Genomic DNA, 57,671 nt, shown 5'->3' on the forward strand with positions numbered 1-57,671 from the left:
CGGATCACGTGGTCGTGTTCGACCGGGGCCGTCCGATCGCCCAGGGCCCACCGGACGAGGTCCGCGCCGACCCCCTCGTGCTGGCGGCCTACCTTGGCTGCTGACCTGCTCGGACTCGTCGACGTCGAGGCCGGCTACGGGCGCGCGGCGCTGGTGCTGCGCGGGCTGACCGTGCGGGTGCCGCCCGCGTCGGTGGTCTGCCTCGTCGGCCCCAACGGCGCGGGCAAGTCCACCGTGCTCAAGGTGGCCAGCGGGCTGCTCGCGCCGCGCGCCGGCCGGATCACCCTGGACGGGCGCGACGTCACCGGCCACGGCCCGCAGGAGCTGCTGGCGGCCGGCCTGTCGCACGTGCTCCAAGGGCACAGCGTGTTCCGCGAGATGACGGTGGGGGAGAACGTCCTGCTCGGCGCGTACACCGTGCGGGACAAGGCTGAGGTGGCCGAGCGGGTCGACTTCGTCCGGACGCTGTTCCCGGTGGTGGGCGAGCGGTGGGGCGCGTTGGCGGGCGCGTTGTCGGGTGGGCAGCAGAAGCAGGTAGAGTTCGCCCGCTCGCTGATGGTCAACCCCCGCGTGGTGCTGCTGGACGAGCCGTCGATGGGGCTGGACCCGAGGGCCACCGCGACGGTGTTCGAACAGGTCGTGCGAATGCGCGACGCGGGCACGGCGGTGCTGCTGGTCGAGCAGAACGCCCGGCGCGCGCTGGAGGTGGCCGACCTGGGCTGCGTGCTGGACCTGGGTCGGGTGCACATCAGCGGCCCGGCCGGCGACCTGCTGGCCGACCCGCGACTGGGCGAGCTGTACCTGGGCCGCGCCGCACGCGATTCATGACGCACCGGTACCGCCGCCGGGCATCCCGCGCCCCGGGCGAATCCCGGATCCGGTTCTTCCGAGGCGACCGGCGATTCCGGCCCCCTCGGGGAGGGAGACAACGATGGGCAAGCGCAGCCGGCGAGCCACCGCGGTCGTCACCGCCGTGATCGCCGCCCTGGTGGTCGCGACCCCGACCTGGGGCGCACCCGACGACCCGATAGCCGACCCGATCCCGCGAGACCCCGTCCCCTCCCGGTTCGGCCTCGTCCTGGCGGAGGTCGCGCGGTTACAGAGGTTAAATGAGCGATGGCGGATGTCGTGATCATGCTGTCGTCGTGAGGGGCAGTCCGGTTTGGGCGAGGCAGCCGTCGAGCACGTCGGGCCGGTACTGGATCTTCTTCAGTTTCCTTTTCACCACCCGTGTCAGGTGGTCGAGGTCGGCCGCGGCGAAGTCCGTCAACGACCGCTTGAGCAGTGACCACACGCCTTCGGTCGGGTTCAACTCCGGTGCGTAGGACGGCAGGTGCACCACCCGCAGCCAGTCCCGGTTGGCGGTGATGAAGTCGACCATCCCGTGCGCCTTGTGGACATTGAGGTTTGTCGGGTGCGGGACTCACCGGGTGTCCTCGTCGGTGTCGTGGCGGCGCGTGTCGCCGCTGTTCGGGGTGATGCGGGTGCGGTCGTGGGTATCGGCGTGGCCGCGCAGCGTCGCGGCGGTGCCGCGCAGGCGTTGGGCGAGCGGGCCTGGCACGCGGGTGGCTCGTCGATCCAGCAGGTCGGTGCGTTCGCGCAGCAGGGGCGGCGTAGTGGTCGGTGCGGGCGATGTTGCCGCAGCCGGGGACGCAGTGGTCGAGGCTGGGGTGTTGCGCACGCCGTCGCGGTGGCACAGCGCGGTGGCCCGTTTGTAGTGGCACAGCAGCAGGGCGTGCGGGTTGTCGTAGAGCATCGCGTCCTCGTTCGCGAGCAGTCGCCGCGCGGTCGTGGCGGTGATGACCGTGCCGGCGAAGCGGGGCGCGGTCGCGGCGGCGCGGCGGGCGGCCGGACCGGACACGCCGACGCCTTCGTGCAGGTCGTGGTGCAGGTCGGCGACGGTGTCGGCGACCGCGCAGATGGTCTCGACATCGAGCAGTTCGTCGATGCCGCCCTGCCCCCGGGAGGCGTAGCCGGCCGACACGGCGGTGCGCAGGTGCCCGTACTGGATGGCCAGGGCGACCAGGCCGCCTGGTTTGCGGGCGATGTGCAAGGCCAGGGACCTGCGGAAGCGGGCGGTGCCGATTCGGCCGTGGGGGTCGGGCGGGATGACCTCGCCGGTAAGACCGCGGGTGGTGGCCTCGGCGTTGGTCCAGGTCACGAAGGCTTCGATGCGCTCGCTCAACGCGTTGCTTTTGAGCGCGCCCGTGTCGCGTCGGGTCCTGTACAGGTCGTGCACGTTGCGGTCGAACAGCAGGTGTCCTGCAGGGACCATGCGCTCCAGGACACGGATGGCGTGGACGACGGGGGTGATGGCGACCCAGGGCGCTTCGCGTTCGCGGCCGGTGGACTGGTGGACGCCGTGTTCGTCGGTGGCGGTCTTGTATTTGTTGCCGCGGATGAGGTGCCGTCCGGTCGAGCCGTCGGCGTCGGGTTCCAGGTTGGGGCAGCATCTGATGCGCAGTCCGAGGACTACTGGTGGAGGGGTGTTATTCCGACCGTGCGGTATTCCTCCGCAGCGTCGCTGTTCTGTCAGCGGTCAGCCGACCTGAGTCTGTGGTCAGGTGAGTTGGCCTGTGGGTGGTTCGTCGGCAATTGATCTGGCTTGACCTCACTCTCGACGGTGTTGGCTGACGGTGCCTGATCGCCACTACTCGGTGGCCAGCGCGGTCTGCGGCCCTGGTCAGGAAATAAAGCGACAGCCCGTACGCGCGGGGATTACCGTCCGTCGCATGTTGGATGCATCCCTCACGTGGCAGCCGCTTACCCGCGAGGACGCCAAGGCGTCGGCCGACCTGCTCAACGCCATCGAGGCCGTGGACAAGATCGGTGAGAACTACACCGAGGAGGACACCCTCACGGAGCTCCTCGACCCCTACACGGACCTGGAGCGCGGGAGCCTCGCCGCCTTCGACGGCGACGTGATGGTCGGCTACATGAAGATTCGCTACAAGCCGTCTGCGGAAGAGGTCCATCGGGTCTTCCTGGACGGCGGGGTCCACCCTGACTACCGCCGCCGGGGTGTCGGCACCGTGCTCGTGGAAGCCGGGGTGGCGGCGGCGAAGGTGCTGCACGCACTGCATCAGCCAACACTGAAGCTCGTGGTCGACGTCCATAAGAGCGAGCACATCGCCGGCGTTCCCGAACTTCTCCGCTCCCAGGGCTTCGCGCCGGTCCGCTACTTCCAGCGCATGGAACACTCACTCGGCGACGCGCTCGGCGCCGTGGCGATCCCCGACGGGCTGCGGGTCGAGCCGTGGTCGGAGCAGAACGACGAAGATTTCCGGGTGACCCGGAACGGTAGTTGTCAAGTCAAGTGAGACACGTTGTGTCTATGGGACCGGTTGTGGTTGATCGACGGGTTGGTTGATCCACGCCACGTCGGGCAGTGCGGGTGGGCGGGGTCGGCGTGCGAAGCGCTCGGGGTGTCGGGCGTGGGCGCGGTCGAGGACGGCCTGGCGTTGGTCGCGGATCTGTCCGGCGGTGCCGAAGTGCACCGACGCCGGGGTGTGCATCCCGATTCCGGAATGACGGTGCTCGTGGTTGTAGGACAGGAAGAAGCCCTCGCAGAACAGGCGCGCGTCCTGCAGTGATCCGAACCGGTCGGGGAAATCGGGCATGTACTTCAGGGTCTTGAACTGCGCTTCGGAATAGGGGTTGTCGTTGGAGGTGCGCGGGCGGGAGTGGGACCGCAGGACTCCGAGGTCGACGAGGAGTTCGGAGACTGGTTTGGAGACCATCGCGCCGCCTCTGTCGGCGTGGATTGTGTGTGGTTCGGTGCCGTTGCGGGCGATGGCGTCGGCGAGGAAGTCCTTCGCCACCACCGCGTCCTCTGCGGCGGCGACCAGCCATCCGGTGACGTAGCGGGAGAAGATGTCCAGAATGACGTAGCACTTGTACCAGACGCCTTTGGTCGGTCCTTTCAACGCGGTGATGTCCCAGGACCACACCTCGCCCGGACCGCGGGCGGACAGCTCGGGCCGGACCCGCGGCGGGTGGGTCGCCACCCGGCGGCGTTCGCGGACCTGGCCCGCGGCGCGCGCGATCCGGTACATCGTCGAGATCGAGCACCAGTACCGGCCCTCGTCCAGTTCACGCGCCCAGACCTGCGGGATCGCCAGGTCCCGGTAGGCGGGCGAGGTGAGCACCTGCAACACCTGGGCACGCTCACCGGCGTCCAGGGTCTGGGGCGGGGGCGTCCGTGCCGGCCACGGCCCGTGCACCGGGCCCTTCGGGTTGAGATGCCGGTAATGCGTCGCCCGGGACGACCCGGTCAGTACACACGATTTCCTCACCGAGACGCCCGCCGCGCGCAGTTCGGCGAACGCGCTCGTCAGGACCTCGTCGGCGGCCTGTCGTCCTCCGCGCCCCCGGACAGTTCTTCCAAGCTTGAGATTTAACCCTTCTTCTTCCCGCTCCCGGCCTTCCGGGTGTCCGTTTTGCGAATTTCCGATCCGATGTGGTGGCGCGGAGCTGGAGTGCTCGTTCGGCCGGGCGGACGTCCTGGTCCGGGGTGGCTGGTTTTCGGCAGGCGGGCGGGAGTGCCGAGCCGGCGGCGCAGATGACGAAATGCCCGCCGGACCCGCTGGGGTGTCAGGGGTTTGCCGGGCAGGGTTCGTCGTTCCCAGGGACGCCGCAGGTCGGCGGAAAGACTTCGGGCGAGCCGGAGTTGGACGTACGCGGCGATCAGAAGCCAGGTCCAGCGGATCGCCTGCTCGGGGTGACGGACTCGCGCGGCGGTCCATCCCAGTTGCGACTTCATCAGTCGGAAGGTGTGTTCCATGTCGAAGCGGCGCAGGTAGGCGCGCCAGCACACGTCCAGGTCGGGTGCCTGCGGGCCAGAGTGCCACAACCACATGGTGCGGTGCGGACTCCGTCCGTCGGGCAACCGCTCGACGCGGACCTCGATCACGGTGCCCTCGATGACAGGCAGCCGGGTGAACAGCTCGGGCTGCATCCGCGCGAAATACCCCGTGCGTTGCACCTTCTGGTGCATCCCATGCCAGGCGCGGACCTCGACCCTGCCGTAGTTGGTGGTGTCGGGCACGACCAGGGACTGGTCAGGGCGGCGTGACTGCTCCGCCGCGGCCAGCTCGAACCTGTTGCCGTGCACGCCTTTCCGGCCAGGGCCGGGTTTGCGAGGACCGGGTCGGCCGTCGTAGAACACCCGATCACCGGCGATGCGCACCAGTAGCTGGACCTCGGTGTCACCGAGCGCATGAGTGAGCGCGGCAGCGGCGTAACCCTGGTCCAGGACGAACAACGGTGCCGGCCGGTCGGTGCACTCCGTTCGCGAGGCCACCCGGGCGGTCAGGTCGCGGATCTGTTCTGCTGTCGTGGTTACCGGACACGAACCCTGCGGCAAGCGGCGCGCGTCGACCGGCAGCGTCCACGACGAGCTGCCCCATTCCAATCCCATCACCCACTGGAACTGCCAGCCCGGCACCACTTTCCGATCGCCGTCGCAGCGGCACGGCGCGTAGTGCAGACCCCGATCCGGTGAGCATTCGGCGTTCGGGCGGGGGTAGGTGGTCGCGTCGACGCCGAACACCAGAGGCGCGTTGGCCGGGAGTTGATCGGCCAGCAGATCGCGGATCCGATCCTCGTCGACCACCCCGTCGGCGAGTGCGTCGTAGAGGGCGCCGTGCCCGCGGCGGAAGACCGGCGCCAGCGACAACTCGACCAGCGAGGTCACCGGGCCGTCAGTACAGATCACTGCGTCCGCCAGTTCGAACAACGCGTCCGCACGAGCATTCAGGCACTCGTAGAACACCTCACGGAACCGGGACAACGCCGACAGCGCCTCCGTGCCGGCGTCCTCGTGCAGCACACCCACCCCCACAGCCGTCAGGCTTGGCCGATCCGATCTCGACCCCAAGCGAGAGGACATGATCACCAGAAACCGGGCCCGCTGTCTGCTGAACAGCTAAACCTGCTCGCACCAGTTCAAGGGTTGGTTAAATCTCAAGCCAAGAGCGCGTGCGCTTTTCCCATGATGTCCAGCGCCATCCGGGTCTTCGCGAGGTCCGAGGTCAACTTCTCGTTCTCGCGGCGCAGCTTCTCCAGCTCGATCTGTTCGGCGGATTTCCTCGCTGGTTTCGGCGACGTGCCGGGCTCGGCGGGACTACCGGTCAGGCGTCCCGCGTCACGCGCCCTGGCCCATTCGATGATGTGGGAGGAGTAGAGGCCCTCACGGCGCAGGATTGCTCCCTTCTCCCCGTTGGGTGCGTTCTCGTACTCGGTGACCACGGCCAGCTTGTAGTCCGGGGTGAACACCCGGCGCGACGGACGTGGCGCCGGGTCGGGCTTCTCACCGTGGGAGGAGGACCGGGACTGCTTGTCGGATGGCGAGGACACGTGCACGAGCATCTCCGATCCCGCCCTCGATCATGAACCCACCCTCACACAGGGTGTCTCACGCAAGTCTGACCAAGAGGGGAACGAGTCGTTCAAGGACCACTGGGGCGCGGTACCGATGCCGGTGGACCTGTGGAAGAACAAGATCACCAACCAGACGTTCCGGCCCGAGGTCAGCTTCCTGCTCCGGGAGGTAGCGAACGGGGCTCCGGTGGGCATGCTGGTGACCATGTCCTGGGAGGCCGATACGGTGGCCACCGGCGTCCGCGACGCGCACTTCATGCTCATCGGAACACTCCCGGACTACCGGAAACGGGGCGCCGCCAGCGCCCTGATTGGGCACGCACTGCGGGCCGCCGTCGACCAGCACTACGACCGCGCCAGCCTGAGCGTGGACTCGGCGAACCCCTCCAGGGCGTCCGGGGTCTTCGAGAAGACCGGCTTCACACCGACGATGCGGTACGTGCGCTGGGCCCTCGAAGTCTGATGCGCACGCGCTCAAGGGCGACAACCGCTGAGGAACCGAGCAAGCCCCCCGCGGCCTTGGAAACGGCCTTCTCAACGGACCAACGCAGCTAGTGGCGCGTCTCGGAGGGTTGACCCGGTAATCGATCGGTTCGGCTGATCGGCGAGGCTGGTCCCGCATGTCGAGTGCGGGAGGTGGTTGTGGCTCGTCGGCCGAGCGTGTTCGTCCGGGCGTTGTCGATGGAGGAAGGCCGGAAGATCCAGCGGATCACCAGAACCGCGAAGGACCCGGTGCGGCTACGCCGGGCGATCGTGGTGCTGATGTCCGGCCAGGGCCAGGCGGTCCGGGACATCACCTCGTTGATGCAGGTCAGCGAGGATTACGTCCGTGATGTGATCCACGCGTTCAACGAGCGGGGGTTCGCGGCGCTGGACCCAAAATGGAGCGGCGGGCGGAGTCGGACGATCGGTGAGGCGATCCGTGAACGGATCTGCCTGATCGCCCGCACTGCGCCCGCCGACTGGGGCATCACCGCGTTCTCCACCTGGTCGCTGTCCAAGCTGCGCGACCACCTGCTCGACCGCGGCACCGTCGCCGCGATCAGCCGGGAAACGCTGCGCCGCATCCTGCGCGACGCCGGCGTCTCCTGGCAGACCACCACCACCTGGAAGGCCTCCACCGACCCGGACTTCCTCGCCAAGATGCAGCGGATCCTCGATCTCTACGACCACCCACCCGCCGACGGCAGGGTGATCTGCGTCGACGAGTTCGGACCGCTCAACCTGCTGCCGCGCAAGGGCAAAGCCTGGCGACCCACCGGGTCGCCGCGCCGATTACGGGCGACCTACAACCGCCACCACGGCGTGATGCACATGCTCGCCGCACTCGACCTGACCACCGGAAAGATCCACTACCGCATCCGGCGCCGCAAACGCCACCGCGAGTTCCTCGACCTGCTCAAGACCCTGCGCGCCCGCTGGCCCGACCAGCGGCTCTACCTGATCATGGACAACTTCTCCCCGCACCGGCACCCCGACGTCCGCCAGTGGGCCGCCGAGAACGACGCTGAGTTGGTGTTCCTGCCGACCTACTCCAGCTGGTTGAACTGGATCGAGGCGGAGTTCGCCGCCCTGCGCTACTTCGCCCTCAACGGCACCGACCACCTCACCCACGCCGAACAGAACGCCGCCATCGGCTCGTTCATCCGCTGGCGCAACGCCCGCGCCCAGCCCAAGACCGGCTTCGCCACCGACTCACCCATCCGCACCTGGACCCATTACCGGCCAAGGCTGCATGACAAGCCACCGGCTCGTCACGTACCTCGGGACGATGTCGTCGACGGAACTGTGAGAAATGATTTATCGCCGTTCTATGAACGTGAAACGCGTGACCTGATCCGGGCGATGGGCCGTTGTCGGACGTGGACCGGACTTGGAGCGTGCGTGGCAGCGGAACGACAGGTCGGCAGTGGCATTTTCATCTCTTACCGGCGTTCTGATTCGGGTCCGTGGGTCGGGCGGTTGGCCGATGGCCTGCGGGACTACTTCGGGGACGAACGGGTCTACCGGGACATCGACTCGAACCTGCCCGCGCAGGACTACGTCCAGCGGCTCGAAGGGGCCTTGCGGTCGTCAAGAGCGGTCATCGTGGTGCTGGGCGAGCACTGGGCCAGCGAGGTCGACGGGGTAGGGAAGCGCCGGCTCCACTCACCGGGTGATTGGGTCCGGCGGGAGTTGGAGACCGCGCTGCGCAATGGGATAGCGCTCGTGCCGGTGCTCGTCGGGCGAGCCGGGATGCCAGCGAAGGAAGACATTCCCGAAAGCCTGTGGACGCTCGTGCGGCAGCAGGCCCTTCGTCTTTCCGACGAGGACTGGAAATACGACTTCCGCCGCCTGCTGGAAGCACTGGAACGGCGCGGCGTCCTGCCGTCGTACGACCCGCACACCGATGAGAAGCTCGACCTCAAGCAGGCGCTCACCAAGTCCAAGCGGTACGAGCGGACGTTGCGCGCCACGCGGCTTGGGGCGTTCCACGCCCTCGTCGGCGCGGTCGAACTGCTCGGGTACCCGCAGGTCGCGCTAGACGAGGAGGCCGTAACGGTCGTCTTCACCATTACCACCATGGGCGTCACGCGCCAGGTCACGGCCGCAGTGGTGGAGGCGGGGGACGGCCGGTCCACCGTCGTGATCGACTTCGCGTCGGTCAAGAACCGGGTGCTCGCCGCGGGCGCCGTTTTCGCAGTCATGGCGAACCCGTTGCTGGTGGTGGCCGGCGCGGGGGTGCCTTCCGCGCTGCATGCGATGGAGCGGCGCTTCGCCAAGGGCTTTCTGGGCAACGTGCAGGGCGTCCTGGATGGGCGCGGTGTGGTCGAGGATTCGTCGCTCCTGCCGGGCGTTCGGAAGTGGCGGGACAGGCGGCGTGAGGTGTAGGATGCTTCGTCGAATTTCCCGAAGTGTTCTTTCGTAAATTCGTGAACTTCATTTCGCAATTTTGCGAGATCGTTGACAACCCCCACGAAACCAGTCGAACACTATGCACGTCGACAGGCCTGGACCGCTGTCGATCCAGTCACCACCGCTCCGACGTGCAGCGGCTCGGCGTCTCCGCTGTCGACGGGCTCACCGAGTCCTATCACGCTGCCCGGCACCCGCCAGCCTCGACGCGCGAGGAAGTCTTCCGCGTGCGAGCGGGGGTGGTCCCGGCCCCGCTGCCGGGGCCGCAGCCTGAGGAGTGGATCACATCACGCACGTACTCGGCGCTGACCTGCATCAACGACGTGATGTCCGGCACCGCCTGCCCCCGGACCGACATCAACACCACGATCGCCCGACGCAGACGCACCGGGTCCTTCGCGGTTCGCCCGATCCGGGCCAGCTTCCGGCCCTCCTCCATCGACAACGGCCGGACGAACACTTCAAGACGACGACCCACGACCACCTCCCGCTCGACAGGGGAGAACCAGCCTGGCCCGTCGGACCTCCGCAGTACCCTGCTCGCCATGCCGAGCGACGAGGCCAAGCACGTCTTCGTGTCCTACGTGCGGGAAGACGCGGAGAAGGTCGACCAGCTGTGCGAAGCGCTGGACGCGGCCAACATCCCGTACTGGCGGGACAAGACAGCGCTTGCTCCCGGCGACCAGTGGAAGCAGAAGGTCCGCGACGCCATCCGTTCTGGCTCCCTCGTCTTCCTGGCCTGCTTCTCAGAGCAGACCAAGGCGAAGCCCAGGTCGTACATGAACGAGGAGCTCACCCTCGCTGCTGAGGAGTTCCGCCAGTATCCGCCAGAAGCGACCTGGCTCATCCCCGTCCGCTTCGATGACGTGGAGGTCCCCGCTTGGGATCTTGGTGCGGGCCGGACCCTCAGCGACCTCAACTATGCGGATCTGTTCGGTAGTAGGTACGTGCCCAACCTGGTCAGCCTCACGAACACGGTCAGCAAGGTCATAGGTACCACCAGCCCTGACCCGGCGACAGTACGGGCCTCGGTCGAGGAAGCCGATGACGCCGACCGGCTGACCAAGCTTCGCCAGCTAACTAAGGACATGATCCTTGACCCGGCCAAGCGCATCGAGTTGAACGACCTCATCACCGACGAAGCGCAACGAATCTCGACGGCAATGCGGGATGGAGAGCGGTTTCCGACAGACCGGCTGGGCGGAACGAACGACGAGCATGTAATGCGCTGCGCCGAGGTTACCGCGGACTACTGGAAGCTTGCCGAACCCTTTTGTGCTTCTCTTCAGATCGCGGCTCGATGGGGTGAAGGGCAGGTACTTGCACCGTGGGCATCGGCGCTCAGGACGATCGCAAGTGAGGCCACCAAGTCGGTGGGCGGCAACGTCGCACTGCTGCACCTGCGGCACGTTCCTGCCTTCACCGCAACGTTCACTGCGGCCTTGGCCGCTGTAGGAGACGGACAGTGGAACAACCTGAAGACCCTTCTGCTAGATATCACCCTGCCAAGCGAGCATGGAGGGGGACGTGACCCGCTTATGCAAGTGGAGCACGTTTGGACCGTCTTCGATGAGTGGCAAGACTTGCTTCCAAACGTCGTCGCGCGAGCTGCCCAGACCGGTAAAGAACCTCGCGCCGTCTACAAGATGTTTGCCAGCAACCAGGCCACTCGGCTCCTGACACCAGTGGCTGACTGGCTATACGCCATCCTCCGGCCGCACTTCAAGGACCAGTACACGGATGACGTTGCATACGACGAAGCATTCGACAGGACTGAAGTGCTGCTCGGCTTGCTCTCGCAGGACATCTGGAATGCTTGGATTGGGACTGACCCGGAGCGTGCCTGGTCGAAGCGTTCCTACTGGTTCGGCCGATCGACATGGCGCGCCCGGTACGGGGGCGGGGCTCTAGCGGACGTCACCACGGAGATCGAGACGCAAGGAACGTCCTGGGCACCGTTGGCCGCAGGTCTGTTTGGCGGACGGCTTGAACGGGCTACTACGGCGGCTAAGGACTATGCTGAAGGGTTCAATAAGATGGCTCGTCCTCGCTGATCAGCTTCCGCCCCCTCCGTCATAGCGGAATTGACGAACGGTGTGTTTGTCGAGTGATTGGACGCGAGCTCATGCCGAGTGATGAAGCTAAGCATGTCTTTGTGTCGTACGTGCACGAAGACGTAGAACGAGTCGACAAACTATGTGCGATGCTGGAGGCGGCACGTATCCCTTACTGGAGAGATCGCGACTCTCTTGCGCCTGGCGATGATTGGAAGCGGAAGATCCGAGAAGCCATCCGCTCTGGAACACTGCTGTTCCTAGCTTGCTTCTCTGAACGATCTCAAGCCAAAGCAAGAGGCTACATGAACGAGGAGTTGGCGCTCGCAGCCGAGGAGTTTCGCATGTTGCCCCCGGAAGCAACTTGGCTGGTTCCTGTTCGCTTCGCTGAGGTAGATGTTCCGAAGTGGGATCTCGGCGCGGGCAGAACTCTGAGCGATATCCAATACGTCAACTTGTTCGGTAAGGATGAGGCAACTGCTGCTGAAGCGCTGATCGCGATGATTAGTCGGGTGGTGAAAACTGCGATGTCGGATGTTGCAACGGTACCGGACTCGGCCGACCGGGGCGACGTGGCCGCGCGAGTAAACATGATGCGCCAAGCGGCGAAAGATGCGATTCCCGAACCGGCAATGAAGATTAAGCTGAATGATCTCGTACTAGAGGAAGCACGTCGAATCTTGACCGCTATGCGAGATAGCGACCGCTTCCCTACTGGGCTACCAGAGGGATCAGGTGAAGACCGCATGGTGCGCTGCGCCGAGCTCGCGGCGTCCTACTGGCAGCTTGCCGAACCGTTCTGCGCCTCTTTGCAAGTCGCTGCTCGCTGGGGTGAAGGGCAGTCCCTTGCACCGTGGGTATCAGCGCTCAAAGCGATTGCCGGAGAAGCTGCGAAGCTGAAGAGCGGCGACGGCGTTTTGCTGAATTTGCACCATGTGCCTGCGCTCGTTTCTGTGTTCACCGCAGCCCTAGCGGCAACCGGACAAGGCCGTTGGGATAACCTGAAGACTCTGCTGGTCGATGTAACCATTCCGCAGCAGCATGGTACGGGGCGTCAGGTGCTAATCGATGCAGAGAATCCATGGGTGCCCTTCGAGGGAATGGATAGATTGCTCCCTAGCGTCATTTCGAGGTCGGCAAAGACGGGTGAAGATCCGCGCACTGCACTCCGGGTTTTCACTGGTCGCCAGTCGGGTGTCTACTATACGCCTGTAGCAGAGTGGCTTCATACCATCTTGCAGCCACACTTTGTGGATCAATACATCGACGAAGCTGCCTTTGACGACGCGTTCGACAGGGCTGAAGTCATGCTCGGGTTGATTTCGCAAGATTTCGCGAGCCTGGAGGCGGGGGACGCTGCGGGGCGTTCGTGGCTGAAACACTCAAACTGGTTCGGCCGTTCGACGTGGCGTGCTCGGTACGGGTCGGGGGCTGTCGGGGAGATTAAAGCGGAAATTGACGCGCAAGGAGATCTCTGGGCACCGCTGAGCGTCGGTCTATTCGGTGGCAAGGTTGAGCGGGCTGTCGCTGCTGTTGAGGGCTATAGCGAAATGTTCAACAAGATGGCGCGTACTCGCTTCTAGTCGCAGCCACTTCCGCTCCCATGTGCCAATGCTGAGCCTCGTGGGCACCGCCGAATTTGCGAAATAAGCGAGACTCGTGATGAGCTCCGGGCCGGGCACGTTCCGTGTTCTGTGTACTTGAGGTTGGTGAATCACGTATGACAGGCTTCAACGTTCCTGCTCGGCCAGCTTTCGACACTTGACCACTTTCGTCCATTGCGGCGCTGCCGATCCCCATCCCTCTGACCGAACTTGGCTCAGGGCTCTTCGGCATCGGCGTCGTTGGCTTCTTCTTTGAGCTGTTGGACCGCGAGCTCGGCGAGCAGCACACCAAGGAAGGGCTCCGCGAAGCCGTGCATGCCGAGGCACCTGCCATCCGCGACGCAGTGCTCGAAGCCTTGGCCTTCGATCCCAACACCTTGAAGGACGTCGCCTCCGACGATCACCTCGACAGGGTGGCTACCAACGCCATCGCCTTGAGGCTCAAGGACAACGCACTCGCGAGGGACCTCTACACCGACCTTCGCGACCAAGTCATCCACGCACCCGAACGCTGGTACGACGTGAAGACGTCAGTCTCGCTCAGCCCGTGGTCGGGCGGCCCAGCGACCGGTCGCGGTTCGATGTTCGTCGCCACGGTGCGCTGGGAGTACAGGGTCCAGCCTGCGGGTGGCACGATGCGGTTCGCCTGCGTCAATGATCAAGCGGAGTACCGCGAGATGCTGCGCGATCCGAGCGTCACCTCCGCGTGGTACTTCGGGCAGTCAAGCGGGCTGGACGCGGCCAGCCCTGACGCCTACGAACTCACCAGCTTCTCCGTTGACGGCAAGGAGAAGGCCGTGCGCCGGACCTCGCGTTCTGGCGCCCAGGTCTATGCCGTCAACCTCGGACGTGCCCACGCGGGACGTGGCGTCACCGTGGCGTACACATACCGAGTACTCGTACAGCGCCACGGCCATCTGCTGTACCTCGATCTGCCGAGGCCGACCAAGGGCTTCCACGTGCAGTTCGACTACGGCCAGGTGGGCATCCGGCGGATCAACACGCTGGACTTCTTCGCGAGCAGCCAGGCCTCCCGCGTCGAGCACTCCCGGCGCACCGACGAGCCGAAGACGGTGAACATCAGCTTCGACGGCTGGATGCTGCCGCGGGCCGGGGTGGCGTTCGTGTGGGTGCTGGAGGAGGAGCTAGAAGTTCAGAATAACGACCACGCCTAGCCGTCAGGGCGCGTTTCCTTCGTGTCGCACGCAGGGACGTGGCCTGACTGCGGTGTAGTCTGTGTTGTCTTCGGAGAAAGGGGCAGCATGGCGAAACGAGTGTTTATCAGCTTCGACTACGATCACGATGTCGTTCTGAAGGAGTTTCTTGTCGGACAGGCGAAGCTTCCTGACTCTCCTTTCACGATTGCTGACTGGTCGATCAAGGTTGCGTCACCGGGGTGGAAGGCAGAGGCGCGACGTCGCATCCGCGCGTCAGACCTGGTCATCGTTATCTGCGGGAACCACACCGATACCGCTACAGGTGTCGCTATCGAGTTGCAGATCGCCCAGGAGGAAGGAATCGAGTACTTCCTGCTCAACGGTTACTCCGACTCGACAGGGAAGAAGCCCACGACCGCGAAGGCGTCTGACAAGATCTACAAGTGGACTTGGGATAACTTGAAGAAGCTTGTGGGCGGTGGACGATGACTGAAGAGCCACCTAAGCAAATCAGTGAAGTCGATCCCCGAGAGATCGAACTGTACAAGCTGGCCGTCGAGATGGCTGACCGAGTCTCTGCTCGGCGTTCAACGACTAACACTTTTTTTCTTGCGGTTCAAACGGGCTTCATTGCTGTTGTGGGGCTGGCGACACCGTCATTGAAGTCGATGCCGTGGTGGACCTCTCTCGTCGTCGCGATTGCCGGAATGGTTCTGTCTCTCTCGTGGTGGTTGCAGTTGAGGAGCTACCGCGATCTCAATCGTGCAAAGTTCGCGGTTATCAACGCTACGGAAGAGCGGTTGCCTATAAAAATCTTCACGGATGAGTGGGCCAGCTTGAAGAAGGATCCGGTTCCGGGTTGGCGTGGCCGTTACGCTGAACTAGGCACTGTCGAGCGCACGGTCCCGTTCGTCTTTGCTGGCCTCTATATCCTTCTTTTCATTGGACGAGTGACGACATGATGCCGTACCTGCAGGAAGTTGCTGCTTTGATCAAGGCGGCGTTGCCGCCGTACGCAACTCCGCCAGAGGGCGCCGAAGAGCTGTTCATCCTGTACGCGGTGCTGGTGCGTGTAAAAGGCCAGGCCGTCACGTCGTCCGATGTTCATGATGCCTGGTGTGCCTGGATGCTAACGATCAACCCGGAGCACGCCGCAATACTTCCGTTCGACGATCTCGACGACCGGACGAAGCTGGAAGATCGTCCGTATGTCGAAGCGATACATTCGGTTGCGCAGAGACTCAAGGATACGCGTTGAGACACATGCAGTCACGTTAGCGCAAGTAATGATATCACTAGCATTGCACGGTTCCTGCACTTAAGCCCTGACGACCGACGTGCCGTAGAGTCGCAGCTGTCGGTGATGGTGGATCCTGCTGTTACCCCTAGGAGTAGAGATTGGATTTGTCAGAGCTCGAAGCTCTTGTGGCCGAGGGCGAGAACCAGTATGTCGAGTTCAAGCTCGAGGTTCGGCATGTGGACGTGCTCGTGCGTGAGATCGTGGCGTTTGCCAACACGGATGGAGGGACCCTCTTATGTGGGGTAGGGGATGACGGCACGCTTGTCGGTATACAAACGTCTGAAGTCAAGCGTCTTATGGTTCGATTGAAAAAGGTTCAAGAAAGCTTGCCAGTCGTTTTCCGGGTGGACGCCGTACAGGCGGGGGCCTCGACGGAAGGGCTTGATGCCTATGTCGTCGTTATTTCAGTGCCCAGGGCTCCCGATGAAATCGCGCCGGTACGAACGGCGAGCGGCGAAGTCTACGCACGAGTTGATGACAGAGTTCTAATGAGGCGCGACTTCGTTCCTCGTGCTGATGGATTGCAATCGTCGTCTGCGGAAAAACTGACGATGTTCATCGCCATGTCATTCAGGTTCGAAGAGCAGCCGGCTCTGGTTGACTATTACGAAGCGATTCTTCGAGCGGTGTCATCGTCGAAGCTTCCCATCGATCCCTTGCGTATGGACTTGGAGCAAGGCGACTACGAAATTACGACCGAGATCATCACGCGCATCCACGAGTCCAGCATCGTCTTGGCCGACTTCACCTTCAACAGTCCGAACGTCTACTTCGAGGCCGGTGTCGCCGTCGGGGCTAAGAAGCGCTTGATCCGTACGGCCCGGAAAGATACGGAGATGGCGTTCGATATCCGGACAAGCAAAATTCTACTTTACGCCAATGCGACCCAACTGGAGCGCGGCCTCCCCGCCGCGCTCAAGGCCGCGTACGACGATGTCATCAAAGCGCGCGCGTAGAGTCGTTGTTCGGATGGGGCTGTCGCCGGAGCACAAACCAGTTGATGGTGGCAATTTCCTAGTGAACGAAGGGGACTGATCTAAATCTCCGTCTCGCGACTCAACTCCACGATCTCCTGCATAGCCTGGACGAAATTTGGTAGCCCTGGCAGCACTCCCGGCGTTTTGGAGTAATATACCATCGGACTTATCCGATTCGATGTCCAGTTGGGATGGGATCGATCGGCCTTGATGAGAAACGTCGTGTTGGGCATGGACTTCTCGTGATGAGCCACATGCAAATCGTCAACATCATCGACGGTGCCAGCGAAGCCGTCCATCGCTGCGAGTATGACACAGGCTTGGTGTAGTGCTACTCGATGGGCTTGGCCATTATCCGATTTACGCTTCGGGGGAAGCACCAGGATTACCCGCGACTGGAGCCCGAAGTGAGTAATCTGCTCCAGCTCCCACGCAAACGAAGAGCGGATATCTGACGACTTCTGCCCCTCCGGCAGCATGAGGACGATGAACTGGGCGCCGACGATCAACTCGCGAACATGGCGTTTCCAGTCATTGTTCGGAGCATGCATATAGATCGGCCCCGGTGTCGCAAATTTGAGATCTTGGTCAACGACCGCATAGGTGGGTACGTTGAGTACCCGCTCTATGGACAGCGCGACGATTTCCTCAAGCGTGGCACCGACGGATAGAATGCCGGTCGCACGCCCGCGGTGGAGAACAGTTGCCCCATCATGACCGAACGGCCGTAGCAACAGGCAAAATTCCTCCGCTGAGTCTCTGAGCCTGGCGAGAATTTCTGTCGCGGGCTCTGTCTTCAAGGACTTCGGGTGACGGGTCTTCCTTCCGAGAATCCGTAGAACCCCGATGCCGAACAGTCCTGCCCAGAAGGGTGCCGTTACCCAAAATACGGGATTGTCTGTGTCCCAAGGCTGGACGCCAAACACTATCGGTCCGAGGAGTGCTGCGCCACCGATCGTCAGAATCCATCGGTTTAGATACGGTCCGAAGTACTTCCTAATAGGCCCGCTCATTGCGCGGCCAGATCGGTGCGAACAGATAAGTTTACGTCAGTCAAAGTCGTTCCGCTCTAGTGGTGGAGTAGTCAATAGATCGTTCGCGGCTGACGTTCGTTACATACGCGTCAACCTGGTCCCAGGGGTGATAGTGTCGCGCTGTGGTCTACTCGTTACAGTGCGTCGCAGTACGCGCCGAGTGGCCGCCTGTGTAGCTGCAACTGGACCTACAACGGTCGACGGCGCCACTGGGCGGACCGTTCGCGCGCGCTGGTCGCTCGGGGACAAGCTCACGGCGTCTTGAAGGAGCTGGAAGGAGAGCAGCGCATCGCCGAGGAACGGGAGGGAAAGGCGGCTCGCCGGGCGCAGTGGGAAGAAGCTCCGGGTGGCCTGTAACGAGCCTGACACGAGATCCGCTTCTGGAGGAGGGACGTTACAACCACGAGGAGACGCGCCATGCCCGCACGCGCCAACCGGTCGCCAGATGTCGTCCGTGCCAAACACGCCCGCCTGGGCGAACCGCACATCGCCCCCTTCGTCGCCCTCGCCGATGAGATCGCGGCTGCTCGGGGGCTAATGCCCGGCGACGTGCCGTATCCAGATCCGGAGTTCGCTGGCACCGCTGCTCAAGCACTTGTGCTGCTCCAGTCGCCCGGACCCAAGACAGCGAAGGCGAACGGATCCGGCCTGCTCAGCCTGGAGAACGACGACCCCTCCGCCGAGCGGTGTTACCACCAGTATCGGCGGGCTGGTGTGAACTGGCACCAGATACTGCACTGGAACACCGTGCCCTGGCCGACCGTCTCACCGTACCCTTCTCGCAAGGGCATCAGCGATGCACGGCAATGGCTGCCGCGGCTGCTGGCGCTGCTGCCTGAGATCGAGGCGGTTCTACTGCTGGGCAGCATCGCCCGTGTTGAGTGGCGACGGGCTGCCACAACGAAGCTCATCGAATTGCTGGGCGTTCCGGTCTTCGTCGGACCTCACCCGAGCCGTCGCGGCATGGCTCAGCCGGGGGCAAAGGAGCGTCTGGCAGCGAGCATCGATCAACTTGCGACGGCCATGTACGGGACAGTCATTACTCGACCATAGGTCGAAGCACTCCTGGTTGATCGGACACTGTCGAAGCACTGGCCGACCTAGAAGCGCCATGGCAGTGGAGGAGGCAACCATAGGGAACGACGCCGTGTAGTTAGCGTCCCTCGGCTTCAGCTCTCCAAACCTTCACGATGTCAGGTCGCAGCGCTCGTCCGGCCTTCAGCTGGAACCGCTTGCCCTGTTGAACCCCCACGGCGAACTCGCGCAGGCGCTCCACCTCGCTGAAGTTGAAGCCGTTGGCGTACGACCAGATGCATAGATCATCGAGGTCGTACCGGTAGCCGGCCTTGTGCAGCACCTGCAACGTCTCGATGGCGTCGCGCCGATCGAAGACACCAGCCAGGCTGTTGCCGTGGTTGACGCGCTGCTCGAGGAAACGCATGGCTACCTCGACCACCGGGTCGAGCGTGACCTCGCTGCGCGGGTGCACTTGGCCGTCGACCACACTGCGGGCCTGATGCCCGGCCAACCAGTTGATGCAGTCCTGGTCGCTGTCGCCCCACTCCATCACGCACAGCGCTGTGACCTTGGAGCGAAGCTCCTTGGACAGCAACTCCAAGACGCTGCCGCTTGGCCACGCCGCCAGCACTGGCCCCTGAGACCACTGGGCCATGCGGAAGCTCTTTCGCCAAGTCACCGCCGCACCCGCGGTCAGCCGGTTGAGGGTGGCGTCCTCTTCACTGCTGGGCTTGTCGGGGAAGAGCACTAGCGGCGTGCCCGCCTGCTTGTTCAGCCACGTCGCCGCGTACCGCGCCATCGCGTCGCTGTCGCCAAGGCTCCATGGCACATAGAAGACCTCATATGGCACCACACGCTCAGCCATGTCGCCTCCAGAAGGTAGATCGGCAAGCCTAAGCCGCTGTAGGGCTTTCGGTTGGACGAGGTAGGTGTGCGCGCGGGTCAACTTGCTCCGCAGTCCGTCACGTTGGGCGTACAGGGGCGTGATCGGTCAGACCTTGCGGCTAGTGGCTTGTCACGCAGCCTTGGCCGGTAATGGGTCCAGGTGCGGATGGGTGAGTCGGTGGCGAAGCCGGTCTTGGGCTGGGCGCGGGCGTTGCGCCAGCGGATGAACGAGCCGATGGCGGCGTTCTGTTCGGCGTGGGTGAGGTGGTCGGTGCCGTTGAGGGCGAAGTAGCGCAGGGCGGCGAACTCCGCCTCGATCCAGTTCAACCAGCTGGAGTAGGTCGGCAGGAACACCAACTCAGCGTCGTTCTCGGCGGCCCACTGGCGGACGTCGGGGTGCCGGTGCGGGGAGAAGTTGTCCATGATCAGGTAGAGCCGCTGGTCGGGCCAGCGGGCGCGCAGGGTCTTGAGCAGGTCGAGGAACTCGCGGTGGCGTTTGCGGCGCCGGATGCGGTAGTGGATCTTTCCGGTGGTCAGGTCGAGTGCGGCGAGCATGTGCATCACGCCGTGGTGGCGGTTGTAGGTCGCCCGTAATCGGCGCGGCGACCCGGTGGGTCGCCAGGCTTTGCCCTTGCGCGGCAGCAGGTTGAGCGGTCCGAACTCGTCGACGCAGATCACCCTGCCGTCGGCGGGTGGGTGGTCGTAGAGATCGAGGATCCGCTGCATCTTGGCGAGGAAGTCCGGGTCGGTGGAGGCCTTCCAGGTGGTGGTGGTCTGCCAGGAGACGCCGGCGTCGCGCAGGATGCGGCGCAGCGTTTCCCGGCTGATCGCGGCGACGGTGCCGCGGTCGAGCAGGTGGTCGCGCAGCTTGGACAGCGACCAGGTGGAGAACGCGGTGATGCCCCAGTCGGCGGGCGCAGTGCGGGCGATCAGGCAGATCCGTTCACGGATCGCCTCACCGATCGTCCGACTCCGCCCGCCGCTCCATTTTGGGTCCAGCGCCGCGAACCCCCGCTCGTTGAACGCGTGGATCACATCACGGACGTAATCCTCGCTGACCTGCATCAACGAGGTGATGTCCCGGACCGCCTGGCCCTGGCCGGACATCAGCACCACGATCGCCCGGCGTAGCCGCACCGGGTCCTTCGCGGTTCTGGTGATCCGCTGGATCTTCCGGCCTTCCTCCATCGACAACGCCCGGACGAACACGCTCGGCCGACGAGCCACAACCACCTCCCGCACTCGACATGCGGGACCAGCCTCGCCGATCAGCCGAACCGATCGATTACCGGGTCAACCCTCCGAGACGCGCCACTAGACCCCGGTCACCACGACTGGCGCAACCCCTGGTCACGAGCCTGGCGGAGGTCAGAATCGCCACCGCCTGACACTTGTTCGGCGGTTCGTGCGGCAAGGTAGTCGGCCCAGTCTCGGCGGGCGTAGGTGACCCAGCGGACTGCGGTGTTGACGTGAAGGCCGAGGAGGTCGGCGAGGATAGCGGCCGAGAGGTCGGCGGCGAGGGCGGCGAGGGCGCCGTTACGGGCGGTCCGGGCGCTGATGCCGTGGCGGTTGAGCAGGTTGGTGAGGCTGTGCCCATCGATTGGTTGCCCGGGAACGCGGCCGGGGAACAGCCACCTGGGTGTGTTCGGGCCGTGGGGGATCATGAGCGGGGTCGGCGGCCGGGAGGCCAGGCCACGGAGCAGAGCGCCGAGTCGCGGCGGCAGCAGGATCGGGTGACGGCCCGCCGTCAGGTAGGTGTCGTCTCCCTTCTCGGTGAGCTGATCTGCGGTGAGGTGCCGGATCCGCTGGGCTTGGAGGGCGAACAGGATGATGAGCGCTCCGGCCGCCCGGGCCTCGATGGGAAGGGTCTCGTCGGTCAGGCAGCGCTGCACGAGTTGCCAGCGTTCGTCGTCGTCGAGTAGGTCAGCGGGTTCCTGGTGCGGGATGGAAGGAACGGTGAGCCGGCGGCTGAGGCCGCGGTCAGCGGTCCAGCCGAGGAAGTAGCGGACCCGGTTGCGGCGCTGGGTGTTTTCCTCGTCAAGCCATCGGTCGAGGTCGTCCTGGCGGAGGTCTGCCAAGGTGGTTTCCTGGGCGTTGATCCAGGCCAAAAGGTCGAGGGCAACCAGGATCCGGCGGCGGAGATCACGGCCGACGGTGGTGGGGAAAGCGCGTTTGCCCGCCCGGCTTCGGGCTCGGCGCAGCAGGTGCCAGTGCAGGAACGGGCGGACGAGGTTGGCGTGCTCGACCGACTTGTCGGCCAGGTGGTGCTCCAACCAGGCCGGAACACGCTCGAAATCCTCGTGTCGTTCGGGGAGCACCCCGGTCTGCACCATCATCTGCCGGAGATGCTGAAGAGCGGCACCGGGCGGCAGCTCGTCCAGCAGGTAGTGACTGATCGGGCGGCCTTCGGTGACGAACGCGGCCAGCAATCGGGCGTTCGGATGCTCGTGAACCCACTGGATGGCCTTGAACGGCGCGTGAGTGCTGGTGAGGCCGTCCGCGAGCGGCTGGAGTTGACCTGGAATGGTCCCGTCTGGACCGGAGAGCAGGTCGTTGACCTTGTCGGCGAGGACGCAGTGGGCGCAACGTCCGTGCCCGTAAGGGTTTCCGGACCGTCCGCACTGCCGACAGCTGTAGTCGACGTCATGCCCTGCGCAGGGACCGCAGAGCCCGGCCCCGCTGGCGTCCCGGGCGATGAGCGGGTGACGCTCGTAGCAGCGGGAACATTCGGCTGGGGACCGGACGATGGCGGTGTAACAGCTCTGGCAGACCGGTCCGATCGGCCAGTAGGTCATGACGGGCTTGTCGCGTTCGCAGCGAGCGCAGGTCATGCGGGGACGCTCGTCACGGGCGTAGCAGGTGTGGCAAATCGGCTCGCCGGAGGTGATCCGTTGGCAAGGTCGTACCCGTCCGCAACGTGAGCAGGTCCGTTCCGGTCCTCGGTAGCAGCTGTCGCAGAGGTCGGGCTGATCGCCGTGAGCGTTGCGGGCGATCTTGCCGAGGCGGCCGCAGGTCCGTCGCGGACGCCGATGCCGGGTGTAGCACAAGTGGCAGTAGGCGCCCTTCTCGTCGATGAGGGCTGCGGCAGCCGTCTTCCCGCAAGACACGCATGTGTGCATGGACCGTCGGCTCTTCCAGCAGGACTGGCAGAGCGCGCGGCCGTCTGGGAGGCGGACGGCCGGGCAACGGTGTGAGTCGCACTCGGCGCATTCTTCGATTGGGTCGTCGAACGCACCATCTCCTGGCTGCTACGGTTCAAACGCCTCGGGCTGCGCTACGACCGGACCGAACGCACCACGCCGGCGCTACTCACGCCGGCCTGCACCGTGATCAACGTCCGCCGGCTCATAAAGATCGAGCTCTGCGACCAGGTCTAACGCATCCATTCACTCGTTGGGGATACATCGGTGGCTCTGTGTCGTTGGGTGGGGTGACTGGTGAGCTTCTGAGCGCGGAGCAGGTCCTCGGGTCGGCACGGGGCCCCGTCACCACGAGGGAGATCGATCTCCTGGAGGAGGCTGCAGCCGCGTTGCTGACGGCACCATCGACGGGGATGAACGAGCACTCCCGTCGGGAAGTGATCAGCCATCGGTGGGGCCGCCTCTTCAGAGGCGTTCGATGCGGTCGGCCTGCGGGCCCCGGTCGCTCTGACGCACCGCGTACCGGACCCGGTCACCCTTCTGCAGCGGCTCCGACCCCATGATCACGGACGCGTGGGCGAAGAGATCGTCGCCGCCTGCGTCCGGGGTGATGAAGCCGAAGCCGCGGTCGCCGTCGTAGCGCGCGACGACGCCCTCGCCGCCTCGTACGGGCACGTCCCGCGCGGCCGGCCCTGCGGCCGCGGCAGGTGCCGACCGCTGCGGCGCCGTCTGGGGCTCGGCGCTCCGGACCAGGTGCACGTCGCGGGCCTGCGGGCCCTTGTCTCCACGAGCCACCTCGTAGGCGACGCGGTCGCCTTCCGCGAGCCACGTCAGCCCCTCGGCCAGGGCCTGGGCGTGAACGAAGATGTCCCCGGCGCCGGAGTCGGGGTTGATGAAGCCGAAGCCCTTGTCCTCGTCGTACCAGGCCACCGTGCCGTCGGCACCGTCCGAGATACCAGCCGCAGCGGGTGAGCCGGCCCCTGCTCCCAGCGGGATCACGTGCCCGGCCTGCGGGCCGCGCTCGCCTTCGACGATCAGGAATGCCACCCGCTGCCCCTCGGTGACCACGCCGCCGGTCACGATGGCGGAGCTGTGCACGAAGATGTCGGCGCCGCCGCCGTCCGGCGACGCGAAGCCGTACCCCTTGCCCGGCTCGTACCAGTTGACGGTGCCGAGCAGGCCCACGGCGCTGCCGGTGGCCGCATCGGCGGTGACGCGAACGCGCAGCGCCTGGGGCCCGCGGTTGTTCTCGCCGACCTCGAACACCACGGCCTGACCCTCGCGGAGCACTTTCGCGCCGCCGTCCTCGACGATCTCGGAGGCGTGCACGAACACGTCCGGCGAGCCGTCTTCGGGCGCGAGGAAGCCGAAACCACGTTCGGCGTCGAACCAACGGACGGTCCCTTGCGGCATCAAAGGCTCCAGGTCGAGAGGGCGGGCACTGGCCCCCAGTCTCTCTGACGGACTTCCGGTCCGTCGGGCCGGGCCCACGGGCGGGCGGTGCGGAGCCAGGGGCGGGCCGTTGGTTCACCTAGCGACACGCCGAGTTTTGAGACCAGATCTAATACTCCAGCGGCACTTCGTTGTATAGGGCCTGTCTTCGCTGGTAGTGGGCTTGTTTGGCGCGGTGTTGGTGGCGTCTGCGCCAGTGGGACCAGGTCCAAGTGAAGACGCGGTCCGGGATGGTGGTGATCAGGTGTGCCAGGAGACGCCTGACCTCGCCGAGGGTGACCGGGATGAGGCCGCTGCCAGGGCTTTTGGCGCGATGGCGGCGGTGACGGCGAGGTAGGTGTGGGCGAGCATCGCGAGGGTGATGTGGCGGTACCAGGCGTCGTAGCGGCGGACCTGGTACTGGTCCAGGCCGACCTCGGTCTTGGCGGTCTGGAAGCAGTCCTCGACAGCCCACCGCATGCCCGCCACCCGGATCAGGTCGTCATCGAGGGTCCCCGTTGGGGCGCAACACAAGTAGTAGGCCAACTCGTGCTCGCCACGACGATTGGGTGCCAGGGAACGGCGGATCAACAGCCACCGCCGCCAGCCCGGCGGGGTGGTGTCGTCGTAGACGGGTAACGAGGCCACCGCCCAGTCGAACAGGCGTGGCCCCTTGGCGCCCTGGCCGCAGCTGCGGCGCTTCCACGCCGCTTCCGGGGCGTCGGCGGTCAGGTGGTCGGCGCGGGTGGCGCCCGCGGTGGCCGGGATGGTCTGACTGCTCGGCACGGCCACCACGTAGGCGATACGTCGATCTTCAAGCCAGGCCCGGAATTTCGAGTCGCCGCCATATGCCTCGTCCGCGGTCACCCAACGGGCCGGCACGCCGGCGTCCAACGCCCGGGCCAGCATCGCGCGGGCGAGCACGGGCTTGGTCGCGAACTCCACGGTGTCGGGCACCGCCGCCTCCCGACACCGCTCCCGATCCGCGATCCAGGACTTGGGCAGGTACAGCTCCCGGTCGATCAGCGTCCGGCCCTTGCCAGTGGCGTAAGCGAGGAACACGCCCAGCTGACAGTTCTCGATCCGACCGGCGGTGCCGGAGTACTGCCGCTGCACTCCGGCCGACCTGCTGCCCTTCTTCAGGAATCCGGTCTCGTCCACCACCAGCACACCATCGGCGTCGGCCAGGTGCTCCACCGCGTAGTCACGGGCATCGTCGCGGACCCCGTCGACGTCCCACGTCGCGGCGTTGAGCAACCGCTGCATCCCGTCCGGGGTCGCCTCACCGGCCACCTCCGCCAACGTCCAGCCGTTCTTGCCCGCGATCGGAGCCAACAGCCCCCGCACATACGCCCGAGCCCGCCGACGCGGCTCCACCCGCAGAAACCGTCCCGCCACCCGCCCGAACAACTCGTCCAAGCCGCTCACCCACGCCTGGACGTCCTCATCGACCAACACAAGATCGACAAGCTACCAGAACATGATCACGAAGTGCCGCTGGAGTACTAATGCTGCGTTCCTCAAAGGTGGTAGATAAAACGGCGTCGTAGCTTCCTCGGTTTGTGCGCCGGGCGTCCCCATACCCAGGGCTTTGCGCGGGCGTTGAGGGCGGCCGTGGCCTGTTGCGTGGCCTGGTCGATCTCCCTGGGGTCGGCGAAGCTCTGTCCGGCCAGGGCCTCTCGACGGAACAGTCGCCACCAGGGTTCCTGGAGGTTGAGCCAGCAGGCTCCGACGGGGATGAACGCGTGTTTGATGCGGGGGTGGTCGAGCAGCCATTCGCGGGTGGACTTGCTGTTGTGGCTGGAGAGGTTGTCGGTGATCACGTGGATGTCGCCGACCGGATTGGCCTGTTCCAGCATCTCCAGGAACTGTTGGTAGTAAAGGCTGTTGCGTGACGAGGCGGTGAGGGTGACGGCCTGGCCGTCATGTACGCGGACGGCGCCGTAGACCCAGGTCTTCTCCGGTCCGCGGGAGTAGTCCAGGAGTGCTTTGATGCGGTGTCCGTCACCGGACCAGCCGGGCGCGGGCGGGAAGGTGCGGGGGATGACGGGGCCGAGCTCGTCGGCGCAGACTACGGTCGCGTTCTCCGGCGGATCGGTGTAGAGCCCGACGATGTGCGTCCTTTTGGGACGAACTCCGGGTCGTTGCTCGTGGTCCAGGAACGGGTCCGACGCCACCGGACGCCTTCGGCGAGCAGGATGCGGCGGATCTGGCTGCGTCCGACCGTGATGCCGTCGGCTTGCAGGGCCTCGCTCAGCGAGTCCAGCGTCCAGTGCGCCGGACCGCCTTCCCGCTCGGCGTCCAGGGTGCCGTCGGACTGCCGGGTGAGTCGGCCCGGCGGCTGCCGGGTACGCGCCATCGCCACGATCCGGCTGCGCTCGTCCTCGGTCAACCGAGGGCGGCGCCCCGCTCCCGGACGGTCGCCCAGGCCGTCCAATCCGTTGATGTTGAACCGGTGCAGCCACTCACGCACGGTCTGCGGGTGACATCCGACCTCGGCCGCGATGTCCTTGGTCGACCCGCCCTTCCAGCTGGCCACCACGATCCTCGCACGCCGGATCCAGTCACCGGGGGCGTGTCGGGCTCCGGCCAGTTTCCGGATCGCCCGCTCCTCCGCCACGTCGATCGGTAATCGCGCTACCAGCACTTTCGGCACGTGCAGCTCCTCGTCGATCGACCTTGATCGACGATTAACATACGGCATCATTGAGGAACGCAGCACTAATAGGGAAGTGCTGATCTACGCCTACGGCATGCGCGACCCGCATCGCTTCACCTGGGACCGCGGCGGCGAGCACGCGCTCTACCTCGAGCACATCGGCCAGCACTCGATCGAGGCGGTGTACGAGGTCCGCGCGGGTGACAACCTCGGCTGGAGCGAGCGGGAGGGCGCGTTCACCTACCGCCGCGGCGACGAGTGCCACCTGTACCCGCTCCCGGCCGACGACGACCGGTACGGCTACACCTACCCGGTGGCGGCCTACGACCACGACCCGCCGGCCGGGTGGCCGTGCACGCAGGACAGCGGTCACGCCATCTCCGGCGGTCAGGTCTACCGGGGCCGCGCCGTGCCGCGGCTGCGCGGCAAGTACGTCTTCGGCGACCTGGTGGACGGCCGCGTCTTCCACACCGAGGTGTCCGAGATGAAGCGCGGCAGGCCCGCCGCGCGGCTGCACGAGCCGGCGCTGTTCGACACCCGGGGCAACGAGCGGCGGATGTCCGCCTTCGTCGGCGACGGGCGGGTGGACCTGTGGTTCGGCACGGACGCGGCCGGTGAGCTGTACCTGGTGACCAAGGCCGACGGCCGGGTCTGGAAGGTCGTCGGCACGCGGGAGGCCCCGCGACCCGAGGTGGCCCTCGGCGTCGCCCGCCACTTGGTCGCGCACTACGACTTCGAGCACCCGTTCCCCGTCGACGGCGCCCGAGAACTCGACCTCGGTCGGTCGCGAACCCTGCTCGACCTGGTCAACGGCGGCGATCGGATGCGCGTGGACGACAGCGCCTTCCGGGGCGGCGGCAAAGCACTGGAACTGGGTCCGCGGCCCGGTGCGAACGACGACTGGAAGGCCGGGGTGTGGGACCCGGACGGCGCCGAGTCGTTGAGTGCGTTCAACGGCGTTGACGGGATCACCATCATGGGCTGGTTCAAGACCACCGGCGGGAACCCCGCCCCGGGCCACGGCGCGGTCGGGTTGGCGGGCCTGCTCAGCGGCGACTCCGACGGGCACGCCGTCCGGGCGCTGATCGAGGCGTTCGAGGTGGACGGGGAACTGCGGCTGGTCGCCCTCGGGCGCCGGGTCGACGGCGGCGCGTCGCAGACCTACGCCGCGGACCTGGACTGGCGTGAGGTGCTGCCGCCGAACCGCTGGGTGCACTTGGCCGCCACGTTCGACTTCACCACGGGCGAGATGGCGCTCTACCGCGACGGCCGGGCCCTGCCGGGGTCCTACACCACACCGGGGGACCCGTGGCAGGTCGACGGGACCGGGGCCTCGCCCACCGACCCGAGGGGTATCAAGATCGGCGGGAGCTTCCCGCAGGGCACAGCCGAGCGCAACCCCTGCGCGTGCCGGGTGGACTCGCTGATGTTCCTCGACGTCGCCGCATCCGCCGACCTGGTGGCCCGGCAGTACCGCCGGTTCACCCGCCGCTGAGGGACCGACCGGGCACCGGATCGCGCCCTCGTGGGCCCCGGGTCGCGTGATCCCCTTGCCCGAAGGGCCGCGTTGACCGTCTACGGGATCAACCCGAAGGCCGCCCGCACCCGCCGTACGGGAGGGGCACAGCCGTAGTGGCCCCGCGTGTGGCCGACGACCCCGCACGGGCGTTGTCCACCGCCGGGGTCCACAGCCGGGCCGGACGCGGTCCGCTCCACTGCCCGGGCGACGATCCCGGGCGGAACGGACCGGTGGTGATGGCCGTTGCTCGACCCCGTCGAGAACCTGAGGCTCGACGACGCCGTGCCCGCGCGGCCGAGCCACGAGCACCTCTTACCCCGCTGACCGGCCGGCTCGCCCACCCGTCGCTCACGCCTTGTTCCACTGATCCGAAACACCTACTTGCAGATCGGGAAGCGCGACGGGATGTCAGCGCTTGAGGTGGTGGGTGAGATCCCCGCCCGGCATGCCGGACCTCCGCGTCCGGCCAGGCCGCGAACGGTTCCGCCCGGCCGGGTCGGTGCCTGTGCGTCGACGGGGTTCGGTGAGCGGCTCCGGCGGGGGAGAAGCGTGCAGCGACCCGCCGGCGTCGCAGGGCGCGGGTGTCGTGGCCGACCGGCTCGTCCGGCGCAGCAGGGCCGCGATGCCCGGCCCGAGCACACCGGCCAGCAGCAGCGACCCAAAGCCCACGGTGCCGTCGACGACCGCGGTGACCGGTCCCAGGGCGAGCCAGCCCGCGAGCAGGCAGCCGGTGTCGGCGACGACGCGGATCACCGCCGGGCGCATCCACGGCCGGCGACGGTGCAGCTCCAGCATCAGGCCGTCACGCGGCAGCGCACCCATCCCGGCCCCGAGGTACAGGGCGATACCCGCCGCGAACACCGCGCCGCCGACCGGCAGCAGTACCACCCGCCACCCCAGGACCGGTTCCGGCAGCAGCGCCAAGACCGTGTCGCACACGACCGCGGGCACCGTCGCGGCGATGACGGTCCCCGCGCCGGGGCGCATCCGCAGCGGCAGGTAGACCAGCAGCAGGACCGCCTGCACGGCGAGGAACGCGCCGCCCATCGTCCAGCCGGTGTGCCGGCTGATCGCCGTGTGGAGCACGTCCAACGGCAGTAGACCCAGCTTCGCGCGCACCAGCAGCGCGATGCCCACCCCCATGGACACGGTCCCCGTGACCAGGAGGAACAACCGGGCTCCGCAGCCCGTGAGAACCCTGTCGGTCACGGTCATCCCCGCCCTCGCAGACCCGAGCAGTGCCCGACGATCACAGGGCGTGAGGCGACCGCGCATCGAGCAGACGGATGTATGGCTTTCGAAGTCGTAGTGCGCATGGCTGTCCTCTTCGGATTTCGTCGTATGACAACGTCGACAAGCGAGGGGGACGCCGGTCGTGCGCTCGATACCGTAGCCGAACCGAAGCGGGTTGGGAATTATTTCACCACCCGAAAAGTCGGTCGGACATGATGCTCGGATGTGTTTTCGCTCGGCGGAACACGCGGCTTTCATAGTGTGGAAACATTCCATCAAGAGAAAGGCGTCGCGTGTCGTCAGTGACGTATCACGGCAGGTAGAACGCTTGTTTGGTTCATTTTGCGTTTTTCTCGTGACGTGACGCGAGGGTCTGTGTCATTGTTTTAGCGGCAACGGTGTTGGTTGTTGCCGGCGATCCGGAAGGGTGCGGTCGTCATCTGTGATCCGTTCTCGACGCGGAACGTCTTCACAGGGCCGCCTGCCCCGTGATCGGTAAGTGAATCGCTCGTGGACTGCCAGGGGGACGGCTGTCGCACGAAGGACGGGCAACGCGATCGAACGCCACCTGCCAACAGACAAGGTGGATGACAGGGGGAAATCAGTGGAAACACGTCGAGCGCGGTGGCGGCACACCGTGGAGGGGCGACTGCTGGTGCTGCTCGGGCACCGGGCCGACCCCGTACCGCCGGCGCTCACCGACCGTCTGATCGGCGACGAGACGCAGCAGACGCTGACCGCGGACGCCGCCGATGACCTGCTGCTGCTGGAGGCGGCGCTGCGACGGGAGTCGGCCGAGGCGCTGCAACGCCTCGACTCCGCGCAGCGAAGCATCACGACAACCCGGTCCGCACGACAACCGGATGGCGGCGGGCTGGAGCAGGCGGTGGCCGAGCACACCCAGGCCGTGCGGGACATGGAGCACGCGCGTGCCCTGATCGAGGACCTCCGCGAGTTCGTGATCGGGTTGGACCCGCCCGCCGGGGCGCTGCGGGCCGCGGCGGAGGGTTGGCGCCGCTCTCCGGACGTGCCCGCCCAGGTGGTCGTCTTCGACGACGAGACCACGTTCCTCGCCCTCGATCCCCGGCGGGCCACGACCACCGGACTGGGCGTGTCCGTCCTGGACGGGGCCGAGGAGTGGGGCTGGGCATGGCGACGCGACGGCGACGATGACGACCTGTCCGCCGCCCTGCAACCGGATCGGTGCGGTCAGTGGGTGCTGGGCTACCTGCCCGCCACCCGGGAGATCTACGCCGTCCTGCGCGGAGCGGGACTGCCGATGAGGATCTGGCTGCTCGGCCGGGACTTCACAGCCGACACCGCCCGTGCCGTCCTCGACGACCTGGCGCCGCGGATGGGGCAGCCGAACTCCCTGATCACGGCCGCGGGAACGATCCACTCGGCCTCGCTGTGGCGATCCCGGGAGGAGACGCTCCCGCTGCCGGAGTCGATGTTCCGGGACGTGCGCGTCCCGGTCGACGAAGGCGACCTGCGGTGAGGCGTTACCGGCGCGCCTGCGCCGTGCTGGGGGTGTCGAGCGGCCTGGTGGTGGCGGGCGCTTGTGCGACCCCGCAGACGCAGGACGTCGTCGTGCCGGAGTCCGCGCAGGCGGAGCACTCCGATGCGCAGGCGATGACCTCGGTGGTGATTCCGCCACCGCAGGCACGCGGATCGGTGATCACCGTCGCCGGGCAGGTCGAGTGGACCGCTCGACAGCCTGGATGCGTGGTGCTGGAGCTACCCGGCGGACAGCGTTTCCAGCTCACGGGCACGGCCGCCGACGACGGTGAACACCAGGCACGAGCCGGTACCCGCCCGGTGAGCCAGGACATCGAGGCCACCGGTCACATCCCACCCGTGGGCGCCACTTCCTGTGGCCCGATCCGTGCCTTCTGGGCACACAGCCTGACCTCAAGCGAACGCTGAACCTCCTCTACGGCAACAACTTCGCCTTTGTCGGGTGTCGGTCTGCGCGCCACGCGCCCCGCCCGGTGACACAACCACAGACCACCGGCCCGTCATGCGGGTCGGAGTCTCACCGCCGGATGGCAGGTGAGCACAGGACCGCCGGTCACTCCCGACCGGCGGGGTGTGCCACGCCGCCGCCCAAGCCCCTATCCCCCTGGGAGCACGGCGAGCGGCGCGGCACACCATCCCCATCGAGTAGCAGAGGAAACCGATGACACGCACGTTCGTCATGCGCCTGCTCGGCATCGCCGGCCTGGCGCTCGGCCTGACGATGGCCGTCACCGCCGGAAGCGCCTCGGCGCAGATCACCATGGGCGGCCCCTACGGACCCGCCGGCGAGAACGGCTCGTACTCCCAGATCCAGGTGCACCCCTCCCCGAAGGAACTCTTCCAGCCGCCCTACTCGGCACCGGCCGAACCCGCCCCCCAGAGCCGCATCGGCACGGTGTCCACCCCCGGTTCGCAGATCCAGGGCGGAGTCGACCTCGCCGGCCCGGCGCGTGCCCAGGCGGGCACCGACGCGGTGACGGCCCAGGCGTGCGGCTGGTACGCCCCCAACCGGAACTCCTACTACGTCCACTGCGGCTCGGGAAAGATCTCGATCAACGTCGAGTTCTGGTGGGGAGCGGGGTCCACGCGCTCGATCTGCGTGTGGCCGGGCACGACCAACCTGTCCAGCCACTCCACGCTCCAGGGCGGACTGATCACCTACGCCTACTACAACGGCCGCGGCTGCTGACACACCCCGCGACACCGAACCCGCTGGTCGACCAGAACCGGTGCACCGCCGTCGTCGGGGACGTCCGGCGCACCACACCCACCCGCATCCACGTGACCGCCCACTCACCACCCAGGAGGTGACCACCGTGCGCCACGGCAGGACGAGTACACCCGCGAACACGGCCACGCGCCGCACCCGAGGCATCGCCCTCGGCGGGCTCGCGCTGTCCGTCCTGACCGTGGCCGCACTCGCTCTCACCACCGCCGAGGACCGGGGACACGGCCAATCCGTCCCCGGCCCCTCGGTCGGCCGACACGCGGACCGCGCCGTCGACGTGACGGTCGACGATGTGGCTCCACCACAGCCTCGCCCGGTGTCCGAGGAGCAGCTCGCCCGCTTGCCTCAAGTCGACACCTTCACCGAGATCCCGGGCGCACCACGCGATCCGTCCCCCGAGCAGGTGCCCGACGGCACGGTGGCGCACCCCACCCGCACCGTCGTGGCATACGCGGCACCGGGTGGCGAACCCGTCGCGGCAGTGCCCGGCACGCAGCCGCTCGGCATCGAACCGACGCGCGCTCAGGTCGACACGTGGTTGCCGGTGCTGGAGCGACGACCGGGCTGGATCCTGGTCGCCCTGCCGTCACGACCCAACACCAGCGTGGCCTGGCTGCACCTGGGACCGGAGATCACCCTCGCCACGACGCCCTACCTGATCAGCGTCGACCGGGCGAGCTTCACCCTGGCGCTGCACCGCAACGGCCGTGACATCGGCCGGTGGACAGTCGGGATCGGCGCCGCGGACTCGATCACCCCCGCGGGGCGGACGTTCGTGATCGCGACGATCCACGACCCCACCGCCACCTACACGCCGGTCCTGCTGGCCTTGGGCGCGCACTCCGACACCCACACCACCTACGGGGGAGGACCGGGCACCGTCGGCGTGCACGGCTGGCCCGACCCGACCGTCTTCGGCACCGCCGGCTCCGACGGCTGCGTCCGCGTTCCTGCCGACGCACTGCGCACCCTGACCACCACCTACAACGGCAATCCCGTGCCCGCGGGAACACCCGTGATGATCCGCTGACCGCCCGCCAGAACAGACCTCACCCACTCGAAAGTCATTGACACACAGGGAGAAACCGTGTCCATCACACTGTCCGTCCGACTTCTCCTGGCCGGCGTGGCAGCCGGTGCGCTCGTCGCCGGCACCACCACCCTGCTGACCACCGCCGGCGCGTCCGCCGAAGCAGCGGGCGTGAGCATCCCACCGACCACCACGACGACGAACCCGACCATCACCCCTCCCGAACCCACGACCACCACCCCCAAGCCGACCACCCCCAAGCCGACCACCACGACGCCGCGGCCGACGACCATCCCGCCGACCGCTCCGCCGTCGACGACAGCACCGGACAGCCCGGTACCGAGCAGCCAGCCGACCGGATCGCCGACGACCAGCGTGGTCGTCGCACCGGCACCGGCGGTCGTCGTCGCCCGGCACCCGGTCACCGGGTGACCGCCCCTCAGCGCGTGGCCCGCCCTCTCTTCCCGGGAGGGCGGGCCACACCCTTCCCACCACCGCCGATTCCCAGGCAGGAGTTCCACCGTGTCCCGCGCCGACGCCGCCATACACGGCGCCACCGCCACGGCCACGCTCGACACCCACATGACGACTGCTGATGGCCGCGCGGAAGGCTACGGGGCGAAGCGTCTCCGCGTGCGAACACCGCCCCGTGGCGAACGACCGGACCTGCGGTTCCCGCAGAACCGATCGCCCGCGGCGGCTGTCCAGCACATCGAGACGGCCACGTCGATCGGGTTGTCGGTGTTGTGGGCGGACTCGGGGCGGCCGGCGCGTTCCCGCACGTGGGCGTGGCGCTGGGGATGATGGCCGTGCTGCAACTCGCGGAATCCCTGCTCGCGATGCACGCCCGGCTTCGAGGGCGCCGTGTCCGTGCCGCGGTGTGGGTGGGCGTGACCAAGGCGTTCGGGTTGGCGCTGTTGTGGGGCGCCCTGGCGGTAGCCAGTCCGACAGCCGCACGTGCGGCTGTCGCTGGCGGGCATGGCGGTGCTGCAAGCACTGCTCGCCGTCACGACGCTGCGCGCCTCCTGCCGCCCGGGGGAGGAGTACGCCCACATCGGAGGCGGCCTGACCTCCAGCGCGGCCTCGGCCGGCCACCAGCACACCTGACCACCCCGAGAGCCGGCCTGCGCGAACCACGGCCTTGCCGAGAACGCCACACCACACAGAGAGGGCAGCCAGTGATCCCTACCGCGTCCGCGGTCGTCACAGACGAGGTGCTTGACCGCGCCGACCTCCTCGCCCGCGCCCTGCGGGTCGCGGGCCGCTTCACCGACGCACTGTCCTGGTGGATGGGCTACGGCCTGAGGCGTGCGCAGCGGGCACCCGACCAGGTGCACGCCCTCGATCAGGACGAGGCGCTGCTGCTCGACCTGCCGGCGGGGCAAGAAGTCGTGCGCCGCGACGGGTTCCTGGTCCCCGCCCTCGGCCACGACGACGAACCGGTGGCCGCGATCACCTCGCTGGTCCACCTCGGCAGGCTGGGGCTGAGCGCGGCGCAACGCGCGATCCTGCACGACGGCGCCACCCCGATCGGGGTCCTCGCCGGGGACGCGCACCGTGCCTGCCACTTCGTCACCGTGCTGGGCACCGAGCCCGACCCGGAGCAGCCCGCCCTGCGGGTGCGGGCGACGCTGGTCAACGGTGGCAGGCCCGCCGTGCTCACCGAGGAGATCGTGTACTGGCGAGCACTGCTGGCCCGCCCGCCTCGGTCCGGGCTACAGGCCGTGCCGACCTTCGCCGCGCGGACACAGTGGTGAGCACCGCGGTCACCAACCCCAACGCGACACCATCACACCTGCACGCTGCTCATCCCGCCACCGCGGAGCGGAGCGCACGGGCACGCCGGCCGACGCTGTGTGCGACGCGCCGAAGCGGGCAGGTCGTCCACTGGACGGCGTGGTCACGGCCGGCTGCCCGACGCCCGGCGGAGCGGAGCACGATGCGCGGTGAACACCGTGTAGTGGCACCTCTGCTCGCGGTCGATCGCCGCAGCGTCATCCCCGATGAGGCCACCATCACCGCGGTCGGGTACCACTCCAACGCGGCCTCGGACCTGCTGGCGGTACTCGGACCCTCACCGGTCGGCATGACCCAGAACAACCGCCCCCACCTGCGCAAGCGCATCGGCGAGCGGACCTCCCGCAAGTGGCGGGCACACAAGTCCGGACACCGACCAGGACCCGCCCGGCCGAGCGCACGATCCCCTCAACCACGAGAGAGCCAGGCGGAGCACCTGGAGCATCGGCAACCCGACCCGGCATCGGAGCAATTCGATGACCGGTGACAAGCGTGACCGGGCGCGGCCGATGGCATCGGACCGCGACTCCTACCTGGAGCGCTGCCTGCGTGTGCTGGAAGCCATCGCTCCGCAACCAGGGCCCACGACGCTGGCCCGGATCAGCGAACTGAGCGGCCTGCCGTTGAGCACCGTCCACCGCCTCGTACAGGTCCTGGAGGACAGCGGCGCCCTTCGACGGGTCGGACGCCGCTACCGGATCGGCGAGCGGCTCGTCGCCATCACCGCCCACAGCACCCTTGAACGGCGCGCCGAGTCCGAGTAGCCGACTTGTCCGCACAAACACCATCCACAGACGGCGCCGACGCGCTCATGCGGGAATCGACGCACGGTCTGCATGCGCCCACTTTCGGCACATGAAATTGTTGACAACGCGAACGGCCGGTAAGTCGTCTATGCCCCCACGGCTCGACGGCTTACCGACCGTTCGGTTCCCCGACAGTGCGCTCTCGATCGCGCACCAGGACATCATGGCACGTCACAGCATCCGCTGTGCGGATTTGATTGCGCGGATCACAGTTTTCATGCAACGAAAGCGCATTTCCTGATCTGCGGGAAAAACTCTCTCCCCGAGTAGGTGGAGAGTTATGGTGTCGATATCGCACTGCGCGTCCAAGTCGTAATGACGTCATGAATCGGTCTTCGCAAGGGGCTTTATGTGTGCTTTTCTCGCGATGCTGTCGGCCGTCCGGGGAGTAGATCGTGGCCGGTGATCTGCTGTGGCGACTGATGGCCGGCAGGAACCACCGCGAGGTCCGCGCCCGCTGGCGTGCTCGCCGCGCCGGTACGGCCGGGCGGACCAACAGCACCGTTCCCGCCGTCCACGACGGACCAGGACACGCGGGCACCGGTCGGCCGGGGCCACCGCGCGGCCCCCGACCTCGACCGGCGACGTGGACGCCCGCAACCTCCGGACACCCGACAACCTCCGGTGCGCCACCCCACGGCGTACCGCTGTGGAAGCCACCCCACCCGGTGCCGCCACAGCAGGAACCGGTACCTCCCGGCGGTACCACGCCGCCGCGTCGGGCTTCCGCGCGACACTCCGCCTTCGACGTGGTCGACGGCGTCCGCGAACCGTCGTGGACGCGGATCCGTCGTCTGGTCGTGGTGGGTGCGATCACCGTGCTGACGGTGTTGGGCGCGGTCGACGTCACCGTCACCCTGCTGGGCTTCGTGCGACCGTCGACAGCGCCCCCCGCGCCCGGGATCACCGACGAGGTGCTCGACGGGGTCGCCGAGGGCGTGGCGGTGGACTACCTGTCCTGGGATGCCCGGGAGCGGGAGCGCCGCGAGCAGGTGCTGCGACGGTGGGCGTTGCCCGACCGCGAGGTCGACGGCTGGGACGGGCAGGGCCGCCAGTCCGCCGACAGCCCCGCCGTGCTGGGCCGCACTCGGCCGGGCGCCGACCAGGCCGTGCTGACCGTGCGGGTACGGATCGTGCCCTACGCCCCGGACGAGCAGGCGGAATCCCAGGACCCGTCATCGACGCAGCCACCCGCGGAGGACCCCGGCACCTCATCGCCCGCCGACGAACCCGGCGTTCCGGCCGCACAGCCCACACCGGCGGACATGCCGGGGTGGCGGGCGCTTCCCGCACGCTGGCTGGTCCTCGCGGTTCCCCTCGCACGGCACGACGGCCGTGTGCTGCTGACCGCGCCTCCCGCTCTGGTCGGCGACCCCGGCACCACACTGCCCGAACCCGTGCCCGCGGTCGAGGCGGTGAACGACGACCGGTTCACCCGCGACACCCGGCAGGCCGTGCAGAGCTTCTTCGAAGCGCTGGCCACCGGCGAGCTGGACTTCGTGCGCGCACCGCGAGCACGGATCCCCCCGCTGCAGAACGCGGCCGTGCTCGTGGAACTGCGGCAGTGGCGCGGCACGCAGCCGCACCCCGGCACACCACCGGAACAGCGCACCGGGGTGGCGAGCGTGGTGTGGCGGATCGCCGAGAACACCGGGCACCTGACCTGCACCTACCGCGTGGGCCTGCACCGCCAGGACGACCGCTGGCTGCTGGCCGGCATCGACATCGACACCGGGAAAGCACCGTGATGAACACCGCGACCACCATCATGACCGCGCTGGACCTGGCGCAGACCCAACCGTTGCAGCAGGTCAACCTCGACGGCATCAAGAACGCGATCTTCGCGCTGCTGGGCGTGCTGCTGATGATCGTGCTCGGCGTGCGCGCCTTCTGGTCCTACATGGAGGACAAACCCGGCAAGATGGTCGCCCAGATCGTCGCCGCGCTGGGGTGCGGGGTGTTCGTGTTCTTCCCGGACACCGCGGAGAACATCCTCAAGGGCGTCATCCAGTCCGTCATCGGCGGCACCGCATGAGACTGCCCACCGACACCGCTCACCTGAAACTCCAGACCCGCCAGTACGAGCTGTTCGGCCGCTCGCTGGGACGTGGCGTCGAACGGCGTGTCCTGCTGATCGCGGCCGCCAGTACCGGCCTGTGGTGGGCGGTGCTCCTGCTGCTGGGCATGCCGATCCTGCACCGCCTGTCCCCGCTGCTGTTCCTGGTGCCGCCGGTGGTGTTCGTGCTCTACGGCACCCGGCGCGACGACACCGGCCGGATGATGCTCGCCGCCTGGCGCGATCGGCTGCTGTTCCACGCGCCGGGACGACGACGGCCGATCGGCAATCCACTGCTGGAACTCGACAACCACCAGTCACAGCCTGTCCGGCTGCTGGTCACCACCCGCCTCGTCACCTCTGTCTCCCACTCCGATCGGGAAGGTGGTGCGTCGTGACGCGCAAGGGACAGCCATCGCGTCGGATCACCGATCCGCCCGCCGCGCCGTTGCTGATCCAGGACGGCGTCGAGGTCACCGACGACGCGGTGTGGACGTGGGCGCAGATCCCGGACGGTTGCACCGAGCTGATGGAAGACGGCGAGCTGGAGGCCGCGACCTGGGCCGCGGCCACCGCGATGCACACGCTGCTGCCGGTCGACGCCGAATACCACCTCAAGATCATGTGGGCGCGGTACTCGCCCGAGGACTACCGCGACAGCTGGACCTCGACGCCCGGTGTTCGCGCGCCGGGCGCGGACTACTACATCGAACTGGGCGCACACCGCATCGCGCGCAACAGCGAGGTCGGACACTTCCGCCGCCGGATCGTGCTGCTGGGCGTCCGCTGGCCCACCCGGGACACCGCCTCGCCGTGGGAACGCCGCCGCCGGGCCGTCGCCTCCCAGCTGCGTTCCCGCGCGGCGATGCTGCGCGACGCCCGCGACCGCGTCGACGAACTGGAGCCCACCGTGCGGCGCTGGTTCAGCCAGCTGCGCGAAAGTCCTCTGAGAGGCGTTCCGGCGTCGGCCGCGACGATCGCGTGGGCCTACGCCCGTGAGCTGCGCCGCACCGCCGACCTCACCCCGGTCGGTGACGACGAGCTGTCTGGTGCGCGGCTGGTGTCGCTCATGCACGGCGAGGTCCTTCCCAGCCCCGACGGCCGCTACGTCACCACCAGGGACGCGGCCACCGACACCACCCGGCACGTGGCGGTGCTCGTGCCCGCCGTCAACGGCTTTCCCGCCGACGAGCTGGAGATCCCCGGCGGGGAGTGGTTGGCGCTGCTGACCGAGCTGACGGACGTGGAAGCGTCGGTGCGCGGGGTCAACCACGGCCGCACCGGATCGCTGGCGCTGCTGCGCACCGGCCGCAAGTGGACCAGGTCGCAGTCCCTGGAGGCCGGTGAGGCGGGTACCGCCCCGCCGGAGGAGGTCGACGAAGCCGAACTCGCCCTCGCCGAACGTGACCGGGAGGTGCGCCGGCGCGTCGACGTGCTGGCGACCTCGCACCCGCGGTGGGTGGTGCACGCCGCGACCGTGGAGGAGCTGACCGACCGCGTCGAGGCGCTGCGCCGCCGCTACACCGGCATCGTCGCCCTCGAACTCGCCCCCAACATCCAGGACCTGCTGTGGAGGGAACTGCTACCGGGCGACCGGGTGCGCGTGCCGGAGTTCGGGCAGGTGCAGCCGATGCGCACCCTGGCCGGATCGTGGTTCCACGGCGGCTCCACGGTCGGCGACACCAGCGGCCCCTACATCGGCGGCAACCTCGGTGCCACGCCCGGACCGGTGCGGCTGCACCTGGTCTCCCGCACCGCCGAGGACCGGCGGATGCCCACCACCATGTCGTTCACCGGCCGTTCCGGGTCGGGCAAGTCGACCGCGGTGATGCTCACGGTGCTCGCCGCGCTGGCCGAGGGCGCCTGGTGCCTGCTGGCCGACCCCAAGGGCGACCTGGCCGGGATCGTGGAGGTCGCCGACCGCGTCCTCGGTGTTCCGGTGCAGGTCATCGACGTCACCGACCCACTGGCGGCCGGGTCGATGGACCCGATGCGGTGGGCACCGACCGCCGACGAGGCCCGCACCCTGACCCTCGACGCCCTGCTCGGCGTCTTGAGCGGCGACGACCGGCGCGGCAACGAGGCGGTGCTGGAAGCGGCGATCGACCGGGTCCTGGCCCGGCCCCGCGAAAGATGGTCGGCCACCGCCGTGATCGGCGAACTCGTCGCCGCCCCCGGCGACACCCCGACCGCACAGGCGGCGCGGACACTGGGGGAGACGCTCTCGGTGCGCTCCCGGCAATCCGACGTGCGCGCCGTGCTGGGCACCCCCGCCGCCAGCGCCGCACCCGTCCTCTCGGGCCGAGGGCTGGTCTACCTGCGACTGGACGGCCTGGGGCTGCCGCAGCCGGGAAGCCTGCCGGAGCAGTGGACGGTGCCGCAGCGCTGCGCGATGACCACCTTCCGAACCTCCACCGCCTACGCACTGATGCAGTCACGCCACGTCCGAGAGCTGATCAAGCTGGTCGCGTTGACCGAGCTGCACCGCATCACCGCCTATCCGGAAGGCCGCTCGCTGGTGCAGTGGCTGGCCCGCACCGGCCGCGCCCTCAAGACCTACCTGCTGCTGGACTCCCAGTCCGCGGTCGAGATGGCCGCCATCGAGGGCCTGGTCGAGCAGTTGGTCATGTCGGCCGCGTTCGAGGCGGTGGGGCGGGAGGAACAGCAGGCGCAGGCGATGCTGCTGCACCGGCCCGACGCGGGCCCGCGTTTGCGCCAAGCGCAGGGCATGGTGGGGCCGGGCGAGTGCGTGATGCGCGACCGCCACAACCGGCTCGGCCTGGTGGCCTTCGACCGGCTCACCGAATGGATCGCCGACACCCTGTCCACCGACGCCGCCGAGGACTCCGCCGACCTCTACGCCTACGACACCGACACCGATCCTGCGGGCACCGATCCTGCGGACACCGGCCCCCGCGACAACCGCGAAGGCGACACAGCACCCGACGACACAGCACCCGACGACACAGCACCCGACGAGGCCGTTACCCGGCACGGTGTCGAGAACCGGTCGGCCGACGAGCAGGAGCGTGCGCGGTGATCGCCGTCGCGTCTTCCAGCACGTCGATCGCACGGTGCCGCGCCGGCCGGTTCACGACGGCGGTGTCCCTGGCCGCGCTGGCGGGCCTGACCACGATCGCGGTGACGTGGCCCGAAACGCCACCCTCGGCCCGCGCGGTGCCGCTGAACGTCGCCGATCCGGAGTCGGTGGCGTTGGCCTTCGCGCAGCGTCACCAGGCGCACGACCCGGACGCCTGCCTGCTCGCGACGCCGCGGTGGCGTGCCCGGCTCGGCCGTCACGCACGCTGCCTGCCCACCGAGGGCCGGCCACGACCGGAGGTCCGGGTGCTCAGTGCGAGCAGGACCGCCGAGTCCGCGATGGCGGTGATCGCGGTCCGGGCGCACGACCAGGTACTCCGGCAGATCACGGTCAGCCTCGTGCGGGTCGAGGACCGGTGGCTGGTCGACTCGATGGCACCTACGCCCGTGGAGGCGCGATGAGCAGCCACGTCATACCCGCTCGCCTCTCCAACTTCATGCGCGGCACGGGCCGGTACGCGCTGCTGCTGGTGGTGCTGGTGCGCGAGCGCGCCCCGCGGCCGCTGCGGTGGCTGTGGAACCGGCCCGAGCGCATGCTGACCCTGGCCTGGCTGGTGGGGCTGCTCATCGCCGGGCATACGCCCACCGCGGTGGCCGACGACGTGATCACCGGCCCGGACCTGGCCGGCAGTGGCCCGAAGACGCTGTTCGAGACCTACTCGTTCTCCGACTACGGCATCACCGTCAAGCCCGACGATTCGGCGTCGGGCTGGCTGGATGTCGCGCTGCCGGTGTACCAGATCATGGGCGTGATCACGCTGCTGCTGATGTGGCTCGTGCTCGGCGTGCTGGAAGGCGCGCTGACCCTGCTGGAGTGGCTGCTCAACCTCACCGTCTACGCCGAGTCCAGCGACAGGATCGACCAGGCGGTGAACTCGGTCGCCCACCACGTGTTCTGGCCGCTGATCACGGCCACCGTCGCGATCGGCGCGGTCATGACCTACGCCCGCTGGCGCGGCGAAGGCCGCGGCTTCGCCACCGACCTGGGCTGGGTCATCGCCACCGCCGCCACCGCGATGCTGTTCGCCTCCGGCCCGTCCACCGTGATGACCACCGTCGACGGGGTGCGGCAGCAGATCGCCGACGGCGTCATCGCCAGCTCCACCCGGTTCGTGGCCGACACGAACAACCCCACCGGATTCCCGGCTCCGCCCATCGGCGACGGCAGCCCGCACGCGGGCACGCGTCGGCTCGTCGACAGCATGTGGTCCCACTTCGGCGCCACACCCTGGTGCCTGGCGCACTTCAACTCCCTCGACGTGTGCGGCAAGGCAGGTCACCACGCGTTGGCCAACGACGACACGTGGAAGCGGTGGATGGAGATCCTCGACGAGCAGGGCACCGTGGAGGAGTTCGGCCCCCACGGCGACTACATCCGCGGCCAGGACCCGGCCCGGCTGGGCATCGTGCTGCTGCTCGCCCTGCTGGTGCTGCCCCTGGCGCTGCTGCTGATCCGCCTGGTCATCGCCGGGCTCAACGCCTCCGTCGGGCTGCTGCTCGCCCTGGTCGCCGGGCTGGTGTTCCTCACGCTGTGGCCGATACCCGGCTGGCCACGCGCGACCGGCACCCGCTACCTCGTCCACACCCTCGGCCGCAGCCTCCAAGCCCTGACCATCACCACGACGGTCTCCGGGGTGACCGTCACCTCCACGATCATCGTCAGCCTCGTCGGCCGGCACGGGTTCTTCATCGTCACCATGCTCACCATCGCCCTGATGACCTCGGCGGTGCAGATGCAGTCCTGGGTCGACTCCCTCACCGGCGGCGAAGGCGCCCGCACGATGGGCGTCGGCTCCGCGCTGATCACCCGATCGGTGGCACGCACGGCGGTCAAGACGTTCGGCGGCGTCGCCCGCGTCGCGGCCGGCGCGGCACGCGTGGCCGGTGGAGCGGCGATCGGCGGAGTCGGCCTGGCCGCCGCCGCGACCCGCGCGGCCGGTAACCGGCTCACGTCACAGGCGGGCACGGCGGCGGACATCGACCGCGGACCGGTCGAGGCGACCGCCAGCCGCGTCACGCCGCCCACCACAGTGCAGCCCTACGCGCAGGGCCCGGGAAGACGACGAACACGCCCGCACGGCACCGGTCCCGACACCGCGATCACCTCCGGTCCCGGCCTGGTGGTGCGGCCGAAGCCGGGCCCGCGCCCCGACCCGGACGCGCGACCGGGCGCGACGTTCGACGCCGAACGGGCCACCGCGGTCGGCCCCCGCCGCTGGGTCGCACCACCCGGCGGAACCGGCACCGAACAGGCCACCGGCGACACGCGCCGGGTCTGGGTCGTCCCACCCGGCGGACGCGGACTCGCGCCACCGGACAAGACCCCGCCACCGCCCGCCCGCAGTCGTCGTGGTGTCCACCAGATCAGCACCGGACGCCCGCGACCGCCCCGGCAGGTGAAGCAGGACGGTCCGGACGCGGCCCGGCCACCACGACCACGTCGAGCGCCCGGACGCCGACCCGACGACACCGACCCCGGCTGACCAGCGAAAGGAGACTCGCACCGATGGCACATCCCGACCCGGCACGCCACGACTCCGAGCCGCGCGCAACCACGCCGCCCCTCCCCGCCGATCGGCTCGACGACGAGGCCGATCGCCCGGCGCAGGTGGCACGACAGGTGCGCCGCGCGCTGTGGGGGAGTGACCTGCTCGGTCCCCGACCCGGCTGGTGGCCGTGGGGCGCGGGTGCCCGCGCCCGAGCACAGCGGCGGCGCGAGCTGCGCGACCTCGGCGCGCGACGGCGCGGCGAGCTGCACCGCCGGTTCAACCACGACCACGGCGGTGACGCCGTGCGCGCGCCGTGGCGGCCCGTGCCGACCCGCCGGAACATCGCGGCCCTCGCCGCAGTGGCCGCCGTGATCGCCACGGTGGTGGCCATAGCCTGGTCGAGGGGCGATGAGCCAGGCGCACCCCGCGAGCGTCCAGGTGAGCAGCGTGGCGAAGCGGCACCCACCGAGGTCGCGTCCACCACCTCGACGGCACCGACGAACACCGCCTCCGGCACGTCGTCGTCCACCTGGTCGTTGCCGGAGCAACCGCCCATCCCGCCCTCGGGCGTCGCACCCGCAGAAGCCCGGCCCCGGACCGCGACAGACCCCGCGACGATCGCCGTGATCACCGCCCCACCGGGCCCACCAGCACGCCACGAACTGGCCGATCCGCAGGACACGGCAGGGGCCTGGCTGTCCTGGTGGTGCCCGTTCAGCACCAGCGAAGATCAGTTCGGCGACGCCGAACGGCGAGCACAACCGGCGATGACCGACGCCGCCTGGTCACTGTTCGACCCCGCCGGTGACGAACAGGCCGCGCGCAGCTGGGAGCAGGCCACCGCCGCCGGAGAAACCGGCAGGTGCTCCGCGCCCGTCGCCCAGGTCGTGCCCAGCGCACCCCGCACCCCGCAGCGGGTCGTGGTGCGGGTCGCCGCCGACCGGGTGGTCACCACCGCCGCAGGGGCCCGCTACGTCGAGCCGGTGTCCTCGACCCGGATCGTGCTGCGCCAGGCCGACGGCACGTGGCGGGTCGACCTGGCCGCGGTCGGTGGTTGAGGGCCATGGTCAAGGGCCTTCTCGGCGGCGCAGCCGCCCTGGTCAGCCTGCTGATACTGGTCGCGCTGCTCAGCGCCGGCGCGCAGGACGCATCGGCGACCCCGCCCCGCGGTGGCTGCACCGTCACCACCCCACCCGCCGGTCAGGCGAGCGGGCAGACAACCGCTCCGAGCGAGCAGGTGGAAGCCACGCTGACCGCCGATCAGATGGCCGTCGCGCGCACCATCGTCGCCGTCGGCAAAGGACTCGGGGTGACACGGCGCGGCACCGCGATCGCCCTGGCCACGGCCATGCAGGAGTCGACGCTGGACCCGAACGCGGTCAGCGGACGCAGCCTCGGGCTGTTCCAGCAGCAGGGCTCGCTGTACGCAGGCGTCAACCGAACCGATCCGGCCGACACCGCCAGGGCGTTCTACGAGCAACTCCTCGCGCGGGTTCCGAACTACGACGACCCGGCGGTGACACCGGCCGACGCGGCACAGACCGTGCAGGCATCCGGCGCCGGAGCCTCCTGGTACGCCCGCTGGGAACAGTGGGCTCTCGCGCTGGCCACCCAGCTCTACAACGGCACCCCCGCCCAAGACGGCAACGACGGAGCCGAGGGCATCGTGTGCGCACCGGGCGGCGGGTCCGGGCCGATCAGCGTGATGGTCAGCGGCACCACGATCACCCTGCCTCCCGAGGCCGGGATCCTCGGCACGCTCACCATGCCCCACGAACAAGCCACCACGGTGGTGGCCGCGGCGTTGAGCTACCTGGGCACCCGCTACTCCTGGGGCGGCGGCAACACCGGCGGCCCCACCATCGGCATCCGCGACGGCGGCGTCGCCGACGCCCACGGCGACTACGCCACGGTGGGCTTCGACTGCTCCGGCCTCATGGTCTACGCCTTCGCCCAAGTCGGCATCACCCTGCCCCGGGTCTCGCAGGACCAGCAACGGTTCGGCCGCCCACTGCCCTGGGAGCAGGCCCAACCCGGAGACCTGCTGTTCTGGGGACGCCCGGCCACCCACGTGGCGCTCTACCTCGGCGCGCTCCAGGGCGTGCACTACATGGTCGAGGCACCCCAGAGCGGCGACGTCGTCAAGATCAGCCTCGTGCGCACCCGCGCGGGATTCGACTCGACCGTGGTGCGTGCATGGTGATCCTTCGACGACACAGCACCACGCTGGAGCAGCGCCGCCGCCGCACCGCAGGCCTGCTGCTCGCCCTGGCCGGCGCGCTGCTGACCGTGTGGCTGGCAGCGGGTCTGCTCGCCGTGCTCGACGGACAGGGCTGGCACCCGCCCAGCCTCCAACTGCACTCACCAGTCCACGGTGACAGGGACGATGGGCTGCTGGGATTGCCGACCTACCGCCCCCCGTCCTCGACCGTCACCGTTCCCGAGCCGAACCCGGCTTCATCTTCTGAGGAAGACGGGGCATGGTGGCCGGTGACCGTCCACTGGCCGGTGCACCCGCTGTGGCCGGCGGCTGCCGCTGTACCGCTGTGGGCGGCATGGCTGGCGTTCGTGGTCGCGCCCGTGGCCGGGTACCGCCGCGAAGGGTTGGCCAGCACCCGCGAGGTCCGGCGCACGCTCGGCCGTCGCCAGGCGCGCGGCAAGGGGCGGGTGACCTGGCCACGAAGCCGATGGTGGACCCGACTGGCCATGCCCACCGCCGCGTTCGGCTACCGACTGGGCCGCCCCCTGCGGCCGTGGGCGCCGTGGGTGCCGCTGTGGGCGCACTTCGAGCACAACGTCCGCATCCTCGGCCGCACCGGCTGGGGCAAGACCCTGCGCCTGCTCATCCCCATCATCCGCGACCTGCCCGGCCCGGCGATGGTGCTGAGCATCGAACCCGCCGTGTTCACCCACACCGTGCTCGCCCGCCGCCACCGGCCCACCCGCCCCCTACGGGCACCACTGCGATGGTCGCCCCGCCACCGCCGAACCCGCGAGTACCCGGTCGCCGCGGTGGACTTCTCCGACCCGGCCAACCGGTTCACCGCCGGATTCCCCCAGGTCCGCTGGAACCCCGTCCACGGGTGCGCCGACTTCGCCGTGGCCACCCGCCGCGCCCACGCCCTGGTCGCCGGCTCCGACACCGCGGGCACCCAGCGGCGCGGCAGCGACGACGACACCTTCTTCCGCAACTCCGCCGCCGAGGTCCTGGCCGCGTGGCTGTACGCGGCGGCGCTGGGCGGCTACGGCCTCGACGAAATCACCCAGTGGCTCTCCGACACCCAACACACCACCCCACGCCGCGTGCTCGCCGAACACCCGCACACCGACCGCACCGCCCTGCTCGCGCTCACCACCCACCTGAGCACCCGCGCCGACCGCACCACCTCCGGCGTCGAGCGCTACCTCGCCCTCACCATCAACGCACTGATCAGCCGCGAAGGACGCGCCTTCTGCGACATCAACCCGGATGAATCGTTCGACATGGCCGGGTTCGTCCGCGACGGCGGCACCGTCTACGTGCTGGCCGACCCCGACCGCGTCCACCGGGTACGCCCGCTGCTATCGCTGTTCACCGCCGAGATGTTCATCGCCGCCCGCACCGCCGCACTCGCCCACCCAGGTGGCAGGCTGCCCGTGCCGTTCGTCGCCGTGCTCGACGAACTACGGCACAGCGTCGTGGTGCCCAACCTGCCCTACGTCGGCAACACCATGCGCAAACACGGCATCCACTACCTCTACTCGGTGCAGAGCAGCAGCCAGGAAGACGAGCTCTACGGCCCCCAAGCCGACGCCCTGCGCGCCTCGGCCAGCGTCACCGTCGTCGGCGGACTGGACATGACCGTCGCCCCGGAACTGACCACCCGAGCCGGCAACGCGGCGCTCGTCGAACGAGCCCGTGAACGGGGCAGCGATCAGGTCAGCCGGGTGGACAGCCTGCCGGTGTCGGAACAACAACGCTTGGCCGACGGTCGCGCGGTGATCGCCCCACGCGGGGCAGGGCTGTTCGTGGCCTCCGCACCCACGATCTACCAACGCCGCGCGCTGCGTTACCGCATCCGTCGCGAGGTCGCCGCAGTCGATGCAATCGTCCAGGAGGCAAACAGTCGCGAACACAGCCGCCGCCGCGGAGCTGCGGCCGCTGCCGCCGTGCGAGCCACCTTCACCCCTCCCGGAGGCGTCCAACCGTGAACGACCAGTCGATCGATGCCACCTCAGCGGCCACCGAACCGTCCGCCGAGCACGACGTGGCGATGCTGCTGGCGCTCCTGGAAGCCGAACCCACTGCTATTCGACGCACACCGTGGACGTGGGCCGCGCTGTCGAAGAAGGAGACCGCAGCGCTGCGACGGACCGTGCAGCGGTGGGTGGCCAACTACAACGCTGTCCACGCCGTGTCCAGCCGCGAACTCATCCCCGACTGCTGGGAACTGCACCCCGGCCTCGCACACGACCTCGCGGTCATGGTGTGGGTCTACTACGACAGTCACCACGACCTTCGAAGCACACCGCTGATGGCCGGCGACTATCACCTGCGCTACCTGCCCGGCTTTCGATCGCGGCTGAACCATCTGCTGGGCAGCGACCCTGCCAGCTGCCGCGCGGGCGCGCACCCCGCCTCTTGGCGCACCACCCCTGGCGAGACCCGTCACCCAGTCGATCCCCATCAGCTTGTGGAAGCCGACGAGAGAAACACGGCGTTGCACTTCTCATTCGGCTTCACCGCCGACCACGGATTGATCAATGCGGAGTTGCCTTCACCAGGCATCCAGTGAGCTGCTGGCCGCTGACCGGACCGCCGAGCACAGGGCAGTACTCAACACGCCCAGGCGGCTGGCATGCCAGCCGTCCGCTAGGTCAGGGTCAAACGAGTGGCTCTGGCCCGTAGTCGCGCCCGTGACTGCACCGGGCCAGGAGGACCGTGCTGGACATGACGAGGGAGTCGCTGTCCTACACGTCGGTCGACGGACCGGATCGGATCGTCGTCGCGCTGTCGACCGCGACTGCTCCCGTCGAGGTACGCGTGCCCTGCGCGTGCGCCGTCCTGCACGGCTGCGCGACGGTGGAGTAGGCGGCAAACCCAGGAGCGCGGGCAAGTCTCGAAGCGAAGGGACGGGCCGTTCTCTCCGCCTGACACCGACCGGCGAACTCTCGCCGATGCGCTCGAATTCCGGCGGTAGCCGAGTCGCCGCGACGACGGCAGGTCGCCGTTGAGGCGGAGCGGCCGGTTGCCCACGTGATCACTCGGCGGACGTGGCGGGCCGGGAAGTAGCCGGGACGGGGAACGGCTGGTGTCGGCGATGGCGCGAACAGACGCGAGCGAGCCGGGTACAGCGCATCCGACGGGCTACAACCGGTAATCACCCGATCAGCCTGGCCCTGCCTGCGTACGAGCCGGGATATCAACCGTCGGGTTCTGTCACTGATTGCGTGATCAACTTGTTGGGCTGGTCGACGCTGCGTGCCGTGCGCCTGCGATCATGGTCGGGGGGTGATCGCGACTGGTTGGCAGCCCTGCTGCCGCACCTCGCCAGCGTGGTGGTCGAACGGGTCGAGCGGACCTCCGCAGGCGTGCAGGTTTGGGCGTGCACGACACTGAGGGCTGCCGCTTGCCGTCCTGTGGTGTGCGGTCGAGTCGGGTGCACAGCCGCTATGACCGGAAACGGGTGCGCCGGTTCTTCTTGGCGAGAGCGCGGTCGGGACAAGAGCTCGGAATGGCCTATGAGGGTGCTCATGTTCCGCTGGCTCGCCGACGGGCGCGGCATGCATCTGGAACCAGCAGCACCTACTCCATGCGCTACGCCACTGCGAGCACTTCTACAACACCCACCGGCCCCGTCAATGTCCGACCTTTGCAGCCACTGCCACAACTGGCCACCGATCAAGCAACCATCACCCACCTCAACATCTGCCGACGGCGCGACTGGGAGGCATTCTCAACGAGTACTACCACGCCGCCTGAACTGCACGGACGACATTTTCGGCAAGCACAGGGGTGTCAGAATTCCGCCAGGTACCGCGACCTTGACACTCGACCGGCGGTGAAGATCAAACTGAACATGTTCGAGAGGTTCGGCTGAGTGTCTTAAACACGTTCAGAATTGACGGTGATTCCCCTGTCTTCGATCGGCGGAGTCCCACGTCACAGACATGGACTGAGTTTTCGGCATGTACACGTGACGCCGTCGTAGTCGATTCGCACCAGCCACGGCGGACGCTCCCAGAAGCTAGTGCATGAGGCGATCACGCCAGATCGAGTGCAGTCGAACCAGAACGATCCCCGTGCGCGGCCACGACCCAGTCCATCAGCTGCGGTGTTGGCCTCGACGGCCCGCCAGAGCGCCGTGCTGTCCCTGCCGTTGGCCGACCGCCACGCCGTGTTCGCACGGCATGGCGGCGTGATGGTCCAGTAGACTCCTCCGGAAGCTTCGAAGGGGGTGGAAGCCAGTATGCCGCGCCTGCCCATGCCACCGTCTCCGGCCGTATTGCAAGCAGGTCTGCGCCGCACCGAGGACATCGTGGCGGTGCACCGGGCGACCCGGCTGGTACGAGTCTTCCACGTCAAGGGCATGCACCCCCAGCGCTGGAATTCGTTCCGCTATACCGGTCCGCTGCCGCATGCGGCTTTTGACCCGCAGCCGCTGGGTGAGGGAGGCGCGCCGACGACGTCGTCCGAGCACGGGGTCCTCTACTTCTCGCTCTCGGTTCGCACGTCGATCGCCGAGGTTTTCCAGTCCGTGCCGGTGGTGGACCGCAGGACCCGCAGCCCCTTCCTGGTGGTGGTGCGGCCTCGCCGGACCTTGCGTCTGCTCGACCTGGCCGGTTTGTGGCCGACCAGGGTCGGGGCGTCGCAGGAGATCTCCTCGGGACCATCGAGCCACACGCACGCGTGGGCGCGGGCGATCCGCACGGCCTACCCCGAACTCGACGGCCTCTGGTACCGGTCGTCGATGGACTCGGGTGCGCCGTTGATCTGCCTGTGGGACCCGCCGGCGGCATCTGCTCTCCCATCCTTTCCGGATGTGCTGCTGCCCTTGGAGCACCCAGGCCTGGACCTGCCGCTGGAGCGGGTCTGCGAGGAACTCAACTACACGCTGCTCAGCTGACGCGCGAAAGGGAGTCACGTCGTGGACCAACCGTCACCACGCCGGGTACGACTGATCCGCTCGCCCGTAGCGCGGCTACTGATCCCAATCGGCTCGGCGGTGCTGCAGGCCGCTGTTTCGATCGTGGTCAACGTGCTGACCGACGACTGGTACTGGTTGTGGTGGACCCTGCTGTCGGTGCTGGTGGTGGCCAACGTCGTGTTGTTGACGTGGACCACGCCCGCCGTGCCTCGGCCGACGGTGTCCGCGTCGGGCGCCGGTTCCGTCGTGGCTGGCGGTTCGATCCGCGGCACGACCACCACGCGGGTACGCGGGCCCAACACGGCCGCGCCCCTCGGGGTCTCGGACGTGGAGGCTCGCGGCAGCGGGTCGGTGGCGGCGGGCGGCGACATCGACGGCGACACGTCCACCGACGTGGGGTAGGCGTGATGAGCAGGCGTTCGGTGTCGTCGAGCGGTGCTGGCTCGATCAGCGCTGGCCGCGACATCACTGGCGACGTCACCACCTATGTCGGCGGGCCGCCGGGCACGCCGCTGCGACTGGCCGTGCAACCCGTGGAGAAGGTATTCGACCTGGTCAGGGTAGATGACTTCACCGGCAGGCGGTGGCTGGTCGACCAGTACGACGAATTCGCCGGGAACCACCGCAGCGGCTACTTCCTCATCGAGGCCGACGCAGGCCTGGGTAAGACCAGCTTCGCGGCCTGGTTAGTCGCCCGGCGCGGCTATCCTGGGCACTTCACCCGTCTACCGGGAGGACGGGATCGCCGCGCGGCGCTACGCAACCTCGGCACCCGGTTGATCGTGGACCTCGATCTGTTCCCGGACATCGAGCAGCGGTTCATGGTGCCCGACCTCGACCGCACCCTCGTGCCGGAGTGGGTGGACGACCCGGCGAGCTTCGCCGCGTTGCTGGACCTCGCGGCCGATAAAGCGATGTCGCGCGAGCACACGATCACGCTGGTCGTGGACGGTCTGGACGAGGAGCAGCCGCACACCACGCCGGTGCCGCTCGGCCTGCCCGCCCACCTGCCGACCGGCGTGCACGTCGTCGCCACCTGTCGCACCGGCACGACGCTGGAACTGGACCAAACCGTCTGCCGGGTCGCGCCGATCACCGCCGAGGACCCGCGCAACCTGGCCGACATGCGCGAATACCTAGCCATCGCGTCCGTACGGCCGGGCCTTGCCCAGCGACTGTACGAGCACGGAATGCAGTCCGAGGACTTCGTCGAGCGGATCACCGCGCAGTGCGGTGGCGTGTGGATCTACCTGTCCTCCCTGCTGCCCGACATCGCCGCTGGCGAGCTGGACCTCGGCGACCTGCGCCGACTACCCCCGCGCTTGTCTCAGTACTTCGCGGCCAACCTCGCCCGCCGAACCCGGGACCCGCATTGGACGTCGCAGGACCTGCCGGTGCTCGGCACGCTCGCCGCCGCGTTCGAGGCTGTGGGCTTGCCTATGCTCAGCGAGGTGACCGGCGTGAGCCGGGAGTCGGTGGGAGAGGTGTGCTGGCGGCGGTACCGGGCCTTCCTCCGCGTCACGCGCACGGGCGGGATGCGGCGGTTCGCCGTCTACCACCGCAGCCTCAACGAGTTCATGTCCGGTGAGGTGCCGGACGACCCGGCGCTGTCGGTGGCGACCCTCGACCTCATGGACGAGTTGTCCGAGCACGTCTCCGGGGCGCACCGGCGCATCGCGGACTTCTACCTAGCCCGACTGGATGTGGACCCGGCCGCATGGGCGAGCCTGCACAGCGGTTACGGAACCCGCCACCTCATCAGGCACCTGCGGATGGCGGGCCGACACCAGGACATCCGGCGAGTGCTGTACCCGGTCGAGAGCCGATGGGAGCTTTGGCGCGCTGTCGACGCCGACGCTTACACGCAGGACGTCGTGTCCGAGATCGAGGCCGCCCGACGACGGACCGACCAGGACACCGAACTGCGCCGCGACTCGGAGTCGCTGCGGTTCGAGGTGGCGGCGGCGTTGTTCCTCGCCGGGCAGGCGGTCGAGCCGGGCACCGGGTTCGTGGACCTGCTGGAGCCATTGCTGAAGTTCGGGGTGTGGCGCACAGGCACCGCGATACGTCACGTGCTGGCCATCGAGAATCCGACGCTGCTGGCCAGAAGCCTGCTGGCCGTAGTTCCCCTCGCCGCGCCCGAGGAGCGGCCCACCTTACTGACCCACGCGCACCGGGCCGCCGAGTCTATCCGCAACCCGGTCGACCAGGTTTTCGTGCAGGCCGAGTTGCTCGCTTACTCCCCTTCGGACGTCTTCCGTCTGGCCGAGCAGGCACGTGAACTGCCCGACCCCGTCGAAGCGGCGACGGCCCTGCTGGCGTTGCTACCCCACGGCGGCCATTCCCTCTATACCGAGGCCCTGTCCCTGCTCCGCCAGGGCGAGGACCCGCTTCTCCGAGCTGCGGCACTGGTGGAGGCGGCGCGCTTCGCCTCGCCGGAGGACGTGGAGACCCTCGCCCGCGAGGCACTGTCACTGGCGGCTTCGAGCTCCTTGACCGACATCTTGGTCGCCTGGGAGGTGCCTGACGTGGACCACCACGCGATGTTCGCGGCAGACCTGTTGGCTCTGGCCCCGAGTCGCCTGCGCGAGTCCCTCTGGCACACCCTGTACACCTTGGATGTGCCGGAAACCTATGAAGGCGTACGCCGCCTCACCCTCCTCGCCACCAACGCGCCAACCTCTGCTACCAGCCGCCACTTGGAACACCGGGCCCTCGCGCTGGCCCGAACCCTCCCCGATCGTCTGGTCACTGCCCATGCGCTGATGACGGTCTATGAAGCCCTTCCGGCATGAGACACACCGCGCACACTTCCTCCTGGCCAGCACGATGGTCACTCTGCGACCGTGTGGAAGGGGATCAGCCCGTGACCTCGGACATGGATGAGGTGGTGAGCGTGGACGTGAGCAGCATGCTGTTCGTGGTCCCGTGCGGAGGGGCGAAGCTTGCCCGGCCGAGCCCCGCGCGGAGCCTCTACACAGGGAGGATGTTCCGGTTGTGCCTCGACGTGGTCGAGGAGGAGGCCGAGCTGGCCCGCGACGCGGGCCACAGTGTGGCGGTGCGGATCCTGTCGGCGCGACACGGCCTGCTCGACCTGGATACGCTCGTCGAACCCTACGACCGGACGATGACCGACCGGGACGCGGTGTCGGCGGCGGTCGTGGCCGACCAGCTGACGCCGTCGGCCGAGGCAGGTGGCATCGACGTCCACGCCTTCCTCTTCCGCCCCTACCTCGCCAAGCTACGGGCCGCCCATGAGTTGCTCGAACGACGCGGCCACCGCATCCACGTCCACGACCACTACCTGGGCACCCGCGGCATCGGCTACCAACGGCAGGTCCTGTCCACACTTCGCTCGACCCGCGGCACCCACGACCCTCACGCGCCCTGGCGCCACCCGGTTCCGCACCGATAGCCGCTCCCGGCTCCTGCCGGGGACCGGTCAGGAGGTGACGGGTAGCGCGCGTGCACGCTTCTTGTGCTCGGTGCGCAGCGCGCGCAGCGACAGGTAGTAGGAGCTGTGGGCGTTGTCGGCGATGTTGAGCGGAAGGACCTCGCGCTTGATGAGCTCGTGCTCCAGCTTCCACGGCTCGTCGTCGAGGACGAACGCCACGCGGGCGTGGGCGCCCATCCACGTACTGAGCTTGTCCTCCCCCGCCTTCGTGAAGGTCAGTCGCGTGCCGCTGCCCACCCGGCGCAGCTCGATCCCCAACGATTCGGCCAGGTGGCACCCCAGGGTCAACCGCAGGGTGGAGCCGTAGGCGTTGCCGCCGAAGTGGTAGCCCACCCGCTGGCGCAGGTGCTGCCTGCTCGGCCGCGCACCGTTCACCGGCGGCGCCTTCGGCGCGATCCCGACGTACAGCAGTGTCCCGAACCCGCCGACCCGGCAGCCCTCGGTCGGCACGCCCGGCGGCACCTCGTCGAAGTACCACGCATAGACACCCGACCGCGCGGGAACCACCGACCCTTTCGACGTCGCCTCCCCGCGCGCGTACACCCGCCCCGGATTCAGCAGCCCTTCCGCCAACTCGCGGTAGACCTCCTCGTCCACAGCACTCCCTCCCCTTGGTGGCCGAACTCCGGCGTCCCCGAACGGCACGACGCCCGACGGTCTACCACACGGACACGACACCACCACCCATGATCGACTCTCGTATCGCCCACGACGCGACACCCTCACCGTGCGGAGGTCACCAGCGCACACTCGCCACTCCGCGGAAACCCGGCGCGATGTCCACAGATTTCATGAGCTTTCCTCATGTAAATACCGGTGCGGTAGCGCCGCACAAGTCGGTCATGATCCACCTCGTGGTCGACGAGTCGATGTCCCCTGACGAGGTGCCGGCCCGCCTGTCCTCGCTGCGTCAGCACCGACGGGGCGGGAAGCGGTCACCGCACAAACCGCTGCTGGTACTGCTCGCGCTGGGGCGGTTGACGACCACCGGCACGAGCAGCCTGTCCTGGAGTGCGGACACCGGGACGCCGGCAGCCCTGATCCGGGACTTCGGTCCGCCCTCGACAACCCAACCCGCACAGGCCGCCACCTACCCGTTCACCCGACTGCGCTCGGACGGCGTCTGGACCCTCGACCACGACGTGCCATGGACCGCGTGCAACCACTCACCACCGAGAACGTCCTCGGCCGGCTCGACCCGCTCCACCACCACGCCGGCGAGGTGCGGCAGCAGAACGCCCAACCAGTCACGACCACACTCCGAGCATGATCACAGACTCGCCGAAGCTGCCAGTGGACACCTGAAGTTGTTGATCACGCAATCAGTGGCAGAACCAACCGCCGGGTGTGAAGTGATAAGGGGTCAACGTGCGCACGGCGGTGAAGCCCAGTCGGACTGCGGTCGGCCGACTGGTGGGCAGGGTCTCGCTGTACAGGTAGCGGTGGCCGCGGTCGACGGCGAGACGGGCGTGGCGTCCCAGCAGCGTGCGGTGGAGCCCTCGGCCGCGCCAGGACGGCAGGGTTGCGGCTCCCCAGGTGGAGGCGAAGTCGGTACCGGTGTGGAACCGGACCCAGCCGGTGGCGACCGCTCGACCGTCCGCGCTCTCGGCCACCAGGACGGTGCACGGGTCGACCTCGTCGACGACCCAGTGCTCCAGGGCCGAGGGCAGCCAGTGCCACGGGGCGTCGCGGGCAGCCTCGGCCAACTGCCGCACGCGGTCGAAGTCCTCGCGCTCGGTCACTTCGCGCATCCTGACGCCCGCGGGCAGCGCAACGGTGGCCGCGGCCGCCACATCCGCGGCCCGACCGATCATCAGCGTCACCTCCTCGCCGACCCGGAACCCGGCCGCGCGCAGCCGGATGGGCAGATCGTCGGGTAGGCCGTCGTGGTGGTTCCACTTGATGGGCAGTCCCAGTCGGGTGGCCCAGGTGCACTGGTCGGCGATGAGCGCGTCGAGGTCCGAGCCGTGCAATCCTCGGAGATCGGCACGCACGATGACCCCTCTCACGCCCGGCAGGTGCTTGCGCAGCACCGGCCCCACGCGCTCACCGATCACCGCGGGGTGTCCCATGCTGTTCCCGCGGCCGGAGAACCCCCGAGCCCGCATCTGCCTACGACGCAGTGCCGCCAACAGAGCTGCATCGTCCTCCATGACGGGCATGGAACCACCGCTGATCCCGATCGTCCGTCGCCGGACGGTGTTTCACTCGGAAGACGAACCAATCGGGTCCGATCCACGCAGACCTGTTGCTCGGTGCGCGATCACGGTGCAACGCCGATCAGTGCGAGCGCACCGCTCCTGCGCGCTGGCCGTCACGCTCAACCGAGATCGTTCGCGGCCACTTGCGGGGTCACACGCCAGGCGGCTTGGGGAACTTGACGAAGATTTTCGTTACCTTTTCGGGATTAACGGAAGTTCGATCATTTCCGGATTCGAAATAGTTTCCGGCTTCGGTTCCATAGACATGGACACCGGTCTGACCGACGTAACCCTGGCCCACGGTGTAGCGAATATCGCCGTTGCTGTCGGCATAGGCCATGACGCTTTGGCTCCATACTCCGTCGCGATTGACGACGACCGCGCCGTCGAAGTAGTCGTCCTTGGCGTCCCGCGGGGTGGAGTCCTCGACTGCGTTGCTGGGCGGCAAGGGGGCCGGCACGGCCACGTACGCGCCCTGTGGAGTGTCCTCCGGGCTCAGTGTGCCGACCCCGAACTCACCCTTACCGCTGGCTGGGTCGAACTTGATGATGCAGACCGCGATCTGCAAGGTCGAGGCGATCTCCCGGTCCGCGGCGACGAACAGGGGCACTTGGTCTTCGTCGTCGGCCGGTGCGGCGGTGACGGTGGACGGGCCGACGGCGGTCGCGGTCATCACGGCGGCGAGCGTCATTATCAGAAGGTGGCGGCGCATCACGATCACTTCCTTTGTAGAGCAGGTGACGTGTCTCGTTGGATACCCACGTCCGGACACGGGGACCATCCCGCTCAGCGATACGCCCACTCGGGTGACCTTCCGCCCTCCTTCGCAGACGGTCCGTCGTTGCGCACCTTCGCCGAGACGTGCTCGAAATCGATCTGGATGACGCCGACCTGTGTGAGCGCGATGTCCCGGAGCACGACTCGTCCTCCGCGTGCCGCGTCGAGGTTGAGCTATCCGGTGGTCCGCTACTGATCGCCCGGCTGGGGTTCGATCCCGCCGCCAGGGGGAGGAGGTTCGAGGTCGTCGAGGTGGGGCTGATGCTCGACGGCCGGCTGCGGTGCTCGGCCGACGTGATCACCGGCGGGAACCAGTTCGGTGTCACGCTCCTGTCGTTCGCGTTCGCGGACTTTCTCGGGCTGATCGGCTCGCAGGTCGACCTCGGTGCGCAGGCCGTCGATGCGCCGGCGAAGGTTGTGGTGTTCGGCGGTGAGGCGTTCGACGCGGTCCTGGGCGGCGCCGAGGGTGTCGAGGTCGCGTCGGTGGGCTCTGGGGCGTGCGTACTCGTGGTCCTTCTCGGCGGCGTTGGCACGCACGAGGGTGCGGTGGCGCTGTTCAGGCGGTCCGGTGCGCTCGTGAAGCTGGGCCGCCCGGTCGGCGAGGTCACGGGCCTGCGCGTGCGCCTGTTCCTCCAGCTCGGTGTGCCGTCGGACCTGCTCGGACAGCTCGGTGCGGCGAGCACGGGCCAGCGGGCCGAGAGCATCGAGGGCGTGCTGGGCCTGTGCGCGGCCGGCGGCGGCGTTCTCTGCCTGCTTCAAGACCGCGTGCCAGCGCGTTTCCAACTCGTCGGCTTGATGCACCA

General features: G+C 68.1%; 56 protein-coding genes and 4 pseudogenes (2 of these 60 only partly in view). 41 read left to right on the forward strand and 19 right to left on the reverse strand.

The window, feature by feature from the left end:
• The 3 genes from ACRAKJ_RS18650 to ACRAKJ_RS18660 form a co-directional block, all read left to right on the forward strand.
• Positions 1-104 carry the end of an ATP-binding cassette domain-containing protein gene (locus ACRAKJ_RS18650; RefSeq protein ID WP_438925483.1) on the forward strand. 637 nt of this gene lie to the left of the window's left edge, so only the last 104 of its 741 coding nucleotides appear in the window; its start codon lies off the left edge, out of view; the stop codon is at positions 102-104.
• Positions 94-828 carry an ATP-binding cassette domain-containing protein gene (locus ACRAKJ_RS18655; RefSeq protein WP_438925482.1) on the forward strand — a complete coding sequence of 245 codons (735 nt, stop codon included), beginning with the start codon at positions 94-96 and terminating at the stop codon, positions 826-828. Before ACRAKJ_RS18650 ends, ACRAKJ_RS18655 begins: the two co-directional genes overlap by 11 nt.
• Positions 829-931: 103 nt before the next feature.
• Positions 932-1,132 carry a hypothetical protein gene (locus ACRAKJ_RS18660; protein WP_438925481.1) on the forward strand — a complete coding sequence of 67 codons (201 nt, stop codon included), beginning with the start codon at positions 932-934 and terminating at the stop codon, positions 1,130-1,132.
• Here the strand turns inward: ACRAKJ_RS18660 and ACRAKJ_RS18665 are convergent.
• Positions 1,133-1,408, reverse strand: a pseudogene (locus tag ACRAKJ_RS18665) (transposase); the annotation flags it as partial.
• 15 nt (positions 1,409-1,423) lie between these two features.
• Positions 1,424-2,275 carry a hypothetical protein gene (locus ACRAKJ_RS18670; protein ID WP_438925480.1) on the reverse strand — a complete coding sequence of 284 codons (852 nt, stop codon included), beginning with the start codon at positions 2,273-2,275 and terminating at the stop codon, positions 1,424-1,426.
• Between the two features lie 457 nt (positions 2,276-2,732).
• Here ACRAKJ_RS18670 and ACRAKJ_RS18675 point away from each other — a divergent pair, with 457 nt between their 5' ends.
• The gene (locus tag ACRAKJ_RS18675) at positions 2,733-3,320 is read left to right on the forward strand and encodes a GNAT family N-acetyltransferase (RefSeq protein ID WP_438925479.1); all 588 of its coding nucleotides are present in this window, start codon (positions 2,733-2,735) and stop codon (positions 3,318-3,320) included.
• Positions 3,321-3,332: 12 nt separating this feature from the next.
• On the opposite strand, the gene ACRAKJ_RS18680 is transcribed toward ACRAKJ_RS18675, so the two are convergent.
• From ACRAKJ_RS18680 to ACRAKJ_RS18690, 3 genes are all read right to left on the reverse strand, one after another.
• Entirely contained in the window at positions 3,333-4,157 is an 825-nt protein-coding gene (locus ACRAKJ_RS18680) for a transposase (protein WP_447009055.1), read from the reverse strand.
• 239 nt (positions 4,158-4,396) lie between these two features.
• Positions 4,397-5,830 carry an NF041680 family putative transposase gene (locus ACRAKJ_RS18685; protein WP_438925477.1) on the reverse strand — a complete coding sequence of 478 codons (1,434 nt, stop codon included), beginning with the start codon at positions 5,828-5,830 and terminating at the stop codon, positions 4,397-4,399.
• Between the two features lie 134 nt (positions 5,831-5,964).
• Positions 5,965-6,369: a transposase gene (locus tag ACRAKJ_RS18690; RefSeq protein WP_438925476.1), complete on the reverse strand. Its 405-nt coding sequence runs from the start codon at positions 6,367-6,369 to the stop codon at positions 5,965-5,967.
• A 106-nt stretch (positions 6,370-6,475) separates the two neighbouring features.
• Between ACRAKJ_RS18690 and ACRAKJ_RS18695 the strand changes: the two genes are divergently transcribed.
• From ACRAKJ_RS18695 to ACRAKJ_RS18735, 9 genes are all read left to right on the forward strand, one after another.
• Entirely contained in the window at positions 6,476-6,844 is a 369-nt protein-coding gene (locus ACRAKJ_RS18695; protein WP_447009056.1) for a GNAT family N-acetyltransferase, read from the forward strand.
• Between the two features lie 179 nt (positions 6,845-7,023).
• Entirely contained in the window at positions 7,024-9,252 is a 2,229-nt protein-coding gene (locus ACRAKJ_RS18700; protein WP_447009057.1) for an IS630 family transposase, read from the forward strand.
• Between the two features lie 41 nt (positions 9,253-9,293).
• Complete coding sequence (locus ACRAKJ_RS18705) at positions 9,294-11,330, forward strand: TIR domain-containing protein (protein WP_438926489.1); 2,037 nt, start codon at positions 9,294-9,296, stop codon at positions 11,328-11,330.
• Positions 11,331-11,383: 53 nt separating this feature from the next.
• On the forward strand, positions 11,384-12,913 hold the full coding sequence (locus ACRAKJ_RS18710; protein WP_447009058.1) for a toll/interleukin-1 receptor domain-containing protein: 1,530 nt from the start codon (positions 11,384-11,386) through the stop codon (positions 12,911-12,913).
• A gap of 281 nt (positions 12,914-13,194) precedes the next feature.
• Complete coding sequence (locus ACRAKJ_RS18715) at positions 13,195-14,109, forward strand: hypothetical protein (RefSeq protein ID WP_438926491.1); 915 nt, start codon at positions 13,195-13,197, stop codon at positions 14,107-14,109.
• A gap of 87 nt (positions 14,110-14,196) precedes the next feature.
• Positions 14,197-14,580 carry a TIR domain-containing protein gene (locus ACRAKJ_RS18720; protein ID WP_438926492.1) on the forward strand — a complete coding sequence of 128 codons (384 nt, stop codon included), beginning with the start codon at positions 14,197-14,199 and terminating at the stop codon, positions 14,578-14,580.
• Positions 14,577-15,053 (forward strand): RipA family octameric membrane protein, encoded by a 477-nt coding sequence (locus tag ACRAKJ_RS18725; protein WP_438926493.1) that lies wholly within the window; start codon positions 14,577-14,579, stop codon positions 15,051-15,053. The genes ACRAKJ_RS18720 and ACRAKJ_RS18725 overlap by 4 nt, the downstream gene beginning before the upstream one ends.
• Complete coding sequence (locus ACRAKJ_RS18730) at positions 15,050-15,349, forward strand: DUF7701 domain-containing protein (RefSeq protein ID WP_438926494.1); 300 nt, start codon at positions 15,050-15,052, stop codon at positions 15,347-15,349. The genes ACRAKJ_RS18725 and ACRAKJ_RS18730 overlap by 4 nt, the downstream gene beginning before the upstream one ends.
• A gap of 140 nt (positions 15,350-15,489) precedes the next feature.
• A complete protein-coding gene (locus ACRAKJ_RS18735) occupies positions 15,490-16,347 on the forward strand; it encodes an RNA-binding domain-containing protein (protein ID WP_438926495.1) in 858 nt (285 codons plus the stop codon).
• Positions 16,348-16,427: 80 nt separating this feature from the next.
• On the opposite strand, the gene ACRAKJ_RS18740 is transcribed toward ACRAKJ_RS18735, so the two are convergent.
• Positions 16,428-17,168, reverse strand: a complete 741-nt coding sequence (locus ACRAKJ_RS18740; protein WP_438926496.1) for a hypothetical protein — start codon at positions 17,166-17,168, stop codon at positions 16,428-16,430.
• A gap of 651 nt (positions 17,169-17,819) precedes the next feature.
• On the opposite strand from ACRAKJ_RS18740, the gene ACRAKJ_RS18745 reads away from it, so the two are divergent.
• Entirely contained in the window at positions 17,820-18,455 is a 636-nt protein-coding gene (locus tag ACRAKJ_RS18745) for a hypothetical protein (protein ID WP_438926497.1), read from the forward strand.
• A gap of 100 nt (positions 18,456-18,555) precedes the next feature.
• On the opposite strand, the gene ACRAKJ_RS18750 is transcribed toward ACRAKJ_RS18745, so the two are convergent.
• The 3 genes from ACRAKJ_RS18750 to ACRAKJ_RS18760 form a co-directional block, all read right to left on the reverse strand.
• Positions 18,556-19,284, reverse strand: a complete 729-nt coding sequence (locus ACRAKJ_RS18750; RefSeq protein WP_438926498.1) for a hypothetical protein — start codon at positions 19,282-19,284, stop codon at positions 18,556-18,558.
• 77 nt (positions 19,285-19,361) lie between these two features.
• A complete protein-coding gene (locus ACRAKJ_RS18755) occupies positions 19,362-20,492 on the reverse strand; it encodes an IS630 family transposase (RefSeq protein WP_447009101.1) in 1,131 nt (376 codons plus the stop codon).
• Between the two features lie 137 nt (positions 20,493-20,629).
• Positions 20,630-22,135, reverse strand: coding sequence for a hypothetical protein (locus ACRAKJ_RS18760; RefSeq protein ID WP_438923397.1), 1,506 nt, complete (start codon positions 22,133-22,135; stop codon positions 20,630-20,632).
• Between the two features lie 387 nt (positions 22,136-22,522).
• Here ACRAKJ_RS18760 and ACRAKJ_RS18765 point away from each other — a divergent pair.
• Positions 22,523-22,681: pseudogene (locus ACRAKJ_RS18765) on the forward strand (IS5/IS1182 family transposase); the annotation flags it as partial.
• A 228-nt stretch (positions 22,682-22,909) separates the two neighbouring features.
• On the opposite strand, the gene ACRAKJ_RS18770 reads toward ACRAKJ_RS18765, so the two are convergent.
• The 4 genes from ACRAKJ_RS18770 to ACRAKJ_RS18785 form a co-directional block, all read right to left on the reverse strand.
• A complete protein-coding gene (locus tag ACRAKJ_RS18770; protein ID WP_438923398.1) occupies positions 22,910-23,857 on the reverse strand; it encodes a cold shock domain-containing protein in 948 nt (315 codons plus the stop codon).
• A 279-nt stretch (positions 23,858-24,136) separates the two neighbouring features.
• A complete protein-coding gene (locus tag ACRAKJ_RS18775; RefSeq protein ID WP_438923396.1) occupies positions 24,137-25,333 on the reverse strand; it encodes an IS701 family transposase in 1,197 nt (398 codons plus the stop codon).
• 62 nt (positions 25,334-25,395) lie between these two features.
• The gene (locus ACRAKJ_RS18780; protein ID WP_438923395.1) at positions 25,396-26,052 is read right to left on the reverse strand and encodes an IS630 family transposase; all 657 of its coding nucleotides are present in this window, start codon (positions 26,050-26,052) and stop codon (positions 25,396-25,398) included.
• On the reverse strand, positions 25,947-26,531 hold the full coding sequence (locus tag ACRAKJ_RS18785; protein WP_438923394.1) for a helix-turn-helix domain-containing protein: 585 nt from the start codon (positions 26,529-26,531) through the stop codon (positions 25,947-25,949). Before ACRAKJ_RS18785 ends, ACRAKJ_RS18780 begins: the two co-directional genes overlap by 106 nt.
• Before the next feature lie 76 nt (positions 26,532-26,607).
• On the opposite strand from ACRAKJ_RS18785, the gene ACRAKJ_RS18790 reads away from it, so the two are divergent.
• A complete protein-coding gene (locus ACRAKJ_RS18790) occupies positions 26,608-28,029 on the forward strand; it encodes a LamG-like jellyroll fold domain-containing protein (protein ID WP_438923393.1) in 1,422 nt (473 codons plus the stop codon).
• A gap of 432 nt (positions 28,030-28,461) precedes the next feature.
• On the opposite strand, the gene ACRAKJ_RS18795 is transcribed toward ACRAKJ_RS18790, so the two are convergent.
• Positions 28,462-29,262 carry a YczE/YyaS/YitT family protein gene (locus ACRAKJ_RS18795; RefSeq protein WP_438923392.1) on the reverse strand — a complete coding sequence of 267 codons (801 nt, stop codon included), beginning with the start codon at positions 29,260-29,262 and terminating at the stop codon, positions 28,462-28,464.
• 628 nt (positions 29,263-29,890) lie between these two features.
• Between ACRAKJ_RS18795 and ACRAKJ_RS18800 the strand changes: the two genes are divergently transcribed.
• The 24 genes and pseudogenes from ACRAKJ_RS18800 (at position 29,891) to ACRAKJ_RS18915 (ending at position 53,851) form a co-directional block, all read left to right on the forward strand.
• Complete coding sequence (locus tag ACRAKJ_RS18800; RefSeq protein WP_438923391.1) at positions 29,891-30,784, forward strand: hypothetical protein; 894 nt, start codon at positions 29,891-29,893, stop codon at positions 30,782-30,784.
• Entirely contained in the window at positions 30,781-31,212 is a 432-nt protein-coding gene (locus ACRAKJ_RS18805; protein ID WP_438923390.1) for a hypothetical protein, read from the forward strand. The genes ACRAKJ_RS18800 and ACRAKJ_RS18805 overlap by 4 nt, the downstream gene beginning before the upstream one ends.
• A gap of 253 nt (positions 31,213-31,465) precedes the next feature.
• Positions 31,466-31,993, forward strand: coding sequence for a DUF6355 family natural product biosynthesis protein (locus tag ACRAKJ_RS18810; RefSeq protein WP_438923389.1), 528 nt, complete (start codon positions 31,466-31,468; stop codon positions 31,991-31,993).
• 118 nt (positions 31,994-32,111) lie between these two features.
• Positions 32,112-33,062 (forward strand): L,D-transpeptidase family protein, encoded by a 951-nt coding sequence (locus ACRAKJ_RS18815; RefSeq protein ID WP_438923388.1) that lies wholly within the window; start codon positions 32,112-32,114, stop codon positions 33,060-33,062.
• 57 nt (positions 33,063-33,119) lie between these two features.
• On the forward strand, positions 33,120-33,494 hold the full coding sequence (locus ACRAKJ_RS18820; protein ID WP_438923387.1) for a hypothetical protein: 375 nt from the start codon (positions 33,120-33,122) through the stop codon (positions 33,492-33,494).
• Between the two features lie 525 nt (positions 33,495-34,019).
• Complete coding sequence (locus ACRAKJ_RS18825) at positions 34,020-34,169, forward strand: hypothetical protein (RefSeq protein ID WP_438923386.1); 150 nt, start codon at positions 34,020-34,022, stop codon at positions 34,167-34,169.
• Between the two features lie 71 nt (positions 34,170-34,240).
• Entirely contained in the window at positions 34,241-34,819 is a 579-nt protein-coding gene (locus ACRAKJ_RS18830; RefSeq protein ID WP_438923385.1) for a hypothetical protein, read from the forward strand.
• A gap of 236 nt (positions 34,820-35,055) precedes the next feature.
• Positions 35,056-35,346, forward strand: a pseudogene (locus ACRAKJ_RS18835) (GP88 family protein); the annotation flags it as partial.
• A complete protein-coding gene (locus ACRAKJ_RS18840) occupies positions 35,336-35,623 on the forward strand; it encodes a helix-turn-helix domain-containing protein (protein ID WP_438923384.1) in 288 nt (95 codons plus the stop codon). The pseudogene ACRAKJ_RS18835 and the gene ACRAKJ_RS18840, both read left to right, overlap by 11 nt.
• An 860-nt stretch (positions 35,624-36,483) precedes the next feature.
• A complete protein-coding gene (locus tag ACRAKJ_RS18845) occupies positions 36,484-37,413 on the forward strand; it encodes a hypothetical protein (protein WP_447009059.1) in 930 nt (309 codons plus the stop codon).
• The gene (locus tag ACRAKJ_RS18850) at positions 37,413-37,700 is read left to right on the forward strand and encodes a hypothetical protein (protein ID WP_438923382.1); all 288 of its coding nucleotides are present in this window, start codon (positions 37,413-37,415) and stop codon (positions 37,698-37,700) included. Before ACRAKJ_RS18845 ends, ACRAKJ_RS18850 begins: the two co-directional genes overlap by 1 nt.
• A complete protein-coding gene (locus ACRAKJ_RS18855) occupies positions 37,697-38,119 on the forward strand; it encodes a hypothetical protein (protein WP_438923381.1) in 423 nt (140 codons plus the stop codon). The genes ACRAKJ_RS18850 and ACRAKJ_RS18855 overlap by 4 nt, the downstream gene beginning before the upstream one ends.
• A complete protein-coding gene (locus ACRAKJ_RS18860) occupies positions 38,116-40,761 on the forward strand; it encodes an ATP-binding protein (protein ID WP_438923380.1) in 2,646 nt (881 codons plus the stop codon). Before ACRAKJ_RS18855 ends, ACRAKJ_RS18860 begins: the two co-directional genes overlap by 4 nt.
• Entirely contained in the window at positions 40,758-41,222 is a 465-nt protein-coding gene (locus ACRAKJ_RS18865) for a hypothetical protein (RefSeq protein WP_438923379.1), read from the forward strand. Before ACRAKJ_RS18860 ends, ACRAKJ_RS18865 begins: the two co-directional genes overlap by 4 nt.
• Positions 41,219-43,303: a hypothetical protein gene (locus ACRAKJ_RS18870; protein ID WP_438923378.1), complete on the forward strand. Its 2,085-nt coding sequence runs from the start codon at positions 41,219-41,221 to the stop codon at positions 43,301-43,303. Before ACRAKJ_RS18865 ends, ACRAKJ_RS18870 begins: the two co-directional genes overlap by 4 nt.
• Before the next feature lie 23 nt (positions 43,304-43,326).
• Positions 43,327-44,367, forward strand: coding sequence for a hypothetical protein (locus tag ACRAKJ_RS18875; RefSeq protein ID WP_438923377.1), 1,041 nt, complete (start codon positions 43,327-43,329; stop codon positions 44,365-44,367).
• 5 nt (positions 44,368-44,372) lie between these two features.
• Positions 44,373-45,512, forward strand: coding sequence for an NlpC/P60 family protein (locus ACRAKJ_RS18880; protein WP_438923376.1), 1,140 nt, complete (start codon positions 44,373-44,375; stop codon positions 45,510-45,512).
• Positions 45,506-47,500 carry a TraM recognition domain-containing protein gene (locus tag ACRAKJ_RS18885; protein WP_438923375.1) on the forward strand — a complete coding sequence of 665 codons (1,995 nt, stop codon included), beginning with the start codon at positions 45,506-45,508 and terminating at the stop codon, positions 47,498-47,500. The genes ACRAKJ_RS18880 and ACRAKJ_RS18885 overlap by 7 nt, the downstream gene beginning before the upstream one ends.
• On the forward strand, positions 47,497-48,084 hold the full coding sequence (locus ACRAKJ_RS18890) for a hypothetical protein (protein WP_438923374.1): 588 nt from the start codon (positions 47,497-47,499) through the stop codon (positions 48,082-48,084). The genes ACRAKJ_RS18885 and ACRAKJ_RS18890 overlap by 4 nt, the downstream gene beginning before the upstream one ends.
• 155 nt (positions 48,085-48,239) lie before the next feature.
• Positions 48,240-48,380: a hypothetical protein gene (locus ACRAKJ_RS18895; protein ID WP_438923373.1), complete on the forward strand. Its 141-nt coding sequence runs from the start codon at positions 48,240-48,242 to the stop codon at positions 48,378-48,380.
• A gap of 1,378 nt (positions 48,381-49,758) precedes the next feature.
• The gene (locus tag ACRAKJ_RS18900) at positions 49,759-50,415 is read left to right on the forward strand and encodes an RES family NAD+ phosphorylase (RefSeq protein ID WP_438923372.1); all 657 of its coding nucleotides are present in this window, start codon (positions 49,759-49,761) and stop codon (positions 50,413-50,415) included.
• 132 nt (positions 50,416-50,547) lie between these two features.
• Entirely contained in the window at positions 50,548-50,838 is a 291-nt protein-coding gene (locus ACRAKJ_RS18905) for a hypothetical protein (RefSeq protein ID WP_438923371.1), read from the forward strand.
• 5 nt (positions 50,839-50,843) lie between these two features.
• On the forward strand, positions 50,844-53,231 hold the full coding sequence (locus ACRAKJ_RS18910) for a hypothetical protein (RefSeq protein WP_438923370.1): 2,388 nt from the start codon (positions 50,844-50,846) through the stop codon (positions 53,229-53,231).
• Between the two features lie 71 nt (positions 53,232-53,302).
• The gene (locus tag ACRAKJ_RS18915; protein ID WP_438923369.1) at positions 53,303-53,851 is read left to right on the forward strand and encodes a DUF6884 domain-containing protein; all 549 of its coding nucleotides are present in this window, start codon (positions 53,303-53,305) and stop codon (positions 53,849-53,851) included.
• Positions 53,852-53,878: 27 nt separating this feature from the next.
• Here the strand turns inward: ACRAKJ_RS18915 and ACRAKJ_RS18920 are convergent, their stop codons facing one another.
• Positions 53,879-54,487 (reverse strand): GIY-YIG nuclease family protein, encoded by a 609-nt coding sequence (locus tag ACRAKJ_RS18920; protein WP_438923368.1) that lies wholly within the window; start codon positions 54,485-54,487, stop codon positions 53,879-53,881.
• Positions 54,488-54,732: 245 nt separating this feature from the next.
• Between ACRAKJ_RS18920 and ACRAKJ_RS18925 the strand changes: the two are divergent.
• Positions 54,733-55,091, forward strand: a pseudogene (locus tag ACRAKJ_RS18925) (phosphorothioated DNA-binding restriction endonuclease); the annotation flags it as partial.
• Positions 55,092-55,212: 121 nt separating this feature from the next.
• Here ACRAKJ_RS18925 and ACRAKJ_RS18930 read toward each other — a convergent pair.
• From ACRAKJ_RS18930 to mobF, 4 genes are all read right to left on the reverse strand, one after another.
• Entirely contained in the window at positions 55,213-55,962 is a 750-nt protein-coding gene (locus ACRAKJ_RS18930) for a GNAT family N-acetyltransferase (RefSeq protein WP_438923367.1), read from the reverse strand.
• Positions 55,963-56,242: 280 nt separating this feature from the next.
• On the reverse strand, positions 56,243-56,812 hold the full coding sequence (locus ACRAKJ_RS18935; RefSeq protein ID WP_438923366.1) for a hypothetical protein: 570 nt from the start codon (positions 56,810-56,812) through the stop codon (positions 56,243-56,245).
• A gap of 65 nt (positions 56,813-56,877) precedes the next feature.
• On the reverse strand, positions 56,878-57,009 hold the full coding sequence (locus tag ACRAKJ_RS18940) for a hypothetical protein (protein WP_438923365.1): 132 nt from the start codon (positions 57,007-57,009) through the stop codon (positions 56,878-56,880).
• Between the two features lie 48 nt (positions 57,010-57,057).
• Positions 57,058-57,671, reverse strand: partial view of a MobF family relaxase gene (gene mobF, locus ACRAKJ_RS18945; protein WP_447009060.1) — the end only. Its footprint extends 4,405 nt past the window's final position; the window shows 614 of its 5,019 coding nt (coding positions 4,406-5,019); its start codon lies beyond the right edge, outside the window; it ends in the stop codon at positions 57,058-57,060.

The organism is Saccharothrix sp. DSM 118769 (assembly GCF_052936295.1).

Coding starts and splice junctions, on each gene's coding strand:
- ACRAKJ_RS18880 (WP_438923376.1), top strand. CDS start 44,373: ATGGTCAAGGGCCTTCTCGGCGGCGCAGCCGCCCTGGTCAGCCTGCTG.
- ACRAKJ_RS18690 (WP_438925476.1), bottom strand. CDS start 6,369: ATGCTCGTGCACGTGTCCTCGCCATCCGACAAGCAGTCCCGGTCCTCC.
- ACRAKJ_RS18850 (WP_438923382.1), top strand. CDS start 37,413: ATGAACACCGCGACCACCATCATGACCGCGCTGGACCTGGCGCAGACC.
- ACRAKJ_RS18910 (WP_438923370.1), top strand. CDS start 50,844: ATGAGCAGGCGTTCGGTGTCGTCGAGCGGTGCTGGCTCGATCAGCGCT.
- ACRAKJ_RS18745 (WP_438926497.1), top strand. CDS start 17,820: ATGCCCGCACGCGCCAACCGGTCGCCAGATGTCGTCCGTGCCAAACAC.
- ACRAKJ_RS18840 (WP_438923384.1), top strand. CDS start 35,336: ATGACCGGTGACAAGCGTGACCGGGCGCGGCCGATGGCATCGGACCGC.
- ACRAKJ_RS18810 (WP_438923389.1), top strand. CDS start 31,466: ATGACACGCACGTTCGTCATGCGCCTGCTCGGCATCGCCGGCCTGGCG.
- ACRAKJ_RS18720 (WP_438926492.1), top strand. CDS start 14,197: ATGGCGAAACGAGTGTTTATCAGCTTCGACTACGATCACGATGTCGTT.
- ACRAKJ_RS18760 (WP_438923397.1), bottom strand. CDS start 22,135: ATGACCTGCGCTCGCTGCGAACGCGACAAGCCCGTCATGACCTACTGG.
- ACRAKJ_RS18930 (WP_438923367.1), bottom strand. CDS start 55,962: ATGGGACACCCCGCGGTGATCGGTGAGCGCGTGGGGCCGGTGCTGCGC.
- ACRAKJ_RS18870 (WP_438923378.1), top strand. CDS start 41,219: ATGAGCAGCCACGTCATACCCGCTCGCCTCTCCAACTTCATGCGCGGC.
- ACRAKJ_RS18895 (WP_438923373.1), top strand. CDS start 48,240: ATGACGAGGGAGTCGCTGTCCTACACGTCGGTCGACGGACCGGATCGG.
- ACRAKJ_RS18855 (WP_438923381.1), top strand. CDS start 37,697: ATGAGACTGCCCACCGACACCGCTCACCTGAAACTCCAGACCCGCCAG.
- ACRAKJ_RS18900 (WP_438923372.1), top strand. CDS start 49,759: ATGCCGCGCCTGCCCATGCCACCGTCTCCGGCCGTATTGCAAGCAGGT.
- ACRAKJ_RS18755 (WP_447009101.1), bottom strand. CDS start 20,492: ATGGAGGAAGGCCGGAAGATCCAGCGGATCACCAGAACCGCGAAGGAC.
- ACRAKJ_RS18725 (WP_438926493.1), top strand. CDS start 14,577: ATGACTGAAGAGCCACCTAAGCAAATCAGTGAAGTCGATCCCCGAGAG.
- ACRAKJ_RS18675 (WP_438925479.1), top strand. CDS start 2,733: ATGTTGGATGCATCCCTCACGTGGCAGCCGCTTACCCGCGAGGACGCC.
- ACRAKJ_RS18695 (WP_447009056.1), top strand. CDS start 6,476: ATGCCGGTGGACCTGTGGAAGAACAAGATCACCAACCAGACGTTCCGG.
- ACRAKJ_RS18670 (WP_438925480.1), bottom strand. CDS start 2,275: ATGGTCCCTGCAGGACACCTGCTGTTCGACCGCAACGTGCACGACCTG.
- ACRAKJ_RS18750 (WP_438926498.1), bottom strand. CDS start 19,284: ATGGCTGAGCGTGTGGTGCCATATGAGGTCTTCTATGTGCCATGGAGC.
- ACRAKJ_RS18660 (WP_438925481.1), top strand. CDS start 932: ATGGGCAAGCGCAGCCGGCGAGCCACCGCGGTCGTCACCGCCGTGATC.
- ACRAKJ_RS18875 (WP_438923377.1), top strand. CDS start 43,327: ATGGCACATCCCGACCCGGCACGCCACGACTCCGAGCCGCGCGCAACC.
- ACRAKJ_RS18730 (WP_438926494.1), top strand. CDS start 15,050: ATGATGCCGTACCTGCAGGAAGTTGCTGCTTTGATCAAGGCGGCGTTG.
- ACRAKJ_RS18770 (WP_438923398.1), bottom strand. CDS start 23,857: ATGCCGCAAGGGACCGTCCGTTGGTTCGACGCCGAACGTGGTTTCGGC.
- ACRAKJ_RS18885 (WP_438923375.1), top strand. CDS start 45,506: ATGGTGATCCTTCGACGACACAGCACCACGCTGGAGCAGCGCCGCCGC.